This window comes from Bacillus massiliigorillae (genome assembly GCF_000380245.2).
GTDB lineage: Bacteria > Bacillota > Bacilli > Bacillales > DSM-1321 > Bacillus_AD > Bacillus_AD massiliigorillae.
In genome coordinates, this window is record NZ_HG428750.1 from 1 (window position 1) to 54,755 (window position 54,755).

Sequence of the window (54,755 nt, forward strand, 5' to 3'; positions counted from 1 at the left end):
GATCATTTCGTTACTGTTACAGCAACTTTTATATAATATCATTTAAGTTATTCACTGTCAATAACTTTTTTAACATTATTTTCGTCGCCATCAGAAGCAACTTTATTAATATACCATTTCATCACTTTCAAGTCAACTACTTTTTTGAAGTTTTCATTTACTTACTTTGTAGTCCGCTTGTTAGCAACGGATATAAATATACCATTATAAAATAACCAATGCAATAGTTTTCTTTAAAAACCTAGATTATTTTTATAAGATCACTCCGAAAACGTTTTACTGATAAAACAATTCCCCATTTTGTTTTTTATAGAAGACTCTCTTTTATTTATAGGTTTTAGCTACAAAGAAAAAGACAGCATATATGCTGTCTTTTTCTTTAAATACAATTTAATTATCGTTGACGCATGTAAGGGAATAACAATACATCGCGAATTGATGGTGAATTCGTTAATAACATAACTAAACGATCGACACCAATCCCTAGTCCTCCTGTTGGCGGAAGACCATATTCTAATGCTTCGATGAAATCATCATCCATTTCGTGCGCTTCATCGTTACCTTGTTCTTTTTCTTTTAATTGCGCTTCAAAACGCCCGCGTTGGTCAATTGGGTCATTTAGCTCTGTGAAGGCATTTGCATGCTCACGACCGACGATAAATAACTCAAAACGATCCGTAAAACGAGGATCTTCATCGTTCTTCTTCGCTAATGGAGAAATCTCTACTGGATGACCGTAGATGAATGTCGGTTGAATAAGCTTCTCTTCTACAACTTGTTCAAAGAATTCATTTACAATATGTCCAAACTCCATGTGCTCATTCACTTCAATATTATGCTCTTTCGCTAATTGTTGAGCTTCTTCTTTCGTCATTTCTTTCCAGAAGTCTACTCCACAATATTGCTTAACAGCATCAACCATATGAAGTCTTGTCCACTTAGGTGTTAAATCAATTTGCTCTTCGCCATACTGGATAACCATGCTACCATGAACCTCTTGGGCAATGTGAGCAATTAGATTTTCAGTCAGCTCCATAATATCGTTATAATCAGCATACGCTTCATATAACTCAATCATTGTAAATTCTGGGTTATGTCTTGTAGATACACCCTCATTACGGAATACACGACCAATTTCATATACCTTTTCTAATCCACCTACAATTAAACGCTTTAAGTGTAGCTCAATTGCAATACGCATGAATAATTCCATGTCTAGCGCATTGTGGTGTGTTACGAATGGACGTGCAGAAGCTCCACCAGCAATTGTATGCATCATTGGTGTTTCAACTTCCAAGAAACCTTGCGCATCTAGGTAGCGACGCATTGCTTGAATAATTTTACTTCTAAGAATGAAAGTTTGTCTACTTTCCTCATTAGTAATTAAATCTACATAACGCTTACGGTAACGTTCTTCTACATCTTTTAAACCGTGGAATTTATCAGGTAGCGGACGTAGCGCCTTTGTTAAGAAAGTAAATTCTTTTACTTTAATAGATAATTCGCCCACTTGAGTTTTGAAGATCGTACCAGCAACACCTACGATATCTCCTAAATCCGCATGTTTGAAATCTTCATAGTTTTCTTCGCCCACTGCATCTTTACGAACATAAATTTGAATTTGGCCAGTCAAATCCTGAATATGAGCAAAACCAGCTTTACCTTTACCTCGTTTTGTCATAATACGTCCAGCGATTATAACTTCAATATTCTTCTCTTCTAATTCTTCTTTAGATAGTTCACCATATGTATCAAGAATTTCTTGTGATAGGTGAGTACGGTCAAATCTTTTACCGAATGGATCTTTACCTGCATCACGTAACGCTTGCATTTTGTCACGTCTTACTTGCAATTGGTCATTTAATTCTTCATGACTCATGATTGTTCACTCCAATTTCCTTGTCATATATATATTTAGTTCGATAAACGAACTGTAATGTCTAATTTCCATTGTACACAAAGAAGCATAGGAAAACACCTTTTTTCCATGAAAGGTTGTTTTACATCCAAAAAAACTGCCAGAAAAACCGGCAGTTTAGTGAATATCATAGGAAATTACTATTAGAAATTCAAACCATTATACAACGTGTATAGTAGCTGCCTTTCTTTCCACTTCCTCTACTAACCCAGTTAATACGTTAGCCATTTGTGCTCTTGTCGTACACTCATTAATATCATTACGTGCTTTAGCATTACCTTTAATGCCTTTTAAATACCAAGCTGCATGTTTTCTCATTTCACGTACAGCTACATTTTCGTTCTTTAAATCAATTAAGCGATCTAAATGAAGTAAGCACACGTCAATCTTCTCACGTGCTGTCGGCTCGTCAACTAGTTCCCCTGTTTCTAAATATTTAACTGTACGATAAATCATCCAAGGGTTCCCAAGTGCCGCTCGACCAATCATTACACCATCACAACCAGTCTCATCTAACATCCTTTTCGCATCTTGTGGTGTTTCAACATCACCATTTCCAATAATCGGGATATTGGTTGCTTCTTTCACTTGGCGAATAATATCCCAGTTGGATTTACCTTCATACATTTGGTAACGAGTTCTTCCATGTAACGCGACTGCTTTTCCTCCCGCTCGTTCTACCGCTTGAGCATTTTCAATTGCATATACATGTTCTTCATCCCAGCCCATACGCATTTTTACAGTTACAGGCTTATCAACAGTATCAACAACCGCCGCTACCATTTCATATATTTTATTAGGATCTAGTAACCATTTTGCCCCAGCATCTACCTTTGTAATCTTCGGCACCGGACATCCCATATTGATATCAATAATATCTGCATTTGTATTCTTATCAACAAATTGCGCTGCTTCTACTAATGTTGATTTTTCTCCACCAAAAATTTGTAAGCTCAGCGGCTTTTCTCTTTCATCAATAAAAAGCATATCCATCGTTCTCGCGTTTTTATATACAATCCCCTTATCACTTACCATTTCAGCGCAAACTAGCCCTGCACCAAATTCTTTAACCGTTAAGCGGAATGCAACATTACATACCCCAGCCATCGGGGCAAGAACAATACGATTCTTCATTTCGATATCGCCTATTTTAAACAATAGATGTCCTCCTTTCTTAAAGCTGCATGAAATACATTCCCATTCCCTAAGCTTCGTTCCAATTTATCGATTAATCAACCGGCTGCAATTCATTAATTGAAATCCCTAAAACATCTGCGATTTCTTTAATAAACTGTTCCGTCGGCATTCTATTTCCACGTTCTATTTCACCAAGATATGATACAGATACCAATAACTCTTTAGCAAACCCTTCCTGTGTGTATCCTTTTAACTTTCTAAATGCTCGAATACGTCTTCCCCATTTTTCCGCTTCCATAATCGTACTCCTTCTTTATCCGGTATACGTTCTAAAATTTCATTAAAAGATTGACCCGATGTGGGAAGCTGGATGTTTGGCTCTATTTCCACTAAAGGAATGATGACAAAAGCACGCTCGTGCATCCTAGGATGTGGAACAGAAAGGTCATCTGTTTCAATATTTTCGTGATTAAACAATAAAATGTCAAGGTCCACCGTTCGTGGACCCCAACGAATTACCCTTTTTCTACCAAGAGTATTTTCGATACTTTGACAGACAGAAAGCAATTGCTCCGCTGTGTACGTAGTTTTTAATTCGACAACGATATTTAAGAAATTTCCTTGATTTGTATAACCGACAGGGTCGGTTTCATAAAGTGATGAAATGTCACTCACTTCAATATGCTGATCACCATGTAATAACTGAACGGCTTCACGCAAATATAGTAGCCTATCATCCAGATTAGAACCAAGTGATAAATAAGCAGTAGATGTCATTACAATTCACGGCTCCTCTTTATTTCAATAGCCACTGATTTATAATGACCTGGGATTGGCGGATCTGGCTTAATTACCTTCACAGTACAAGTTTGCACTAATGGAAATTGATTTAATATCGTTGATGCAATTTTTTCAGCTACAGCTTCTAGTAGTTTATATGGTTTTCCTTCTACAATCATCTTACACGCATTGAAAAGTTCACCATAATGAACAGAATAAGTTAGTTCATCACTTTTTCCCGCTTTTGATAAATCAGTTTCAACCATTAGATCTACCTTAAAGCGTTGACCTAACTTTGTTTCTTCTGGAAACACGCCATGGTAACCATAGAACTCCATTTCATTGACATAAATTTTATCCATTGTCTTGCCCCTTTCCAACTAACGCATCCATCATTTTCGCCATGCGAGCTACTTCTTTCACATCATGGACCCGCATAATTTGGCAACCTTTTTGAATGCCATAACAAACAGTGGCACCTGTGCCTTCTAAACGCTCATTAGCTGGTAAGTCTAAAATCGCACCAATCATCGATTTTCGTGATGTACCAAGTAACACTGGATATCCTAATGCCACAAGTGTATCCAAATTACGCATCATTTCTACATTTTGTTGTAAATCTTTCGCAAAGCCAATACCAGGGTCAACAATGATATTTTCATCTTTCACACCCGCTTGCTTTGCCAATGAAATACTTTCATACATATCATAAAAAGCATCGCGAACAAAGTTTTCATAGTCTTGGTCATGACGATTGTGCATGATAACGAATGGTACATTGAGTTCTGCAGCCACACTCGCCATGCGATCATCGGCTTTACCACCCCATATATCATTAATAATATGAGCGCCTGCCATGATAGCTTGTTTTGCCACTTCTGCTTTGTACGTATCAATGGAAATAGGTACACTTACTTCACTTGCTAAAGCTTTGATAATAGGAATAACTCGTTGTAATTCTTCTTCTACAGAGACTGGGGCGTGACCAGGGCGTGTAGATTCCCCACCAATATCGATGATGTCTGCTCCGTCTTGCACTAATTTTTTTGCTTGAGCTACCGCTGCTTCTATTTCATTAAATCGTCCACCATCAGAAAATGAATCAGGTGTGACGTTCAAGATACCCATAATCAATGTCTTCTTACTATAATCTAGCTTATATGGTCCACAAGAAATAATCGTATTGTTTGTATTCATATTGAGTCACCTAGCATTTCATCGTAATGTTTGACTTGTCTCTAATTGATTTCTATATTCCTTATACATAGAAAAAAGTTGATTCGTAACCGAACCAGTTGCTCCCTGATAACGAGCTTTGCCTACCAACTCGTTCACTGCTACTATTTCCTGAATAGAATTCGTAATGAAGACCTCATCAGCTTGCTCAAGTTCTTCTACCCGATAGTAACCTTCCTGTACCTGCAAGCCTATTTTTTCAGCCATACGTATAATCAATCTTCGCGTAATACCCGGTAAAATACCTGTACATATATGTGGCGTATACAAAACATCCCGCTTCACCAAAAAAACATTGGATGTGATTGCCTCCGAAACATAGCCTTCTTTCGTTAAAAAAATACCTTCTGCTTCAGGGTAATTTTTCAATTCCATTTTCGCCGCAATATTATTACCATAATGATGCGACTTCAAGCGAACGGATGTTTCAGGTGTGTTTCGGGCCACCTGCAAAAGCACAGCCGACTTTTCCTGCAATGTGTCTAAAGGCTCTTGTAATGGACTAATAAACACCATTATATTAGGCTCGCGATAAGGTTGATTAGGTAGACCCACCACTCCTACACCTGCAGATACATTGATCCGAACACGAGCATGCTTTAAATCATTTTTCATGAGCAATTGTAGGAGAATCTGTTTCATCTCTTCTTTTTGAATTGTCACTTCAATGAACATCTCTCGTAAACCTTGTTGCAATCGCTCTATATGATCATCTAGCAAGAAAGCATGTCCATCATACAACCGCAATGTTTCAAAAAGACCTATTCCATACAGAAAACCATGATCAAACGGAGAAATCATCACTTTCTCTTCGTCCAAATACTGACCATTTTGATAGATAATCATCTTATCACCCATTAATTGTTTGTTTTACTATAATAACGCAAAAATTGCTCTAATTGTTCTTTCCCGTACTCTGTCATTATTGACTCTGGATGGAATTGCACTCCTTCTATCGGCAACTCCTTATGTCTAATAGCCATAATTTCTCCCTCTTCAGTCCAAGCAGATATTTCAAAGCAAGAAGGTAGTGTTTCTCTCTTTACAATCAATGAATGGTAGCGCGTTGCCTGAAATGGGTTTTTTATATCTTTAAAGATGGTTTTCCTATCATGATAAACTGGCGACGTTTTACCATGCATTAATCGTTCTGCTCTTACAACCTCTGCACCAAATGCTTGTCCAATAGATTGCTGACCAAGACAAACACCGAAGATTGGAATACTACCTGCAAAGTGTTCAATGACCTGCAAGCTAACACCCGCTTCATTCGGACTGCATGGTCCAGGAGAAATCATAATATAGCTAGGTGATAATTCCTCAATCTCCGCTATTGTAATCTCATCATTTCTCTTCACAATCAGCTCTTGTCCCATTTCACCTAGATATTGTACTAAATTAAATGTAAATGAATCATAATTATCAATCATTAGTATCATCGTTGCTCTTCACCTTTACGTAATGCTTTTTCATCCGCTAACTCTTTCGCTCTCCAAACAGCCGCTGCTTTCTTTAAACTTTCCTTATACTCATGCTTCGGTTGAGAATCAATGACAATTCCTGCTCCCGCTTGAATATGCCCAACACCATCTTTTGCAAATAATGTACGAATGACAATATTTAATTCTAAATCTCCATTAAAGCCAATCCAACCTATTGATCCCGTATAGACACCCCTACGTACTGGCTCTAATTCTTCAATAATCTCCATTGTCCGTACCTTAGGAGCTCCAGTAATCGTTCCACCAGGGAATGTAGCACGAATTACATCATATTCATCTGCAGAAGCTGCTAGGCTTCCTCTTACATTTGATACAATATGCATCACGTGTGAATATTTTTCTATAACCATAAATTCATTAACTTCTACTGTGCCATATTCACAGACACGACCAAGGTCGTTTCTCTCAAGATCCACTAGCATTACATGTTCCGCTCGTTCTTTCTCATTTTGAATTAATTCATCCGCAAGCTGTTCATCTTCTATTTCATTCTTACCGCGCGAACGTGTACCGGCTATCGGTCTTGTACTAACAGCACGTCTCTTTTTCTTTACAAGTAATTCGGGAGATCCACTCACTACTTGAAAATAGGGCGTTTGTAAATAGCTCATGTATGGAGATGGATTCAACTCTCTCAGAGCGGTATAAATTTCAAGAGGGTGTGCTACAAGTTGTTTAGATTGTCTAACGGAGAGATTAACTTGAAAGATATCTCCTTGAGCGATATATGCTTTCACCTTATCAACAGCATCTTTAAATTGCTGCTCTGTCATTGAAACCTCTAAGTCTCCATCATTTTCACTCAATAGATCAAAATGTAGTTCTTGGCTACGTGAAGAAGCTTCAACGAATTGATGCTCCATTTCTTCTAACCTACGTTGACATACATCTTCATCATGACCAACCATCATGAGCCACAACACTTCTTCCTCATGATCGAACAATGCCACTTCATCGAATACAAGGAAATAAAGTATAGGAGTTTCCAAATCATCCTCAGCTAACATCGGTAAATTCTCTATGTAACGCGCATAGTCATAGCTAATAAAACCGATAGCTCCACCTTGGAAGTCAGGTAAATCCTGTTGAAATGCTACTTCCCTTTGCCTCATCCACTGCTTCATACTAAGAAGCGGGTCACCTGAAATAATTTCTTCCTGACCCTGCTCGCTTACTACCAATCGATTATGATAACCTTCTATCACCGCATGAGCATGTATTCCACAAATAGAATACTTACCACCTCTACCACTTTCTAAAATTATATGATGTTCACTTTTATATGACAAAACCTTGTATGCATGAAAAAAATCTTCTTTCTTGAAGGGGATTTTTCTATTAAACACTTGGCGCATCTATCTATTCACTCCTAATTTAAGCCTTCATCTGTTTTCACTCTCTTAGTGTACTATGCCCTAGACCATTTTCATAACAAAAAAAGCACCCATGAAATGGATGCTTTTCACCGCTATTAAACGAAATAATTATTCAAAGTTATACAATGGCGTACTTAAGTAGCGCTCACCATTACTTGGAAGAATCGCTAATACTTTTTTACCTTTACCTAATTGCTTCGCTACTTGAAGAGCAGCTGAAATGGCAGCACCCGATGAAATCCCACCAAGGATACCTTCTTCTTTAGCCGCACGTCGAGCGTATTCAAAAGCCGCTTCATTTTGTACAGGAATAATTTCATCATAAATATTTGTATTTAAAGTATCTGGAATAAAACCTGCTCCAATTCCTTGAATCTTATGAGGACCTGGTTTACCACCTGCTAAAACTGGTGAATCTGCTGGTTCCACTGCAACGATTTTGATGTTCGGAAAAGCTTCACGTAACACTTCACCTGTCCCCGTAATTGTTCCACCTGTACCAACACCAGAAATAAAAGCATCTAGTTGCTCTCCAGCGAATTGTGCAACGATTTCTTTTCCTGTTGTTTTTCTGTGTATTTCAGGATTTGCTTCATTTTTGAATTGTTGTGGTACAAAATAACCATGCTCTTTCGCAAGCTCTTCTGCTTTACGGATAGCTCCACCCATCCCCTCTGGTCCTGGAGTTAAAACAAGATCTGCTCCGTAAGCACGTAAAAGATTTCTGCGCTCGATACTCATTGTTTCAGGCATTACAAGAATGGCTTTGTATCCTTTTGCTGCTGCGATCATTGCAAGACCAATCCCCGTATTCCCACTTGTTGGTTCAATAATTGTTGCACCTGGCTTTAAGTCACCTGTTGCTTCTGCCGCTTCAATCATAGCTAACGCAATACGGTCCTTTACACTACTTCCTGGATTCATATATTCAAGCTTCACGTATACATCTGCACTATTTTCATCTACTAAACGATTTAATTTAACAATTGGTGTTTGACCCACTAATTCTGCTACTGAATTTGCGATTTTACTCACTTCATCCACCCCTAATTCCGAGTATTTGTATTGGTATTATTAAATTACCATACCGTAACATTTAATGTCAATCAATTAACAACTAATTATATGTAAAATTCTTAATCTTTTTCTTATTATCTCTTTTTTTACCCCAAAATACAAAAAAGAGCTTAATATACTCATTAAGCTCTTTTTACTCTTTCTTATCATATAGCCATTGTACATCAGAATCTGCCCATAAGTTTTCAGCCGAAAGAGGACCATTCATTTCCTCAAGTGCCAATTGGCGCTTTAACATACTTTTCACTTCCTTGAATGAGTATGTCTTTCGTTTTAAACGGTCATGTAGATAAATAATAGCATAACCATCATCAAGCTTAATTGGTTTACTATATGTGCCTACTTTCATTTCCGCTGCTTTATCTCGATATACTTCGGGAAATCTTTTGTGATTCTTGGTAATATACCCAATGTCGCCTTTTTGCTGCGCCGATAAATCATCTTGTGATTTTTCCATCGCTAACACTTTAAATGAGGCACCGTCTTGTAATTCATTATATATTTGTTTCGCTTCTTTTTTCTTCTTCACAACAATATGCGAAAGATGATACGCAGCAGGAAGTGTATAGGCATCTTTATTCTTCTCATAAGCAGCTTCTAATTCTTCATCAGATATCTCTACATTATGAACTAAAAGCTTTTCAAGCAATATCTTGCTTCTAATTTGAGCTTCCCATTGTTTTTTACTTTGTAAATATTGTTGATCATAAGAACCATACTGCGTTTTAATAAAATGAAGTTCTTGGTTGAGCTCTTTATCTGACACTGTAATATTGTATCGTTCAGCTGTCTGCTTAATCACTTCTTCATCAATTAAGTCCTTCAAAACTGCCTTACCATAACGCTTATCCAGTTCATCAATTAATTGTTGACGCTCAATAGTAACCTTACCAACCGTTGCTACTTCCTCAGGATCATCCTCAGAGCTAAAAACGCCTGTCGAAAAAAGAATGGTTACAACATTTATTACAAGTAGTGCTGCAATAATTGCAAGTAACTGCTTCTTCGATAAGGGAAATTGATTCCACTTTATTTCGCGTCTTTTTCTAATTGTTCTAGCTCCTCTTTTGAGAAATGATATTTTTCATTACAGAAATGACAATTCGCCTCTGCTTGTCCTTCTTCATCAATGATGTTACGTATTTCTTGCTTCCCTAAACTAATTAGTGCATTTTCAATACGTTCCTTCGAACATTGACATTGGAAAGTAACAGGCATTTTCTCAAGAATTTGCACATTTCCTTTTCCTAATAATTCTTCTAAAATATCTTCCGGTGTTAAACCAGATTGAATCATTTTAGAAATTGGCTGAATCGTTTTTAATCTTTCTTCAATAGCAACAATCGTTTCTTCTTCTGTACCCGGCAATAATTGTAGAATAAATCCACCTGCAGCCTGGATTGAATTATCCGGATTCACAAGGACCCCTACACCAACAGATGAAGGAACTTGTTCTGATGTTACTAAATAATACGTAAAATCATCACCGATTTCTCCAGAAACAATTGGAGTTTGACCAGTAAAATAGTCTTTCAATCCTAAATCCTTTACGATACTTAACATACCATCTGTTCCTACAGCTCTACGAACATCTAATTTACCATGCTCATTTAAATCAAAGTGCGTTTGTGGATTTGTTACATATCCTCTTACTTCCCCCTTAGCATTGCTATCTACTAGAATAGTGCCAATAGGTCCGCCACCTTCGATTTTGATTGTAAGTGTATTATCGCCCTTTAACATAGCACCCAACATAACACCCGCTGTCATCGTACGTCCAAGTGCTGCTGACGCTGTTGGCCACGTATAATGACGACGTTGTGCTTCTGCAACCGCTTCTGTAGTAGAAACTGCATATGCACGCACTTGTCCGTTAAATCCTAATGCTTTTACTAAATAATCTTTCATATGTTCTAATGCCCCTATTCTTACACGTACTTTTTCACTTGATCTTTGTTGCGTTGATAGATTAATTTTAATCCCGTTAATGTCAAGAAAGGATCCACCACATCAATCACATTTGATTCTGCAGCAATCAGTGCAGATAGACCACCTGTAGCAATTACAGTTGGCTCTCCTTTACTTTCTGCTTTCATCCTCGTTACAATACCTTCTACTTGTCCAACGTATCCATATAGAATACCCGATTGCATCGCTGCAACTGTACTCTTTCCAACAATGCCTTCTGGTTTCACAATTTCAATTCGTGGTAGCTTTGCAGCTCTTGAATAAAGTGCTTCTGTTGAAATACCTATTCCGGGTGCAATAGCTCCTCCCATATATTGTTTCTTTTCATTCACATAACAATACGTTGTAGCTGTACCAAAATCGACAATAATCAATGGTCCGTCATATTGGTCAATCGCAGCTACAGCATTCACTATACGGTCAGCCCCTACTTCTCTAGGGTTATCATACTTTATATTTAAGCCTGTTTTAATTCCTGGTCCAACAACTAGTGGAATGGATTTAAAATACTTCTTACACATACGTTCAAGAGCAGCCATGATTGGTGGAACAACTGAAGAAATGATGATTCCATCAAAATCTTGAAACGTTAAATCTACATGCTTCAATAGCTGTTTAATCAACATGCCATATTCGTCTTCCGTTTTATTACGACTAGTTTCTATACGCCAATGATGTTTTAGCTCTTCTTTTTGATATACACCTAATACGGTATTTGTGTTTCCTACATCTAGTACAAATATCATTGTTCTCACCACTTTTACCAAATTCATTGTCACACCTTCACATCATACCATAATTAGCATTGAATCGTTAAACAGAATTGTCGAAATAAGCCGATTCATAGCACATCGTTTCTAGGCTATCCGCTTATATGCTCCGTTCATTCTTGAAGACTTGAATCCTACAATATACGTTTTTGTTTTCAAAAAAGCGGTCCTTATTAGGACCGCTTTTCATACCACTATTTTTTCTCATCATTTGAAGAAGATTCTTCAGTACTCTCTTCTTGAACTGGAGGAGTTACATCTTCCTCACGTTGCTCCTTAACCTCAGGAGAATTCGTTTGCTCAGAAGGCGTCTCTACTGATTCTTTTTTCTTACCGATATTTACTTTCACATCACCAGAGGATGATTCTAGATTACCATTTAACGTTTTGTACGTACGTTCAGGTAATGAACCGTGGTCACATAAGTGCTTGATTTGATCTGCATCTAATGTTTCAACCTCTAATAATGTATTCGCAATTAAATCTAGTTTATCACGATTATCAGTTAAGATTGTTTTCGCTCTTTGATAACTCTCTTTAATGATTCGTTGAATTTCTAGATCAATATCGTAAGCAATTGCATCAGAGTAATTTTGGTCGTTATTGAAGTCACGACCAAGGAATACTTGACCTCCTTGAGATGAACCGAATTGAAGTGGTCCAAGTTTATCACTCATACCATATTCTGTTACCATGCTACGAGCAATGGCTGTCGCACGTTGGAAGTCGTTATGAGCACCTGTACTTACTTCACCGAATACGATTTCCTCAGCTACACGTCCACCAAGTAAACCAACAATTTTATCAAGTAATTCTGGCTTTGTCATAAAGAAACGATCTTCTTTTGGAAGCATTACTGCATATCCACCAGCTTGACCACGAGGGACAATCGTAACTTTATGAACAGTTTCAGCTTCATCTAACACAACACCAATTACTGTATGACCTGCTTCGTGGAAAGCAACGATATTACGTTCTTTCTTAGAAATAACACGATTCTTCTTAGCTGGTCCTGCAATAACACGGTCAGTTGCTTCATCAATATCAGCCATATCAATTTTCTTTTTATTTTGACGAGCAGCTACTAATGCTGCTTCATTTAATAAGTTTTCTAAATCAGCACCAGAGAATCCAGGAGTTCTTTGAGCAATTGCTTTCAAGTCTACACTTTCATCAAATGGCTTGTTACGAGCATGTACGTGCAGTACAGCTTCACGACCTTTAACATCTGGACGACCTACCGTAATTTGACGGTCAAAACGTCCTGGACGAAGTAACGCAGGATCAAGAATATCAGGACGGTTAGTTGCAGCGATAATGATGATACCTTCATTCACGCCGAATCCATCCATTTCAACTAGCAACTGGTTAAGTGTTTGTTCACGCTCATCGTGACCACCACCAAGACCTGCACCACGTTGACGACCTACTGCATCAATTTCATCGATAAAGATGATACATGGAGCGTTCTTCTTCGCGTTCTCGAATAAATCACGAACACGAGATGCACCGACACCGACAAACATTTCAACGAAATCCGAACCCGAGATAGAGAAGAACGGAACGCCTGCTTCACCTGCAACAGCCCTAGCAAGCAATGTTTTACCAGTACCAGGAGGTCCAACAAGTAGAACCCCTTTCGGAATACGAGCTCCAACCTCTGAGAATTTACGAGGGTCTTTCAAAAATTCTACCACTTCAACAAGTTCTTGCTTCTCTTCATCCGCTCCAGCTACATCATTAAAGCGAACCTTTTTCTTCTCATCGTTGTAAAGCTTTGCTTTACTTTTACCAAAGTTCATTACACGACCACCGCCGCCTTGAGCTTGGTTTAATAAGAAGAAGAATAGAATGAACATAATCACAAGTGGAATTATGCTTGTAAAGAATGTAACCCAACCACTTGTTTCCTTAGCTTTAACAGTTTTGACTTCAGTGCCATTCTTTTCAGCTAAATCATACATTTGAGTCATTGTTTTATCACTGTTGACCACGTATGTTAAGAAAAGCTCACCCTTCTTAGCACCTTTTAATTGACCTTGAACAGCATAAACTCCTGCCTCAGGCTGTAAGGTAAAGTTAGTGATTTCCCCATCATTCAAGTACTTAAAAAATTGGTCTTGAGTGATTTGTTTATTCGCTTCATTATTGTTGGTGAAAATGCTCACAATACCAATAATGACCAACAATATTAATAAATAAAAAATGGTATTACGGAAGATCCGATTCATTCCTTACCTCCTCCCACAGTCACATTTAAATAAAATCTTACCATAGTAAAACACAATATTACAATAAATTAACATTTATGTAGACTGTATATTTATAGTTACTTTAAGCTTAGCTTTGGTAAATTTCAGGCTTTAATACACCAATGTACGGTAAGTTGCGGTATCTTTCTGCAAAATCCAATCCGTAACCAACTACGAATGCATCTGGTACATTGAAACCTACATAGTCAGCTTGAATGTCTACTTTACGACCAGTAGGCTTATCTAATAATGTAACAATCTTAATACTTTTTGCTTTTCTATAACGGAATAAATCAACTAAATAGTTTAATGTTAAACCGCTATCAATAATATCTTCGACAATTAAGATATCTCTTCCTTCTACTGAAGTGTTTAAATCTTTAACAATTTTTACTTCACCAGAAGAAACTGTTGAATTACCATAGCTAGAAACGTCCATAAAGTCCATTTCCAAGTGAGCATCTACTCGTTTAAATAAATCTGCCATAAATGGCATTGCTCCTTTTAAAACTCCAATCGCCAAAGGAAATTTATCACGATACTCTTCTGCTAATTGATTTCCCAACTCGAGAATTCTCTTTTGTATTTCCTCTTCACTAATTAATACTTCTTCAATTTCATTGTGCAAGCTCATTAACTGCTTTCCTCCTAGAAGAACGATTTCTACACGTATTTTAATGTAATGAAAGACTTATTTACCCCCACTGCCTCTTTGTAAGATTTTTTTAATCCAGGAATCCAAATAATCTCTCGGTTTCCATCCTCCACAATGGGCCATGATGCTCTTTCTGCTAAAGGTATTTTTTCATCGATAAAAATATCTTTTACCTTTTTCGATCCATTTAAGCCTTTTATTCTTATACGATCGCCATTTCTTCTTGTTCTGACTGTTAAAGGTAACCTTACCTCTTCAGGATCAATAATGAAAGTATTATTACTTACATCATTATTTCCTTCTATATAATACGCTTTTATTGTACCACCATTCGGAAGTATAATGTCTCCTGGGATATGTAAAGTAAAGGAATAAGGTTCTTGCACCTTTTCATCGAATAAAAATGTACAATAGTCATAAGACTTTTTGACTTTTAAACCTGCTGGCAAATGGATTTCACCGGATGAATGAGAATTTTGAATAAGCCTTAAAACTGCTTCAAGATGAGCTGCGGATAATTCTTCGTGTCTTTCAAAATAAAGATAGTTTAATATTAGTTGAATAGCTCTTCTTTGTAAAGGCTTAGACATCTCAAGAAACAAGCTTATTTGAATCTTTGAGAACTTTTCATCTTTTATCCAAAAAGTTTGTAACCTTTCTAGCGCTAGCGATTGTAAATATACCTCATCTTCTAACAATTCTTCACTAAATCGCTGAAAATGTTCATGCGTATTTTGATTCTCCTGTTTAAGAAAAGGAAGGACATTTAATCGAAATCGATTACGAGCGTATACGGGTTTCTCATTGCTATAATCTATTCGCGGAGTGAGACAGTTATGTTGACAATATACTTCAATCTCAGCTCTGCTTGCCCATAAGAAAGGACGAATTACAACAAATGTTTCAAATTCCCTTTTATATGCTATTCCTGCTCTCGCTTCACCAGTAGCTCCTCTCGTTAACCTCATGAGAATGGTTTCAATTTGATCATCACCATGATGTCCCGTTACGAGCTTATGTATATTATGCTTTAGCATCACCTCTTCAAAAAAGCGATACCTTACCTCTCTAGCTGCTATTTGTGATGATTTACCCGTAGTTTCAATATAGGCTGGTACATCCAAACGTGCCCCCTCAAATGTCAGGTCCATTTCTTTACATATTTGCTTCACAAACAAATAATCTTCATATGATTCTTGTCCTCTGAACATGTGATCTACATGCGCAACGATTAATCTCAACTGGTATTTTTCTTGGATACTATGTAAAAAGTGAAGCAAAGCCAATGAATCAGGTCCCCCTGAAACTCCTACTAGTAGAGCATCACCTTTTTCAATAAGGTGATATTTATCGATTGCATACCTTGCCTTTTTTTCAAGCATTGAAAACCCCTTCTTACTCAGAACTATATTTTACTTTATGAACAATGACACAAAGGTTATATGATATATTGTACTGTATCAAATAATTTTTTCCAAAAGAAAAGTATAGAAACTCTTGGCTTTTAACCAACTATTATTGTGTACAAATATAGTCCATATAAACAGCAAACAATAACCAATAAGAAAATTGTTTCAGCAAAACTACTTTTTTTAGATTTTTTAGTCGAAGTTGCCCGTGTTTGATGTCTTTTTCCGCTCTGGCTACTACTATGATTTCTTTGTGGCGAATATCCTTGTGCAATCTTCAAGATGTCTGTTCTCATTACCTCTGCACTCGTATAACTTCCCGATATAGCTCCTTGTAAAACCTTTTTATATGGTACTAATTCTTTAGTGCCACGAACAACCTCTAATAGTTGATTAGAACTCTTGGTATTTTTATTAAAACGTTGCGGATAATACGCATTAATCCATACCATTGCAACAGAAAATAAATCATAGGAAGGTTCCGCTTTTCGTGACCCGGCTCCCCAATATCCTCTATCAAAAAACTCCGTAAACTCTTTTACCGAACGACCTATATTGGTTGTACCTCCTACATCCACGCATCGAATTTGGTGAGATGGAAATGTAACAATTAAATTTTCAGGTTTTAAATCACCAAAGATCCATCCATTCTTATGCAATTGTTCAAGGCTTGATAATAGCTGTAATAACAAAATAACAACCCAATGTTTTCCCTTCGCTTTTACAAAAGGTAAAAACTCTTGTCCTTCAATATATTCCATGACATAAAAGGTCAGCGTGACTTGCCCTTTTACCATATCATCTCCATGGAACAAATAAGGCCCGAGGGAAGACCCTTGGACCTTGGAGAAAGACTTCAAGACATTCATTTCCGAGGCAATAGCTGCATAGTTATCACTAATTTTCAGTGCCACTAATTGTCCGTTATATTGAGCAAGATAAACAACCCCATTTGCACCTGCGCCTAATTGCTTTACGATTGTGTAGCTGTGCTTGAGCCATTTCCCTGTAATAATAGTTCCCGGTGCTAAATCACATTGACTCTTCATAGTACTGTTCATCATTAGACAGCAAACCTCTCAATGTACGTCTTTTACCAAAATAACGAATGGCTTCACTTAGAGCTGGACCAGTGGGTGTAATCCCTCGTGGTGTTAATTTATCAAAAACTTTCGTTAAAGAATCAAGTTTAGGTGTCCAGTCAAGTAACTTGGAAACATCACTCTTTTTCCCGGGAAATATAAAGACGGAAAATTTGTTATTTCCAATTCGAGCGTTTAAACTAATGGACAAATCAATTAGAGATTCTTTTACCGTAGGAATTTTGTGCTTCATACTTGCGCTCGTATCAACTAGTACTAGCACTTCTAAGTTGGAAGTTTCACTAATTTCGTCTACTACTTCAATGACTTCTCCACGTTTATCAGGTGAGAGGTCTTCTATGGAAGTAGAACGTCCTAGAATTTGTTTCAACTCTTTATTAACCACCCCTTGAATAGTCGTTGTCATGGCTTTACGTGTCACCATTTGCACCGTTTGTGATAGTGCTGACGCATAGACAATCTGACTAACTCCTCCTCCTGCGGCCGCAATTGCTTCAATTTCTTGTATTCCACTCTCATCAATTGTATCGTTTTCCATTACACCTATCACATTCACTGTGATTCCTTGTTCTCTTGCAAATGCAGCCATGGCTGCGGGATCTTCACCTTTATTTGAACAACCATCGGTGATTAATAGAATTTGCTTCAATGTACTTACTTGCATAGCAATCTCCCTTCCCGGCTAAATTTACTATCATCATCGCCGAGAATAAGAAGAAATATACTATCTTTATTGCGCCTTTTTTTGCATGGAAGAAACCGGGATTGAGGACCATCTTGGCGTATTATGCTTTACTTTTGCAACAACAACGGTCATGTCATCTCCTATCTCTCCTCTCGTTCGAATAACCTCTTCAAGAATTAAATCAGCCACCGCTTGTGGATCATCCGTTTTCAATTCTTTAATTTTCCGTTTCATCCAAAACTCAGCATTCTCAACATACATTGGCCCTTCAAAAATCCCATCACTCATCATGATTAGTAAATCTTCTGCTTTTAATTGTTCACTTACAACATCTACGTCTATATCGTTCATAAACCCTATCGGTAAATTACTAGATTCTATTTGAAACACCTTATCACCTCGTTTTACAAAGCTAGGTGTAGAACATATTTTTAAAAATCTGGCTTTTGCATCGTGCAAATCTATCATAGCCAAATCTAAAGTAGAAAAAATTTCATCGGTTGTACGCAGCGATAGAATAGAATTCACTGATTTAATCGCTACCTTTTCTTCAATACCTAATAATAAAATCTTCTGTAATAACTGAAGTGTTTCCATACTTTCGATATGTGCTCTTTCACCATTACCCATACCATCACTAATGGCTACGGCATATTTTCCTCTTCCAATTTCCATCGTCGTATAGCTGTCACCTGAAATTAAGCCTCCATCCTTTGCCGCATGGGCAATTCCAGTTTCAATGACATACTTCTTAGCCGACCGAAAATTCGCGAAGCAAGAGCCTTTTTTTGTTTCCACATCTTCTGCGGCTACAACAATTGTTTCACCCAAAATATCCGATAACATCGGCGCAATTAATTTCTCACATTCTCCTCTCTCCTGGTAATAAGGAATCGTCATATCAATATCAATATTTCCTTTCTCCAAGTTATAGATTTCCACATTGCTAATTTGCACGCCAAAATTACTAATAGATTCGAGTATTTGCTCCTCCTGAATATAATGGTTCTGCCTTTCTCTTTGAATTTCTTGCGCGAAATCTTCCATGACTTCTGAAACGCCACGCAATTGTTCCGCTACTAAGCGTCTACTATCTTTCACTTGTTTTTTCAATCTTTGATTCGCTTGATAATAAGATAATTCTTGAGAAATCGCGTCTATCACACGCTTCGAACGTAATGTGCAGTGCTGGGCCCAATCTTTTTCCGTTTTTATAGAGAGTTGGCGGTCGTTTAACGCCAATTCTGTCATAATTCCTTTCATCCCTTCATATGTCGTTTGAAAATCTTTCGCCCAGCAGCTTTCCTTTTTCGGACAAGTTTGACAGGTCTTTTCCGTCACATTACTTAAAAAATAATCAAATTCCCGTACAGGATCCTCCTCCTTCTCCATTTCATCGATTTGTAAAAAACTATTGGACAATGCCTCAAAGACATTGGAAAATTGCGCAACACGCTGCGCCGTTACATCTCTCATTTTCCTCATATACTTCTGCTGCTCATTCGTGTACTCAGACGTCCCCGGTATATGCTTGGCTAATTTATCAATTACAGAAGTAGGTGTTAATAATAATAAAAAAATAGCACCTAACGATTCATAAATCGTTACCATTAAGCTTGTATTGCCTTCTCCATACAAGCCTAGTAACACTGTCGCTATTAAAAGTCCCACCGCCACACCAATCTTTTTCCCCTCTTTTAACAGCCCTCCTAGTAAACCTGAGAAAGCGAGTAGACTCATTTGATATAAAGTGGCTACGCTAGCCAGACTAAATATGAGCCCTGTTACTACGCCAACTGTTGAGCCGATAGCAGCTCCAGCTGATAAGGCAAAAATTAATACTAAATAACGAGAAATCATATGTTCAATAGATAGATCATATATCGTCCATCCTATTGTTCCTGTCATAACAGAAGCCATTAAAATAATGACACTTACTATTTCTTCCGTTTTTAATGAATGCGTTCTTGGCTTAAACGAGATAAGAGGTATACATTGGATGAAAATCATCGTTAGTATACAAGCTAGACTCGCTTCTATTAGAATCATCATGCCATCGTACATAAGTAATTTACTATGAGTGAGATAATGAACGGTTAAGTTCGTTATCCCTAATGAAAGAAAGACATAAAACGAGACAACTCTAAATTGTTTGGTTAAGGAGGGTTCCCTCGCCTTGTATAGCAGCATGAAGAATACCGCAGATGCACTAATGATTACAGCATTCACCATTTGCACAGTTAAAGCTCCTGCTAGTAAACCTATTAACGCATACGGTGCACGATTTTTTCTTAATAGATACACCGCAGCAAAGAACGGAAGTGCAAAAGGGGCTAATTGAGATAGGATCAAAGCTCGTCCTAATAAGAAACCTATTAAAGCTAGTAATAATCCTTGGTGAATTAAAACATCTTCTACTTTCTTTTGAAAAGACACGTACCATTTTTTCGCACTTTCTTGAGCGTAGTGTAACGGCATGTCTGAAACTGGTTCAATCATACTTCTATTAATTCTTTCCACAATAATCACTCCCAACAAGATTAGTTGTTCTAGTGATTTTTATTATAGTTAGTAGAGTTATGTTTTTTTGTCGTAATGTAGACTCCGAACAAAAGAAATGTTCGACGTATTTCTAGAAATTAAGGCATGGACGTACACAATTAGAAGCCTCCTCTTCTAAATTCATGGAAAGAGAACAAAAGAAACACCGAAATTTAGCTTTTTTTACATAATAAAAAAACAGAATAATAATTCTTTTTATTTTCCGTTGACAAAAAATCAATTTCTATGTAAGATAAATCTTGTGCTTCTCAAGTAGAGAACAAACAAATGAGAATATGGCGGTGTAGCTCAGCTGGCTAGAGCATTCGGTTCATACCCGAAAGGTCGTGGGTTCGACTCCCTCCGCCGCTACCATATTTATTTTGGCCCGTTGGTCAAGCGGTTAAGACACCGCCCTTTCACGGCGGTAACACGGGTTCGAATCCCGTACGGGTCATATCAAAAAGACATTCAAAAGCTAAACTTTTGGATGTCTTTTTTTGTTTTATATAAGAAAAACCGTCACCGGTCCTTTTTGATTAATTATTACTCATCTTGTTTTACGCCATAAAAAATAGACAAGGCATAAAGCCATTGTCTATTGATAAAAATACAGTCTATTTATCTAAAGGAAAAACTGCTATATCGTCTTCAGCAGCAAGTCTTAACCACGTCTGCCTCCGCGGCCCCCTCTTTTCGTCTCCGTACTACGCTTAAGTGTAGATAAACGTTCGTCACTATCTTTCAAGAATCTTGCCATCTTCTGTTCAAAATTCTCTTTCGGAGCACGTGAGAAATTGTCTCTTGAACGGTTATCGCCACGACCATTACCACCACGCGGACGACTATCGCTACGACCATTACCACCAGTTCCCCCATTATAACGTGGGCGAGGCTGGTACGTTTGCTCAGGGCGATCTTTTGCTTTTTTAATAGAAAGACCAATCTTTCCATCTTTTTCTACATTAATAACCTTAACTTCTACTTGGTCACCAACTTTTAAATGTTCGTTGATATCCTTTACATAATTATCAGCTACCTCGCTGATGTGAACAAGACCTGTTGTTCCTTCAGGCAATTCAACGAACGCCCCAAATTTAGTGATGCCTGTTACTTTCCCTTGTAACTTGCTGCCTACTTCGATTGACATAAAAAAAATGTTCCTCCTTAAAAATTTCAAAAATCATACATAGTTTATATTATAGCGAAAGTAAAAAAACAGTGTCAACATTAGTCCTTGTCTTCTTTACTTTTTGGAAGATTAAAAATTACCTCTCCTTCTTGTGAAAGGTTAAAATCTCTTCTGGCAATTTTCGCTATGTACTCATCATCATTCAATTTGACGATCTCTTCTTCTAACAATTGTTGCTTCTTTTCTAATGAAGCCAACTTCTTTTCGATTTTGTTTACTTCATCTTTTTTCTTCTCTATGGCAGATGATTGAGAGAACAAAGTTGAAATGGTAAAACTTAAAAGAACAGCAAAGCATATCCCAAATACAACAAGGCGCCGGAGTAAACCACGCTTATTCTTAGCTTGCCTTTGTTGCGTTTGCTCACGTTGCTTAACATAGGTTGACTCTATCTTAGATACTTTCTTTTCTTTCAAGCTCCCCATCTCATTCACTCCTTCTATCTCTTCATCTTCGACTTCCATTTATCTATTATACTACTTATATATTTCTGTAATTTACCGAAAAACCCTTTAGTCTTATTATGTAACTTCTCGACTTTATTTGTAACAGGTTTCGGTAAAATATTATAAAACAGACGTAAAATCCACACAATTGGAAAAAAAACGAGTCTTAAACACCATATTACGACTCTCCAAAGCATTTTAACAAGGGTAAATAGACCCTTTAATACTAGTTTTATTACAAAAAATAGCAAAGTAATTATACTTAAAATAGGCTTAACAATTAAAATCATACATAACTTTTTCAAAAAATTTAAGGTTGCTTTGCAAAAGCTAATGATTTTATTCAAAATGAATAGATAGCCCTTCTTTAATAATGCTTGATAAGCTGCAAAGCCACACACTAAAGCTAAAAATAAATAAAGTCGGATTTCACCTTGATTAACAATAAACAAAACATAAAAAATAAGAACAGCCTGTAAAACCCAGAATAGTAGATCATGTATAAAGACGAGCCATCTACTTCTTATGGGCCGCTTTAAAAATAGTTGATATGTGTCTAAAGCAGCACCAAAATAGCTCCCCATTCCAATCATGGCAATTAAAGTGTAAAACTGTGTAGAGAGCGTCATCTGAATAACTTACCAAAGAAGCCTTTACCCTTATCTCCACCTGGCTCATCAACATACACAAGATCAAAAATTTTCCCTTTAATAGAGACAACACCACTATCTACATCTAAGTTTTTCATCTGTAAGTTCTCACCCTTAATCGCCAAGAAACCCATACTTGTCTCTAATAAGAACTCTTCATTATCAAAGCTTTCTACTTGTTTAACACCTGTTATTTCAAGAAGTCTACGACCCTTCATGATTACATCGTGGTCTGGTACATTACTTCTTACTTTATTATCACCTTGTTCAAAATATTGGCTGCTCATTCTACAACCTCCTGTAAAACATTTTGTACAAATGTATGTAAGAAGGACGAGGTTTAGAACAGCGCTCGAAAAGCATTAAAACTCTTCTTGTTGAACCTTTTCTTCTTTCACAACACTGTACATTTCCGTTGCTTCTTCTTTTCTTACGTTTTCTTGTAGCTTTTCAATACGTACAGTAACTAACTTTTGACCGAATTGAATAAATAGCTCATCACCAACTTTTACATTGGAGCTAGCCTTTGCTGGTGTTCCATTAATTGAAATACGTCCTTTATCAGCTACTTCTTTTGCCAATGTTCTTCTTTTAATTAAGCGCGATACTTTTAAAAATTTATCTAATCTCATATTCTCTTCTCCTTCACTCTTACATTCCTTTTGACTTTGCTTCATCCCAATAACGATCTAATTGTTCTAACTTGCACTGATCAAAAGTTAACCCTTGTTCCTGTAAACACTTCTCAATATATTGGAAACGACGAGCAAATTTCATATTCGTTGCATGTAAAGCCTCTTCTGGATAGATATTATGGAAACGAGCAATATTAACGAGTGCAAATAATACATCTCCGTACTCTGCGCGAATTTCTGCTTTTGAAGAGCCTTTCTTGATTTCAGCTTGGAATTCTTGAATTTCTTCATTGACTTTTTCCCAGGCTGACTCTACTTCATCCCAATCAAACCCAACTTTAGCCGCTCGTTTTTGATATTCATAAGCAATTAGTAACTGCGGTAAGGATTTCTCTACATCTGCTAATAAAGATTCTGTCTGCAGAGCAGCTTCACCTTTTTCTTCAAGCTTAATTTTATTCCAATTTACCAATACTTCATCTTCATTCTCCACATGAGTATCACCAAACACATGCGGATGTCTACGAATCATTTTCTCACTTAATTCTTGCACAACATCATCAATCGTAAACATACCTTCATCTTCACCAATTTGAGCATGTAGTAGAACTTGTAGAAGCACATCCCCTAATTCACTTATGATGCCATCTGTATCATCTTCATCAATTGCATCAATCAATTCATAAGCTTCTTCTAACACATACTTCTTCAAGCTTTCATGCGTTTGTTTTTGATCCCACGGACAACCGTTCGGACCACGTAACTCTGCAATAATATTTCGCAGCTTAAAGAACTCCTTTTGTAACAATTCTTCATTCGTTACAGGAGGTACATATACTGATGTTAAGTTACTCAATTTCGCTTGGCGATCTAATTCATACAAAGGTAGCCATATAACCTCTTCTGCTGAACTTCCTGCTGCTGTTACAAGTGCTACTTGATAGTCATCCGGATATTTCTCCATCAGTGTTAACTTCACTTCAGAAGCAATATAACCATCATATACTTGTCCAATGATAATATGTTGCTTCATTTGTAAAGAATCCCTATTTAGTGCAGTACCATCTAACAACTGAAATCCATCAATCGGATCAATCTTCACTGCTTGAAAAAGGGCATCTAAAAAGCTTTGTCCACCCTCAATACTTAACTCTATTTGTTGTTTCGCTGTTTTTTCTATTAATAGTTGTACCGTCATCTCTGCAACCATTGGATGTCCTGGTACTGTATATACCACATCTGAACTCTCAGCTAAACGTATAATTGTATCGGAAATCTCCTCGTACACTTCCTCGAATGTGTCGTACTTCTCATACACTGCATCAAAGCTTTCGAATTGTACACCCTCTTGTTGAAGTTCATCAATAACAGGATGATCCATTGTTCTCGTATAGATTTTCCCACATGTTTTTAATTGCTTATATATACCATAAGGCAACTGATCAAGATCACCAGCACCTAAGCCCATTACTATAATTTTATTACTCATTGTTATACTCCCATTTTTTCATTGTATTAGTGTTTCTGTTTGTTCTTTGGTAAAAATTTAGCTAACTTACTGCCAAAAGGCAAGAGCGATAATTCTTCAAATGTAAATAAGCCCATTCGAATAATCATAAACATGTAAACGACTGCTCCTGAAAAAACCGCTACCAGTACTTCACAGGCTGTAAATAATCGACTATCTGCAAAGTACCTGCTCAGCATATCAAACAATTCTCTTTCAATAAGAAGAGTAATGGACATACCTAATGAAGCAAGTAAAGTTAGTAAAAAGGTTCGCCGTTCAACAATTGGCTTTTTAAAGATTCTTCTCATGTATACAAATAACATACATGCCATCACGAAAAAAGCGACTGTCGTTGAAAGTGCCGCTCCCATTATAGAGGCTTTCGGTATCCAAATTAGCATTAGGGCAAATTTGACTAATAACCCAAGCACAATAATTCCAATTGCCACAATGGAATAGCCCAAGCTTTGCAAAACAAACATCCCTGTCATTAAAAACGAGCAAAAAAGAATCGACAAACTTAATACACCTAAAGCATCACTTCCTTTAGCATCCGTAAAAAGCATAATATTGACAGGTTCAATAATCCACAACAAGCCGACTGTCGCTGCCATTCCGAGCATAATACTTAAACGATACGACAGCTCTGTATATTTCCGAACTAACTGTTGCTCTTGTTGCTGCATAAACTTTGAAATAAGTGGCACGATGGTTAATGATAACGCAATCGTTGCTGCTGTTCCTAATTGTAATAAAGGCTGTCCACGGTCATATACACCTTTCCATTGCTTCGCCTCCGTCATTTCCATCCCTGAATCTGTAAGTAACGGATATAAGACAAGTGCATCCATAAACTGTATAAATACAAGAATTAAACTACTGATACCGAAAATGATACCTTGTCCAAGTATTTGACGCGAAAGAGGAATCAAACTTCTCCTCATATTAAGACTATCAATAGATATGCTATTTTTTCTATTCATTCTGCGATAAAAGAATATTAAAATAACGCCACTGATTACACTACCTAAAACAGAACCTAAAAACGCCCATTCTGCTACTTCATATAGAGACAGACCATAGTAATAAAAAATAATTGAAAATACTAAAATAAATCCAACCCGCACTGATTGCTCCACCACTTGTGCAACAGCTGTAGGCATCATTTCTCCATCACTTTGAAAAATCCCTTTCATAATAGATATAAAAGGTAATAACAAAAAAGAAAATGAAATCATTTTAATTGATTTAGTAAGCATAGGATCATTCATTATATTAGCTAAAAAACTAGCTCCAAAGAATAGACTACAGAACATCACTATGCTGATAATAACTAAAGAAAACCATGAAGTTACTATAATGTCTGTTCGCGTGTATCCTCTATAATCATCTTTCGCTTCCGCTAATAGTTTAGAAATAATAACTGGAAAGCCATAGGTAGAAAGAACGAGCACTAATGCATAAAAAGGATATACTTGCTGATATATATAGAAACCGACATCTCCAACAATATTTTGATATGGTATACGATAAATAGCACTTAATAATTTAATTACTATTGAAGATAAAGTTAATATAAATGCACCTTGTATAAATTTCTTGGAAAGGTCGTTATTTCTTTTAATTACTTCTCCACTCCTTTTCTACTAAGGAATACTTCCGTTTGTATTATAGCATACAAGCTTTTTCTCCTATAAAGTACCACTTACTTTTCCCATCCCTTTTAGACAGGTTAGGCATAAAAAAAAGGGCAGCATATGCTACCCATTTTTGACCGTCAAGTTATTTTAAGATTCCATTTGACGAGCTAAGAATCCTGCAGCCGTTTCAACTGCTTTTTGTTCTACTTCTCCAAGAGTACCTTCTTTAGAGAAAATAATTACCGCACCGATTGGGTCTCCATTCGCTACGATTGGAGCAATCGTATAAGATTGAATATCTTCAGTAAATCCATCTACTAATGAGATTTGAGTTTTTTGTGTTTCTAAAGTTGGATTACGATCTTCCATAGTGCTTTCTACTAAGTCACTAATACTACGGTTTAAGTAATCCTTTTTAGATCCACCTGCTACAGTGATATATGTATCTCTATCACAAATTAATACAGGATTTCCTAGGCTATCAAATAATGCTTCTGCATATTCTTTTGCGAAATCACTTAATTCACTAATTGGAGAATATTTTTTTAAGATAACTTCTCCGTCACGATCAACAAAAATTTCAAGAGGATCTCCTTCACGAATACGAAGAGTTCTACGAATTTCTTTAGGGATAACTACTCGTCCTAAATCATCTATACGACGAACGATTCCAGTTGCTTTCATCTAATGTTGCCTCACTTTCCTCTTTTTGGTTTCGGTTATGACACTTTGAAATTTTTACCTGTCCCACAACCGTAATGAACTTATTGAACTTAGTATTTTTTTCTATGTTAAGTTCTATTCATCCAGAAAAATATTTTCTTACTATATTTTTCCCGTATCTATATTTCAACACGAAATTGTTAGAACTGCAACCAAAATTTATTATTATTGGTTGACTTTATCTTTTTTGACATCTTTAAGACCTTTAACAAGATTTTCAACTTTAAGCATCCATTCAACTGTCCCAGTATCTTTTATAGGTAACGTTATTTTTAAACGTTTACCTTCCATACCCAATCCAACTCGTCTTTCAATTTGACTAGTCACTTGATATACTTTTGAACCATCGATATCACCAGTTGCATTCTCAGTTATTAAAATCACAACTTCATGCTTCTGCTGTTTTATTGATTCAACGTACGCTTCCATTGCATATACCTTAATATAAGCGATACCAAACAAGTATTCTACTTCCTCTGGATATTCACCGAAACGATCTGTCATTTCTTCTTTTAATTCTTCGATTTCCTCTAATGATGTGACACCGCGGAACTTTTTATACATTTCGATTTTCTGGTTACCATCAGAAATATATTGATCCGGTATATACGCATCTACTTGAATGTCGATTTCAACTTGATGCTTTTCTTCAATTGGTTGATCTGTCATACGCTTTTCAATCGCTTCTTTCAACATTTGTGAATACAAATCAAAACCAACAGAATCGATGAATCCATGCTGTTCAGCACCAAGTAGGTTTCCTGCTCCTCGTATAGATAAGTCACGCATCGCAATTTTGAATCCTGAACCAAGCTCTGTAAATTCTTTAATTGCTTGTAGACGCTTTTCAGCTACCTCTGTTAATACCTTATCTTTTCTGTACGTAAAATATGCATAAGCTACTCGATTCGAACGGCCAACTCGTCCACGTAGCTGATACAACTGGGAAAGGCCCATCTTATCTGCATCGTGCACAATGAGCGTATTAACATTAGGAATATCAACACCTGTTTCAATAATCGTCGTGCTCACTAATACGTCATACTCACCTTCAAGGAAACCAATCATAACCGTTTCTAATTCTTGCTCCGACATACGACCATGAGCGTAAACCACACGTGCATCTGGCACTAGCATGGAAATCTCTTCCGCTTTTCTTGCTATATCTTCTACCCGATTATATAAGAAGTAAACTTGCCCCTCACGAGCAAGCTCTCTTTCAATAGCTTCCCTTACGAGCACACCATTATACTCCATGACATAAGTTTGTACAGGGAAACGGTTCTCTGGTGGAGTTTCAATTACTGATAAATCCCTAACCCCTAACATGGACATATGTAGAGTCCTTGGAATCGGCGTTGCTGTTAATGTTAATACATCAATATTTGCTTTTAATTGCTTAATTTTTTCTTTATGAGTCACACCAAAGCGTTGCTCTTCATCAATAATCAACAATCCTAAGTCACGATATTGCACATCTTTTGACAGTAATCGATGCGTACCAACGACGATATCCACTGTTCCAGCTTTAATGCCTTTTAATGTTTCCGTTTGTTGCTTTCTCGTTCTAAAACGATTTAATAAACCGATAGAAATCGGGAAATCTTGAAACCTTTCACGAATAGTATCGAAATGTTGTTGGGCTAGAATCGTTGTTGGGACTAGGAACGCCACTTGCTTACCATCTGCAATCGCTTTAAATGCCGCACGAATAGCTACCTCTGTTTTCCCATAACCAACATCACCACAAAGAAGACGATCCATTGGTCGCTCACGTTGCATATCTTGTTTTATTTCATTAATTGAGCGAATTTGATCCTCGGTTTCATTATAAGGAAAAGCTGATTCAAACTCGCGTTGCATGTCACCATCCGGAGAGAATGGATATCCTTTCGTAGCTTCACGCTCCGCATGGATTTTAATTAAATCATCCGCAATATCTTCTACAGAAGATTTAACTTTACTCTTCACACGCTTCCAATCGTTACCGCCAAGTTTATATAATTTAGGCTCTTTCCCTTCAGAGGCCACGTACTTTTGAATAAGTTCAATTTGTTCAACAGGCACATACAATTGGTCAGACCCTTGGTAACGGATATTTAAGTAATCTTTATGCACACCTTTTATATCTAATGTTTCGATACCTAAATATTTACCAATCCCGTGATTTACGTGAACAACATAGTCACCAATATTTAATTCTGAATAACTCTTAATACGTTCAGCATTTGATAGCTTTTGCCTCTTAGTTGATCGCTTTGTTTTCTTGTTGAACAACTCTTGCTCTGTAATAACAGCAAGCTTTTGCATTGGTAGTTCAAAGCCTGTATGCAAGTTCCCTCTAGCAATCTGCACCTTACCATTTAAAATCGAACTAGACTCTGTCAGTTCTGCTGCTTCTACTTCATAATCATCCAACACACGACGCAGCTTCATCATCCGTTCTTGGGTTGGACCTAATATAACGACAGAGTATTTACTTTTCTTCCAACGCTCTATCTCGGATTTAAACACGTTCATTTGTCCGTGGAAGTTTTGCATCTGCTTACACGTAACGTTTATTATGTTTTGTGGATTAGTGTGTGGTACATGTCGTAGAAATAGAGATAAATAAATTAACTTTTGAGATGAAGATGATATAAGTTGCTGAAAACTAAATGATAGTTGAACATCATGAATTATTTCCCCTTCACTTAGAAGATTTGTAAACCACTCCAATTCTTCCTTCTCAAGCGTTGTTGCAACTTCTTGTATACGACTAATTTCATCAAGAATAACTAATCCATTAGCTGGTAAATAATCTAGTAAACTAGTTGGGCGTTCGTATGCCAAACTGATATATTTAAAAATCTCATCAAGTTTAATATTTGTTCGCAGTTGATTTAATTCAAAACCAATGTTTTGTAATAATAAATTCTTTGTTTTTTCATTTTTGATTTTCTTTAAACTTGTCTTAAGACCATCTTCTAAAAGATTTGTCATCCGTTCGATATTCTCTTGTTCCAGTAATAATTCCGTTGCAGGACCAATTTGAACAGATTCTACTTTCTCTAGAGATTTTTGATCTTCAATCGAAAAAGTTCGAATGGATTGCACCTCTGTATCAAATAATTCGATTCGAATAGGCTTACTTTCTGTTAGTGGGTAAATATCAATAATTCCACCACGCACGCTAAATTCACCTGGAGACGATACCATATCTGCTCGATGATAGCCCATAACAACAAATTGCTTTAGCGTCGCTTCTAAATCGATTTCATCATCAACTGTAAAAGTGACTTGATACTTCCTCCATAATTGCTTCGGAGGTAGAATTTTACGGAATCCCCCCATTGGGACAATAACAATTCCACTTTGATTTTGTGACCAACGGTTCAAAACTTCTATACGCTGTGCTCTTAACTCTGGACTTGCTATACTTAGTTCCGCTGCAATCAGTTCATTAGCCGGATAAATAAACAAATCTTCTTCCGAAACGAAGTTCGATAAATCCTCATATAACTTCTGCGCTTGTAAAAGATTATATGTAACCACTAAAATTGAACGATTCGTTTGACGGTATACAGAAGATATTAACATTGCTCGCGAAGAACCAGATAATCCAGCTACCAATTGCTCACGAAGACCTTCATCCACACCAGTTAAAATCGATTGTATATCTTCATTTTGCATAAATATTTGGTTAAGCGCGTTCATATCGAATTCCCCCTTTAAAAGCCATCATATTTAACTTTTTCTTGTTTTTATATTTTTCAATCTAACGAAAATATAACTACTCTCTTTTTTGTGTAATAAAACAAACGGAAAAATGCTTTGGAATAGTCCAAAGCTAATTTCTATTGAATAATATAATCCATACCATGAAGGTTCGGATTAGACCTTAAAGCTGATTCACAGTCGTCACAAACAATCGTGACATGAATATTCCCAAGCGGATCCGTCGTAATCATTTCTTGATATTCTTGTGAATTCAATAGTTCAAAGCCAAGTTGTTCTATTTTCACCGATTGTTTAGGCAACATACCCAGACAGACACCGCAATGCCTACACGTATAATATAAGCTCATGCTATTAGCCCCTTTTATCCATTTACTGCTAGTATGAACAGAATGGACGGGTATTTATTCACCTTTAAAGATAAAATTTAACAATCGTCATTACTTTTAATTATGCTCATTCATAACCTGTAAGAACGGTTTAACTAAAAAATCATCACATGCCCGATTACATGACTTGATTACATCTTTCATGACAACCCATTCGTCCTCTTGAAATCTACCTAAAACATGATTAGTCACGCTCATAGCACCATGCGGACGACCAATTCCGATGCGTACACGATTAAACTCTTGCGTACCAAGATGAGCAATCATTGATTTAATTCCATTATGACCACCAGCGCCACCTTTTTGACGTAAGCGAATCTTCCCAACAGCCAAATCTAAATCATCATAAAAGACAACAATATCATCTAAATCTACCTTGAAATAGTCCATGACTGCTTTTATACTTTCACCTGATAAGTTCATATATGTTAGTGGTTTAAGTAAAATTACTTTCGTTCCACCTACATAACCAACGCCATAAAGACCTTTATGTTTCGCTTGATTTAATGGAATATTCCATTGATCAGCCAGAACATCAATGACTTCAAAGCCTATATTATGTCTTGTTCTTTCATACTCTTTACCAGGATTTCCTAAACCGATTATTAATTTCATTAAGATGTCTCAACTCCAACAATGACATTTCTTTTCTTGCTTAAATATATATAAACCATAACAAAGTGTCTTGCTCCGATACCCTGCTTATGTGGTGCACGTCAAGCACTTCCATGTTTCTTTTATATGTATTCCCTAAAAAAGCGGAATTTCCTCTTCATAATTCAAAATTGATTACCAAACTACAACAAAGACGTAACTCAAATAGCCACGTCCTTACTATTATAGCATGATTATACAGTTTCTTGCTGTAATCACTTGTTATACCATTTTTTCTTCTTGCTTTAAGTAATGCCAAAAAGCGGCTTCCATTTCAGATGAAAGCCGCTTTTCCTATTATCAATCAAATAATACACTTACTGATTGATCTTCGTATACACGAATAATAGACTCTGCAAGTAATGGAGCTACAGAAAGTTCAACCAATTTGTCAAATTTCTTCTCTTCTGGAAGACCTATAGAATTTGTAACAACTAATTCTTTAATTTTTGAATTTTTGATACGTTCGATCGCTGGACCTGAAAGAACCGGATGCGTACAGCAAGCATAAACTTCTGCAGCACCATTTTCCACTAGTGCATTTGCAGCTAATGTAATAGTTCCCGCAGTATCAATAATATCATCAATCAGAATTGCTGTTTTACCTTCAATATTACCAACAATATTCATAACTTCTGCAACGTTTGGTCTTGGACGACGCTTATCAATGATTGCAATTGGAGCTTTTAAGCGATCAGCCATTTTACGTGCACGAGTTACACCACCATGGTCAGGTGAAACAATAACGATATCGTCTAAGTTCTTGTTCTCGAAGTAATCTGATAGAATTGGCACACCCATTAAGTGGTCAATTGGAATATCAAAGAAACCTTGAATTTGTGGTGCGTGTAAATCTAAAGAAATGACACGGTGTGCACCAGCAGTTTCAATAAGGTTTGCAACTAATTTAGCTGTAATCGGCTCACGAGCGCGCGCTTTACGATCTTGACGTGCATAACCGTAATAAGGAATTACAACGTTAATTGTTTTAGCAGACGCACGTTTTAATGCATCAATTAAAATCAATAATTCCATTAAGTGTTCATTAACAGGTTGGCTTGTAGATTGGATGATAAATACGTCACAACCACGAATACTTTCTTCGATGTTGATTTGGATTTCTCCATCGCTAAAGTGTGTTACAGAACACTTCGCTAATTCTACCCCTATTACTTTTGCAATTTCTTCTGCTAATCCGCGATTTGAACTAAGTGAGAACACTTTTAAATTCGGATCAAGATACTGATTTGACATGGTGAACCTCCAATGGTTATTTATTAAAATTTAATTTACTTACATAATCCTCTTTATTCACTTGACGTGCACGAGCAATAGCTAGTGCCTCGCCTGGTACATCTTCTGTAATTGTCGATCCAGCAGCAATATACGCTCCATCTCCAACAGATACCGGCGCAACTAGATTAGAATTACAGCCAACAAATACATCGTCGCCAATCTTTGTCAGAAATTTATTTTTACCATCATAATTTACAGTAATAGAACCGCAACCGATGTTTACATCACTACCTACTTCAGCATCGCCAATATAGCTTAAATGAGAAGCTTTGCTTCCATGACCAAAGACAGATTTCTTGATCTCAACAAAGTTACCGATTTTCACTTCATCCGCAATTTGCGATTGTGGGCGAATATGAGCAAATGGTCCAATCTTAACATGAGAACCAATACTACTATTATGCGCCACTGATTGACGAATAGCTGTTGAATCCCCAATCTCACACTGAGCAATTTCAGTATTGGGACCTATTTCACAATCACTTCCAATAGTCGTACCTGATTTAATGATTGTTCCTGGATAAATAATCGTATCTTGACCAATCGTTACATCAGCTTCAATGTACGTTTGCTCTGGATCAATTAAAGTAACGCCATTTTTCATATGCTCAAAATTAATTCGCTTTCTCATAATCTTTTCAGCTTCTGATAAAGCAATACGGTCATTTACACCTAAAGTCTCTTCGAAATCAGCTGTTTGATAAGCCGTCACAATTTCGCCTTCAGATTTTAATATTTCGATAACATCTGGCAAGTAATATTCACCTTGGACATTATCATTTGATACTTTTTTAAGAGCCTCAAATAAGGCTTGATTATCGAAACAATACGTTCCTGTATTGATTTCTGTTACTAACTTTTCTGCTTCAGTAGCATCTTTATGCTCAACAATCTTCTCGACAAATCCTTCTTTGTTACGAATGATTCGTCCGTAACCAGTAGGATCTTCCAAGTAAGCAGTTAATACAGATGCTTTAGCTCCTTGTGCTTCATGTTGCTTAATTAAGGCTTCCATTGTTTCAGCTTTAATTAACGGAGTATCTCCACAGATAACAAATGTTGTACCTTGCTTACCTTGCAATAAAGACTCAGCTTGCATAACAGCGTGAGCTGTTCCTAATTGCTCAGCTTGAAGTGCAAATCCACATTTGTCTCCTAATTGTGCCTGAACCTTTTCCGCTCCATGGCCTACAATAGTAACTGTTTCCTTTACTTGTAGTGCTGAAACTTGGTCAAGTACATGTTGAACCATAGGTTTTCCACAAACAGAATGAAGAACCTTATATAGTTTTGACTTCATTCTAGTTCCTTGTCCTGCTGCTAAAACGATCGCAAAACGATTACTCATGACGTTCCTCCCTACATTGTGTATTATCTATATTCCGTACATTGTATAGATTACTTTCATAAATATCCTTATAAAATATATCTTAAATAACTGACGTTTTCAAGAATCGACTTAAATTTGTGCTATTTTGTAAGATATTTACTATTGGAAGAAACAGTATATTCCGCTAAAAATAAAGAGAATTTAAACAATTCAATCACAGTTTAATAGTAACAGATTTTCACCTTTTTGTATAAAGTGAACCATTGAACTTATAATTTCCGTTCAAATAAAATAGTATAAGTAACTAGCGTTCCGACTAGAAGAACACTGTGTTTAGATAAAATGCCAGAAACTTTTAAACACAGAAAAAAGAGCCTTACTTAAGAAGTAAGTGCTCTTGTTGCTTGTTCGGTTAATAGATTTGAATTAAGCGCCTGCTTCTTCTAACTCCACTTCTTCTAACCCTTCAACCTCACCAAGACGATGATACTCTGTTAAAACAGCATCCTGAATTTTTCCTCGAGTGGATGAATTAATTGGGTGAGCAATATCACGGAATTCTCCGTCTGGAGTTCGTTTGCTCGGCATCGCTACAAATAAACCATTATTACCATCAATCACACGAATATCATGAATAACAAACTCATTGTCCAAAGTAATGGATGCGATTGCTCTCATACGGCCATCCGTGTTAACGCGGCGTAATCTTACGTCAGTTACTTCCATCGTGTTCACCACCTTCAATTAATAAAAACTTATGCTAAATTAAATTCAACAAAAATATTCATAATCCTTCTAAACTTGAAAAAATTTTCAATATTTTTTCAATTTAATAGAAAAATAAATAAAATAGGCCAAAAACAGTAAGATTTTACATGTTTTTTTAGACATGTAACACATTTTGTTATTTGTTTATTATAAATTTTCAGTATATTTATATCACAAAAAAGGTGAGCATTACATATGTAAATACTCACCTTTTTTTCGTGATGTTACATAGTTCTTTATTTAACTAGCGCTATTACTTCAATTTCTAATAATACATCCTTAGGTAAACGTGCTACCTCTACACATGATCTTGCTGGTTTATGTTCAACAAAATATTGACCGTATATTTCATTTATTGCTGCAAAATCATCCATATTTTTAATGAAAACTGTTGCTTTTACAACAGTATCAAATGAAGCGTTTGCAGCTTCTAATACAGCTTGTAAATTTTTAAACACTTGATGTGTTTGGTCTTGGACGCTACCCTCTACTAATGTCCCCTCTGCCGTCAAAGGTATTTGACCTGAGCTATAGAACATATTATTCACAACAATTCCTTGAGAATATGGACCAATTGCCGCCGGAGCGTCTGGTGTAAATACAACTTTCATAAAAAATTCCTCCCTTATTTCCCTTTAATTCGTCATGTTAAAGTAATTTCCCTGCGCTACATGTATCTTTTTTTCTTTAACATCTACTTCTGCTAGCTTTAATAAAGAAAGATAATTGTCTACTAAGCGCTCTTCCGTATCTTCCGATTCAATCAAGACCGCAACCCCCGATACAGTAGCATCAAACTCTTCCAATAAGCTAATCATACCATTTAACGTGCCTCCCGCTTTCATAAAGTCATCCACAACAAGCACCTTTGATCCTACCTCTAGACTTCTCTTCGATAACAGCATCGTTTGAATGCGTTTCGATGAACCAGAAATATAATTAATGCTAACCGTTGGGCCTTCCGTTACTTTATTATCGCGTCGTACAATAACGACAGGAACGTTTAAATGACTTGCTACAGCATAAGCAATAGGAATTCCCTTTGTTGCCATCGTCATGATGACATCTACTTGCTTATCAGCGTAAGCAGAAGCTATCAAACGACCTACTTTGTCCATCATATGTGGGTTACCTAAAATATCATTCATATATAAATAACCACCAGGTAATAGGCGGTCTGGTTTTGTCATAATTCCGCACAATTCTTCAATGAATTGAACCGCTTCTTCCTTATTTGCTCTTACAATATATTTCACTCCTCCAGCCGCTCCTGGAACAGTCATTAATAATCCAATACCACGTTGTTCAAACGTTTCTTTTATAATCGTTAAATCTTCACTTATTGAAGACTTAGCTGAACCGTATCTTTCTGCAAAAAAAGTAAGCGGAACAAGTTGATTTGGATTTTCTAATAAATAATTTGTCATATCCACAAGTCGTTCACTTCTACGAAACTTCAACGTCAACCCTCCTTAAATCCGAATATTATTATAATTATAGTAACTTAATATACGTGTTTATTCAAGAGTAGACTGTTCGCCTAACAATCTAACAGCATGAACTTGTTCACAAAAGCCACGTAATCCGTTATATACTCTATGCATTCTAGAATCATACTCAACCAATCCAAATACCGTTGGACCACTACCACTCATTAATACCGCATCTGCACCGAATTTTTTCATTTGCTTCTTAATATTCGATACTTCTGGATACAGAGACAGAGTAACTTGTTCTAATACATTTCCTACATTCTTACATACCATTTGATAATCATTATGAGCTATAGCATCTACCATGCTGGAGATGTCAGGATGCTTTACCTCTTTAATATCCAATCTTTTATAAATATCTGCAGTTGAAACCCCCATTACTGGTTTAGCAAGAACCACCCAACATTTAGGTGGGCTTGTTAGATGCTTAATTTTTTCTCCTCTTCCTGTTGCAAGTGCCGTTCCTCCGTACACACAAAAAGAAACATCTGAACCGATTTCTGAGCCAATCTCAGCTAATTCGTCTAAACTTAAACCTAACTGCCAAAGTTTATTTAATCCTCTTAATGTAGCCGCTGCATCACTACTTCCTCCAGCTAACCCAGCTGCTACAGGAATATTCTTTTCAATCGTGATGCCAACGCCTTTTTTTATATGATAACGTCTTTTCAATAATGCCGCCGCTTGATAGGCTAAATTCCTTTCATCATCCGGCACATAGCGATTATGTGAAAAGATTTTAATTTCATCTTCATTCTTTTCTTCCAACTCTATACGATCAGCAAGATCAACAGTAGTCATGATCATTTCTACTTCATGATATTGATCTGGCCTTTTATAAAGCACATCAAGAGCAAGGTTAATTTTAGCTGGTGCTTTCTCCATTAACTTCACAACAATCCACCTACTTTACGTTCTTAAAAAGTTCTTGTCCTATTTTACCATATCTATTTTTTACGCGTGCATTTTTTAAAGTTGTTCTAAAAAAGAACAAATCTCTAACAAAATAGAACGTTCATTATCTCTTGTATAGAGTTATATCCAATAATATATATAATCTAATCTTTTTACGCGCAAATATGTAAGTGAGTCTTGGCAAAAAAGGTGTTCCACATGTGGAACACCTTAAGTATTGTCAGCATGATTTTATTATGAGCATGACTTTACACGAAACTTTTTTAGAACGAATGTTAGAGATCTTTGCCAGCCAGATTACTTTGAGCAATCTCAATTGCTCGTTTCACCATATTACCCGCATCACGAGCTCGAATACCTCCCCAGCCTTCCTTTTGGACAACATCGTAGAACCCAAGCTCTTTTGCAATCTCTTCTTTAAGTCGATCTGACATAATTCCTTTTCTAGCCATTTGTTAACCACTCCTTTATTCATGCTGCAACAATGATAGTATGTGCATTTTTACGAAAAACCGTCACTCATCCTTTTTAATGGATGAATTTTCTTTTTTAATATAACGTTCATTTAAATCGGTCAAAGGCTAAACATACTTTCTTAGAGCATAAAAAAGACAGTAAACAAAAGTTTACTGTCCGCTTAAAGCTACCTGTCCTGCTGTTTCGTCAAAGAAGGTTAACTGTACAGTTTCTGTAAGAACATCTGCATAACTGTAGGAGACTCTTTCGAATGCATTCTCATCTTGATCAAGCTCAATAACGAATACAGAAGGATAAGTTTCTGCTAGCGTTCCAAAACGCTCCACTGTCTTTCTTCTACCGCCATTTGCTTTTAAAACTAACCTCTTTCCAAGATTGGAATCCAAGGCTTTCTTAATATCAGCTAAAGTTTTTGGCATTTTCGGTCCACCTCACTAAGTGTAGTATATCACATATTGGGACAAACCGTCAAACAAAATATAAAATTATATCAATTTATATTTTTACTTGTCAATGGTTTTAACCAATAAATTTCTATTTCTTAATACATTTTTATTTTAACCATTTTATTGGTAATTATGTAAATAAGAAAAATCATCACTGGTCTTTTTGGATTGATGTTTATGCTCCTTGATTTTCACCCAATCCTAAAAGAGCTATGCGGCAGAAATAAGCCAGTCTATTTCAGAGCATAGCAGGTGTAAGGTTAGACACTGTAAAAAAAGCTGCCTCAAAATGAGACAGCTTCCTTATACTTCTTCTTCCATTGATTTATATGGCATACCCGTCCGTAGCACACCCTTTGTTTCAATGCCACCAATTCCCTTTTCACCCGTTAACGTATTCCGTAATACATCCCAAACATGAATACGTTCCATGAAAGGCGTAAAACTAATTTTAGCTACAATATACACAGGATCAAGTGCATGAATATTAACGCGAGAAGGAGAACTTGCAAAATTTGCTCCAGCTGCAATTAATGATTCAAAATGAGATTGACACGCTCCAGCAAAAATGACAAGTTGATCAAGCTGTGGAATTTTCTTGCGAGCTTCTCGTACGGTTTGAACAAAATGCCACGAATGACGGTATGCATTAATATCAATCATTTTACCTTTAGACTTTGAATAAGAGTCGTGTCCTGTTACAACTAGAATATCAGGTCGATACATTTCTAGCAGTTCCGTAATACGGCTAGGCATCTCTTTTTCATTACAATAAAGACCCTTTACAGGTATGCCGATTTTTTCATACACGTCCATACATTTTTTCAAATAAGAAGGGTCCCCGTCTAAATGCAATACCTTTCCCGGTATCTGGAAATAATCGCCTTGTTGTCTATAACCATCACTCACCTCAAAACGCCTTTTTTGATCAAGTAGCTCGCGGTCTTGAGAGAAAAGCTGTAAAGAATGGCGAACCATTTCTTCATTCTTTTGCTTCCGCGCACTTCTTTCACTCTCATTGACTTTTACTAAATCATCCAAAGGAGCATGAGCAACAAGTCGAATATCTTCACCATAAAGAATGGCAATCGTTTTTCCATTCTCTTCTTTTATTTGAATAACACGAAATAATACGTCACAGCCATAGCTGACACGTCCTACAATATCATGAATCCCTATACTCATCGTTTTCACCTCTGACAAAGATTTCGTTACTTTGCCACTTTCGCCTTCTTCATAACCTATGCATTCAGCGATAAAGATGTGAAGTGTCCCAATGAGCTAACGGCTATCATTTAAAATCCGCTACTAATTCATCACTTAAACGCCCGAACTCTTCAATGGATAACGTTTCTCCACGACGTTTCGGATCAATATTAGCGCGTTCAAGTGCTGCTAAAATTAACTCTTTCTTTTCTTTACCGTTTTTCAATTGACTTGTTAAATTGTTTTGCAATGTTTTTCGTCTTTGAGCAAAGCTTGCTCTCGTCACAGTGAAGAAGAAGTCTTCGTCTTTTACTTCTACTAGAGGTTTCTCTCTTTTGGTTAATCGAATAACAGCTGAATCTACATTTGGTTGAGGAATAAATACCGTTTTTGGCACAATCATAACTGTTTCAGCTTCTGTGTAATATTGAATAGCAATCGATAAAGAACCATATTCCTTCGTACCAGGCTTCGCGGAAATACGATCAGCTACTTCTTTTTGTAACATACAAACGATACCTCTAATCGGTAGCTTTTCCTCTAATAGCTTCATAATAATTGGTGTCGTAACATAGTAAGGCAGATTGGCTACTACCATTAAATCATCAATACCTTGGAATTCTTGTTCAATAACGCTCCCAACATCTGCTTTTAGCACGTCATTATGAATCACCTTTACATGTTCATAAGGAGAAAGTGTATCTTGTAAGATTGGTAATAAGCGTTGGTCGATTTCAAATGCTACAACTCGCTTACTACTCTTCGCTAATTGTTCTGTTAACGCACCAATTCCCGGACCAATTTCGATTGCTCCGCTTTTCTCCTGGTCTAAACCTGCAAAATCAATAATACGATGTAATATATTCGTATCAATTAAAAAGTTTTGACCTAAGCTTTTCTTAAAAGAAAAACCGTATTTCTCTAAAATCATTTTCGTTCGAATGGGAGTAGCAATATCTTTATGCATCGTGTTCCTCCTGAATTATTTCTCTCATTGCTTGTATAAAGTCTTCTTTTGGTATTTGAAACATATTCAGCCTATTATAAAGCTGTTTTCCGTTTGTATAACCGATTCTTAATTTAATACCTAGTTTTTCTCTTCGGGCTTTTGAACCCGCACCGCCTATTAAACCACAATCCATAAGATCTTGTGGAGAAATTTCTTCTTGAAATATTTCTTTTAATACTTGTGCCTCTTTAAGAGCTAGTCGAATGGCCTCAGTCGAAGCATGTTCTACACCTATACCTCTCCCATTCTTCGGTCTAGCTTCTGCCTTTGGAAGAAAGGCATGCTTACATCCTGGTACCTTTGATGAAACAATATTACGTATACGCTCACCTGGATAATCAGGGTCTGTAAAAATGATGACGCCTCTTTTTTCTTGCGCTAAACGAACTTGTTCAATTACAGCGTCTCCAATAGAAGATCCATTTGTTTCAATTGTATCTGCATCAAGGGCTCTTTTTATAGCCGTTGTATCATCTTTTCCCTCTACCACAATAATTTCTTTAATTTTCATTTTTCCTCCGAAATAGTGAAACTTTTTATCTGTTTATACGTCTAATAAATAAAGTATCTTTATTATTATACTCCTTCTTATAAAATTAACAAAAAAAGCAGAGGAATTCTCCCCCGCTTTAATACAAAGTATCTTTTATCATAAAATACGTATTTTGACTTGTTTCCGTCCCCACTGGTAAGCGCGTGATTTGCTGGAGAAGAAAATGTCAATCTTATTACCTTTAATAGCCCCACCCGTATCTGCAGCAATAGCATAACCGTAGCCTTCCACATATACTTTTGTACCTAGTGGAATAACACTTGGATCTACTGCAATGATTTTTGCGTTAGGATTGTTACGTAAATCAAATCCTGTTGCTGTTAAACCGGAGCATCCATTACAAAAGGCTGTATAAGCTGTAGCGGTTACGGTTAATTCACGTCCACCCGTCGCTTCACCTCTTGAAACTGTATCATTAATGACTTTTGTACCAACAGCCACAACTTTATCTTGTGATGCACGCACAACTTTTGTAGCCTTTAATGATTTTTTAACTTCTTTACCATTTTCCTTGATGATTTCATATTGATTAGATACTAAGCCTTCTTTCCCTTCTGTAACAACTTTTTCGTTACCTCTTGGAAGACTGCTATCTTTTTGAGATATTACTTTATATTTCACTGGTTCTTCCACTACATCGGTGACCTTTTGGACTCTAACAACATTCACAACGCTATTCGGTTTTATCTGTGTCTCTAGCGATGGTTCAACACGGTCTAATGGTTGCATATTGATCCCTTGCTGCTTTAAAAAGTCAGCGACCGTAGCCGAAGTTGACCAAACCTGTGTAGGCTTTCCTCCATCTACCACTTGTAATGGAAAAGCACGTTCAATAGAAACGTCCATATCATTTTTTATTGTGGTATCAAGTGATGAAGAAACTTTATCTTCATTTCTCAACTGTATCTTTTGCTCTTCTAAAAATTCACCAACTGTATCTTTTGTTGTCCATATTGCTTTTTTAACACTACCGTCTATAACCGTTATTTCTTTTGCAGGCTTCCATGTTACCTCGGTTTTATCCGTAATTTTGGTATCACCTGCTGGATATAAATAATCATTCTTTGAAACGGAAATCTTTAAATTTTGTAATAAGTCCTGGATCGTAGATGCATGAGTAGTTACAACTTGCTCTTTACCATCTAACGTAAGTGCAACGGTTTTCTTTGTACCTTGATATAACAAGATACCGGTAGCTGCTAAAAATACTATGAAACTAGTAATGTAAATAGCCATTGTCCTTCGTTTAAAAGGTTTGGCAAAACTTTTTTTCAATGTTTTTATCACGATGAAAAAAGCCCTCCTTCCTCTCCGGTGATTATATAGACTTCAAATCCTACTGTCAAATAACTGTGCTAACTTACCATAGTTCATTATTATGCATAGACTCTATTACTTTGAAAAGAGTGGCTTATCGACAAACGTATTTCTAAGTTCCGCTTTTTTTGTTGAAATCTTCAGAATGCAATTGCCAAAAGACAGCCACTCTTACTATTCGACACGATATTTTATCAGTTTATGCCGAATAATTTTTTTGCATTTTCTGTAGTAATATTCGCAATTTCTTCGAAAGAAAGGTTCTTTAATTCTGCAATCTGTTCTGCTACTAGCTTAACATAGCCTGGTTCATTTCTTTTTCCACGGAATGGGTGTGGCGTTAAGTATGGACAATCCGTTTCCACTAATAGTCGATCTAACGGAATTTGAGCTGCCACTTCTTTTACATTTTTAGCGTTTTTAAAAGTAACTGGGCCACCAAAGGAAATATAAAAGTTCATCTTGATGCATTCTTTCGCTATTTCTGCGCTACCGCTGAAACAATGCATAATGCCTCCTACTTCCTCAGCTCCTTCTTCTTTTAAGATGTTCATAATATCTTGCGTTGCCTCACGATTATGAATGATAATGGGAAGTTTCACACGTTTTGCCAACGCAATCTGCTTTCTAAATACTTCCTTTTGAATTTCCTTTGGAGACTTATCCCAATGATAATCCAATCCCATTTCACCGAGAGCCACAACTTTCGGATGCGCAGCTAACTCTTCTATCCAAACAAGATCGTCCTCAGTCATATCAATAGCATCTACTGGGTGCCACCCTACACTTGCGTAAATAAAAGAATATGATTCAGCTAATTCCATAGCCTTCGTAATAGTGGGCTTATCAAAACCAACTACCACAATCTTTGAAACACCTTCAGCTTGTGCTCGTTCAATAACTGCTTCTAAATCTTCTTCATATTGTTCTGCGTTTAAATGTGCGTGTGTATCAAAAAGCATTTAAAATCTTCCTCTCTAGCATCTAGTTTATTATGAAATACAGATTTCATGTCTCACATTTAGGTAACAATTTGATTACAAAACTAGGTCATTTGTATTACTTAACGTATTAAAAGGACCTTTTTTATACAAATCCATACACCAAATTACCCTTTTTAGATATAAGGATATATCTTTTCGACTATAAAAGAGCAAGTACAACTCTATCGAATCAACATACTGCTTTTATTTAGTTATACCATCAAAAATCAATCTAGCTCGTTTTAATAGAACAGCCTTTATAATAGAACATGAATTTCAAAAAGGAATGTTTCACGTGAAACATTCCTTTTCGAAATACTTTGTTACATAAGAATTATTACTTTACTTTCGCACCATTTGGTAATGCTTCAGCTACAGAAGCAAGCGCTAGCTTGCCATCTTCACTTCCAGCTAAAATCATACCTTGGGATAATTCTCCTCTTAATTTCACAGGTTTTAAGTTCGTTACACAAATAACCTTTCTTCCAACTAACTCTTCTGGCTTGTAAAATTGTGCAATACCAGAAATTACTTGGCGCTTTTCAAAACCTAAATCAAGTTGTAGTTTAAGAAGCTTATCTGCTTTTTTTACAGGTTCAGCTTGAATGACCTCAGCTACTCGTAAATCTACTTTCATAAAGTCATCAATCGTTATTTCGTCCGCTAATTCGATCTTTTTTTCTTCCTTCGGCTCTTCTTTTGCAGGAGCAGAACCTTGCATTTTTTCTTTGATAAATTCAACTTCTTTTTCAATTTCTAAGCGCGGGAAAATAGGTTCACCTTTATTTACTTTCGTACCTTCAGGAATTACACCAAATTTAGCTAAACTATCCCATGACTGTAAAGCTTCATCTTGGATATTAAGTTGAGCAAAGATTTTTTCAGGTGTTTGTGTTAAGAATGGTTTTAAAAGAATAGCCGTTCTTCTTAAAGATTCGGCTAAATGAGCCATAACACTTCCTAATTCGTCATTTTTCTCTTCTTTCGCTAATACCCATGGTGCTGTTTCATCAATAAATTTATTCGTGCGACTAACTAATTGCCAAATGCTTGATAGTGCCACTGAGAATTCCATTGATTCCATTGCTTCTTCATATTTTACAACTGTTTCTTTACTTGTTTTAAGAAGCTGTTCTTCAAATTCACTAGTAGAACCTGTATATTGTGGAATTTCACCGCCGAAATATTTTTGGACCATCGCCACTGTACGATTTAATAAATTACCTAAGTCATTCGCTAAATCAAAGTTAATTCTCTCCACAAAGCCTTCTGGTGTAAACACGCCGTCTGAACCAAATGGTACTTCACGAAGTAAATAGTAACGTAATGCGTCTAATCCATACTGATCAATTAATGTTACTGGATCAACAACATTACCCTTAGATTTCGACATTTTTCCATCTTTCATTAGTAACCAGCCATGAGCGAATACTTTCTTTGGAAGTGGTAAATCAAGAGCCATTAACATAATTGGCCAATAAATCGTATGGAAACGAACAATCTCTTTTCCAACAAGGTGCACATCAGCCGGCCAATATTTCTCAAACTTACTTTGGTCATCTGTACCATAACCAAGGGCTGTAATATAGTTTGTTAGTGCATCTATCCAAACATAGATAACATGCTTTGGATTTTCTGGCACTTTAATACCCCAATCAAATGTAGTTCTAGAAACCGCTAAATCCTCTAAACCTGGTTTAATAAAGTTATTAATCATTTCATTCTTACGTGATTCAGGTTGGATAAACTCTGGATTTTCTTCGTAGAATTGTAATAAACGATCTGCATACTTACTCATTCTAAAGAAATACGATTCTTCTTTTACTTTTTCAACAGAACGACCGCAGTCTGGGCAATTCCCATTGCTTTCTTCTACTTGACGATCAGTAAAGAATGATTCACATGGTGTACAATACCAGCCTTCATATTGGTCTAAGTAAATATCTCCTTGATCTACTAAGCGTTGAAAGATTTTTGCTACCACTTCTTTATGACGATCCTCCGTTGTACGAATGAAATCATCATATGAAATATCAAGCTTCTTCCATAAGTCTTTGATGCCGCTAACGATATTATCGACATATGCTTGTGGCGTAATACCATCTTCAGCAGCTTTACGTTGAATTTTTTGTCCATGCTCATCTGTTCCAGTTAAGTACATAACATCAAATCCACGCATACGCTTATATCGCGCCATTGCGTCACCAGCAACTGTCGTATAAGCATGTCCAATATGTAATTTTCCACTTGGATAATAAATCGGTGTTGTTATAAAAAATGGTTTTTGATTCTTCATTTTTTCCTCCTGCTTAACATAAAATTTTATCTTTAAATTAGGCGTTGAACCTATCTTATGAATTATAGTAACCCATCTATTCAGTAGTGCTATAAACGGTGCCGTCAAGTATTTTTCTACATAAAAACGCTTCTTCCATTATAGCAAGAAAACGAAACAATTCATCCATAAAAAGATTGTAACTCTCTACAAATTACATTTAGAGCATTTATAATGACAGCATTACCTTTTCATTCTATAATTTATACCTTGAATGGTGAAAGTTTACATAATTAACAATTAAGTTAGAATTTTTGCGATATTTTAAACAAAATAGTATAATTATTACTGAAATACAAAAAAATGTATTTTTTCTCCGATTACTTCTCCAATATCACCAAAAAGATTTTGTCGAACTCTGTCGAAGATTGCACTTTTCCGTTGTGAAATTCCAAAAATTTTTTTCGGTATTTTTTAAAAAATATTATTTGAAAGTTCCAAAAAACCTTGGTATAGCGGTTTTTGTTTGGGTTTTAAAGGATTATAACAAAAAGATTGACGTATATGGGAATGGCTGGTATTATTAAAGCATTATAAGAACTTTGTCGAATAATGACGAAAATTGTTTAAATTTGATCCATTCAAAATACTATAAGAGGGGCGTATACATATGAAATCTACAGGTATTGTCCGTAAAGTTGATGAGCTTGGCCGAGTTGTTATTCCTATCGAACTTCGTCGTACTTTAGGAATCGCTGAAAAGGATGCACTAGAAATCTATGTTGATGACGAACGCATTATTTTAAAGAAATACAAACCAAACATGACTTGCCAAATCACTGGTGAAGTTTCAGACAATAATTTATCACTAGCTGATGGTAAATTGATTTTAAGTAAAGAAGGCGCTGAGCAACTTCTTAAAGAAATTCATGATTACCTTGAGCCAGTAAAATAAGTTTAGACCAAAAACAGGTTATCTAAATAGATAACCTGTTTTTTTATGATTATTCCACATGATACGCATGATAAATATCACGTTTATTTGCATCGCGATCTTTTGCTACTTGTTTTATCGCTTCTTTGCTTTGCATGCCTTTTTCCTCAATATAGACATTAACATGCTCGATAATCGTTAGCTCGTCCCACCATTGTTCCACAACAGCAACATCTGCTTCACTACCACCTTCAATAATTAAGCAAAACTCACCTCGAATTTCATTAGCCTCAGCCCATTGAAGAGCGCCTTCTATATCGCCTCTTATAAATTCTTCAAATTTCTTGGTCAATTCTCGGCAAAGCACAATTTTACGATTACCTAATATCTTCAACATAGCTTGTAATGACTCTTTTAAACGATGAGGAGATTCATATAGAATGAATGTCGATGTAATCGACTTTAATTTTTCTAACTCTTTCTTTTTATTTTTAGAGCCTCTTTCTAGAAATCCATAAAAATAAAATGGTTGTGGAGCTAATCCTGAAGCAATTAGTGCTGTTAGAGCTGCATTCGCACCTGGTAATGGAATAACAGTAATTTTCTCAGCTAGTGCTTCTTGCACAAGCTCATATCCTGGGTCAGAAATAGTTGGCATCCCCGCATCACTTACTAATGCTACCGTTTGCCCTGCTTGTAATCGCTCTACAACCAGCTTACCGCTACTCATTTTATTATGTTCATGATAACTAATAATAGGTGTATCTATTTCAAAATAGTTACATAGCTTCTTTGTATTTCTCGTATCTTCTGCCGCAATTACATCCGCTTCTTTTAAGATACGAATTGCACGGAAGCTCATGTCCTCTAAATTACCAATGGGAGTTGGCACTAAATATAACGCAGGTTCTATTCCTTCTTTTGCAAAGCTATGTTGTTGCCACATACCAACTTCGCCTCCTATATAATATATGACCTTCTTACTCTTCAGAGGAAGAAGGTCCTTTTGTATTTGTTTTTATTTGTAGTTCTTTTTGCACTCTAGATAATTGTTTAAAACGGTATTCCGCTTTCATTGCTGCTTCTTTTGTCTCAAAACGTTCTGTATATATTAATGTAACAGGTGTTCTTCCACGTGTATACTTTGCACCTTTTCCACTATTATGGGTTTTTATGCGTTCTTCTAAACGATTAGTATAGCCCGTATAATATGTACCATCACTACATTCTAGTACATACATATAATGGTTATTCTCCATATAACATCTTTCTTGCTTCAGCTGTATACTCATTATTTTCATCATATACAGTAAATGGTGGGAGGATTTTCAAATCAGGATTTCCATCCTTAATTCCCTCAATTAATAATGTATTAGCTTCTTTACCTCTCATCGGATGTACAAACTGAATTCTTTTTGGCTCAATACGGTATTTCCTCATTAATGTCAGTATATCCATTAGCCTTCCTGGTCGATGAACAAAAGCAGCTTTTCCACCTTGTTTTAATAGTTGGCTACTTGTTTGAATTACATCTTCTAAATTACAAAGAATTTCATGTCGTGCAATCGCAAAATGTTCGTTTTTATTGATTTCTTCAACCGATGGTGTTGGAAAGTAAGGAGGATTACATGTTACAACATCATATTTAGAATAACCGATTTCCTTAGGTATTCCTTTTAAATCTCGATGCATCATTTCTAACTGATCACTTAACTGGTTATACTCAATACTTCGAATAGCCATATCATATAAACGTTCTTGAATTTCAACTCCGACTATTTTTCCACGTGTCCGCGTACTAAGTAGGAGAGGAATAACACCATTACCAGAACAAAGGTCAACGAGCTGACCTTTCACAATTGGCACAGTTACAAATCGTGCTAATAATACGGCATCAAGAGAAAATGAAAACACAGAAGGGCTTTGAATAATTCGCAACTCTTCTGCAAGAAGATAGTCTAATCTTTCATCTGCTTTTAACATATTTTTAACGTGCACCTCATTTATAAAATAGTAGCTATATAGCCTACTTTCAAATCTTACTTTTCTCTCTTATTTTTAGCATAAAAAAACCTTCCATGTGAAGGGAAGGCTCATTATTTTTTATTTAAGAAAGATAAACAAAATAGGCAATCGCCTTCTTTACGAGGGCTTCCAAAATGTAAATTACAAATGTGGAAACCTTCTTGATATAATCTAGCAAGATTGTCATAACCTTCGCCAATATCGAAGCCTTTTTGCTCTTTCGTTTCTTGTTTAACTTTTTTCTTTGGAATATCATCTTGTTTCTTCTTCTGAACTTGTTGGTCTAATCGACGTCTTAAATGCTCATTTTCAATCGTAAGCATATTGTTCTCTTCTAAAATCTCAGCAACGTGATGTTTTAATTCCCCAAGTTGCTTGTACAAGTGACCAATTTGTTTCTCCATACTACTAACCGAATCAAAAATTTCTTTTTTCTCCACGTGCTCACCACCTTAGTAATCTGTGGCTTGAATAGAAACGGCTCCCTCATTTAAAATTTCTTCCAATGTGAATTCTAATACTCTTCCATGTTCTACTAGTTCCACTTGAAGTACTCTTTCTAGAATATTAAGCCCCACTACCTTGCCTGTTCCATTCGGAGTTTTTACCATCTCTCCAAGATCAGGAAGCTGTTCTTTTGCAGTTTCATATTCATCATTCTCATATTTCAAACAACACATTAATCTACCACAAAGCCCTGAAATTTTCGTAGGGTTTAATGATAGATTTTGATCTTTTGCCATCTTAATAGATACTGGTTCAAAATCACCTAAGTAAGTCGAACAACAAAGCATTCTTCCACAAGGACCAATACCACCAAGCATCTTCGCTTCATCACGTACCCCTATTTGTCGTAATTCTATTCGAGTTCTGAAGATAGCAGCTAAATCTTTCACAAGTTCTCGAAAATCTACTCTACCATCCGCTGTAAAATAAAAGATTACTTTATTTCGGTCAAACGTATATTCAACATCAATTAGCTTCATATCTAATTCATGCTCTTCTACTTTTTGACCACAAACTTCGTAAGCTTCTGTAGCCGCTTTTTTATTCTCATCAACAATTAGTCGATCTTTCGCGTCAGCTATTCGCAGCACTTTCTTTAATGGTAGCACAACATCATGTTCTTCTACTTGTTTCCGAGCAATAACTACTCTTCCGAATTCCACACCACGTGCTGTCTCTACTATGACAAACTCATCCTTTGGAATATCGAAATCGCCCGGATCGAAGTAGTATATTTTACCCGCTTTTTTAAAGCGGACTCCTACTACATCATACAAAGGATGATCCCTCCTGCAAATTCAACACTAACTGCTCCATAACTAGCTGTGGATTTGTATTGGACATCAGCCTTCTCTTCGCCTCCAGAATCGCTTCCATATAAGTAGCTAGCATTCTTTGACTATGATGAAGGGCTGACTTCTCAAGTTCTAATTTCATATTTTGAAACACCATAGAATCTTTCTGGTCCAACTGAATATATAATAAATCTTTGTATATAAGAAGTAATAAATCTAACCCACGGTCAATCTGTTCCTTATCTTTAAAGTGATCCAACCACTCTTCTTGAAGGTACAATAATCCCTTCATATAGTTTTGGTTCAACACTTCATATAATTTTAACACTTTTCGCTGAGCTTGTGCAAACCAATCGTCAAAACTTATTGCTCTAGCTTCTTCAAAGTGATTCGTCAAATGACTAGCGATTGCAGCAGTCTGTATATCAACACCTTCTTCTACTAATCGGTTCTTTATTTGCTCTGAAGATAGAGGTTGAAATGTAATCATCTGACATCTCGATACAATTGTCGGTAGAATTCGTTGTGACTGCTCAGTTATGAGAATAGCAGTTGTTTCAGATAGAGGTTCTTCTAAAAATTTCAGTAAACTATTAGCAGCCTGTACTGTCATTTTTTCAGCAGCTTCAATAATATATACCTTACGTTCTGATTCAACGCTCTTCTTTGAAAATTCATCTTGCAATAGATGAATTTGATCTTTCTTAATTGATAAGCCATCTGGCTCAATAAGATGTACATCTGGATGGTTTCCACTTGAAATTCTTCGACAGTTTGCACAGTGATTGCAAGGTTGATTGTTTTCATCTAGTTGTTCACAATACAAGCTTTTAGCTAATAGAATACTTGCTTCTTTCTTTCCTGTACCACGTTCACCTTCGAAAAGATACGCATGAGCCACTCGCTTTTTAGCAAGACTGTTTGAAAGCATCTGACATACGAGTGGCTGTATTTCCTTTAGCTCATTCCAAGTATTTATCATGTCTTATTCCTACCTTAAGTATATAAATTAATAAGCAGCCCTTTAATTTCGCCAATTTGACCAAGAATCGTTATCGAATCTTTTTCTTTATTGATTACTTGATCCGTTAATTCAACTAACTTTTCATCTATTGTATTAACGGTCTTTAGCTTTCTAGTTTGTCCATATTGGTTCCAACTTTGCGATTGTTTCAATTCCATTCCGAAATTGACTGCTTCTTTAACAAATTTTTTAACTAACGTTTTGTATTTTGCTAAATCCTTAAATGTACGAGAACGTTCAAGTCGCTCTCCTGCTCCTTCAATACTAACTAACAGCTTATTTAGCGCTTCAAATTGCATCTTTTGATCTTGCTTATGAACGACAGCGGAAAAGCGAACATTTCCAGGAGTTGAAGACTTTGGTTCTTTAGGAACTTTATCTAACTTAACAGGAATATCTTGATTAATCTTCATGCATACACCTCTTATATATCATTAAAATTGGTGAAACTGCTCAACTGGTAGAACAAATACAGTTGCGCCTCCAACTTTTACATCAACAGGGTATGGTACATACGAATCTGCATTACCACCCATTGGAGAAATTGGTGCAACAAGCTGCTCTCGAGATTGACAGTTTTCTTCTATTATTTGTAAACATTTATTCACACGAATTTCTTCTGTACCAATCATAAAAGTTGTGTTCCCTGATTTAAGAAAACCGCCTGTTGTTGCGAGCTTTGTTACCCGAAAATTATGTTCTACTAAAGCTGTTGATAATTTATGACTATCCTTATCTTGAACTACAGCAATAATCATTTTCATGGTTAACATCTCCTTTTCACTGTTCTCGCTTTTTATATACTTCTATTATAGCAATGATTGAAAAAGTTTTCTTATTTTTCCTATATTATAATTTATTACCTTATAATACATTTCGTTTATGGATAAAATGCTTCACTACTTTTAATGTTTGATCAAGTACTTTACTAATATCGTCTGAAGCATCAATTACTTTAATTCGCTCTGGAAAACGATCTACCAACAGATGATAGCCTTCTCGAACTTTATGGTGAAAAGACAAATTCTCCATATCTAAACGGTTTACTTCACGATCATCATTTTTATGAATTCGTTGTAAACCTTCTTCAGGCTCAATATCAAAGTATAATGTCAAATCAGGCATTGTATCATCAATAGCAAACTTGTTAATACGATACACTTCATCGATACCCAATCCACGTGCATGTCCCTGATAGGCTAATGAACTGTCAATAAATCGATCACATAAAACAATTTCACCTTCACTTAGAGCTGGTTCTACTTTCTCAACTAAATGTTGTCTCCTAGAAGCCGCATATAATAAAGCCTCTGTTCGTTCGTCCATCGTCGTATTATCTTTATTTAATACTACTTCTCTTATTTGTTCAGATATAGAAATGCCACCTGGCTCCCTCGTCAATAAAAGAGAGTAACCTTCTTGCTGTAATTTTTCGTGTAATAGACCAAGAATTGTGGACTTACCTGCTCCTTCTGGTCCTTCAACTGTAATAAAAATCCCGCGTTTCATGGATGTACCTCCAATAATCATGTCTAATCTTAAGTATACAATATTTATTCACTGTTTTTTATACATATACAATGATATTGCGTTCATCTAGGCAACTACTACTATGAAATTTTGTACCTGACTGAATCATTTGTTCTAGATTGGCGATTTTCTTTTTAGTAATTTTCTCGCCTTTCATCATATACGGTATACCGGGAGGATATGGAACAATCGTTTCAGCTATAATGCAATCGATTGCTTGGAAAAAAGGTACGCTCTTTGTTTCCCTATTCAACATTTCCTCAAAGGATAGCTCTAACTCTGTAAGCTCCTCTACTTCATCTAACATAGTAGGACGAACTTGCTTCTCTTTATTAATTTTCTTTAACAGTGATACAGCATCCTTCATACCTGAAACTATTCTGTCATATGAGAAAGTCTGTCCAACCTTTAGGATTGGTAAAACTAACAAAACGTTTTTCATATCTGCTAATTCACTGTATATACCGTATCTTTGTAGAGCAGATTGTAATTGATGACCAGTATACGCATCATCTATTTGAACAGTTACTTTCAAAATATCATATGAATTCTTTTTATGTTGTAATACTCGTATTCCACTAATCTCATTTAATTCTCTCTTAAATTCTTCAATTGTTGTCTTCGTGTACAGCAAGTCTTCATCAGTTAATGTACCTAAATAAGAACGAGCCAAATCAAGCGACGCCATAATAGGATAAGAAGGACTACTAGATTGCAGCATTTGAAGATACATTTCAACATGTCTATAATTGTTCACGGCATGGTTTACATGTAAGTATGAACCCATCGTCATAGCAGGCAACGTTTTATGTGCTGATTGAACAACATAATCAGCTCCATATGCTAAACTGCTTTTAAGAAATGGTTCACGTCCAATAAAGTGAGCTCCATGCGCCTCATCAACAAGCACTGTTACATGATTTTTATGTGCTAATGAAATAATAGCCTCTATATTATCGCCTATTCCATAATAACTAGGATAAGTAAGAATAATAGCTTTTGTTTTCGGATAAGCTTGTAGTGCTTTCTGAACAGTGCTTACAGATATTCCCTCAGCCGTTCCCCACTCTTCATTTATATTAGTTCGTAAAAAGATAGGAGTAGCTTTAGCCAATGTCAAGGCATGTAATACTGATTTATGACAGTTTCTTTGTACAAGTACAATATCTCCTTCTCTGCAATTCCCTAAAATCATCGCCAAATTTCCACATGTAGAGCCATTTACAAGAAAATAGCTTTTTTGTGCATTATACAATTGAGCCAGAAGTTGCTGAGCTTCTAAAATAGCTCCTTCAGGGGCATGTAAATCATCTAGCCCTTCTACTTCGGTTGCGTCTATTTGTAATAATTGCTGAAAGATAAGCTTTCCCTTTTCTTGAAAAACAGTACCATTCTTATGGCCTGGTACATGACAAGATATAGGATTTTCATTACGATATGCTTCTAACGCATCATATAAAGGTGTTTGTTTATGTATATGTTTCATTGATGATCATCCTTTTTATTTTTCATTTTATTTAGTGTATCAAATAATAATCATCTTAGTTCAAAAACATAAAATAAGAGCTCCACAAACGGAACTCTTAGGATTTATTTTTCTGATTTATTAACTTTTCGTAGCTGTTGTAAATAATATTTATATTTAGGATCAGAAGTTTCGGTCTTTATAATTTCTTCCTCACAAGAGCGACATACAAAAGATGCATAAAGGTAAATTCCTTCACTTTTTAATTCTTCACATACTATACACGTTTCCTCTATAGGTACTTTAGCTGCTGCATCCATTTCTCCACCTCCATGTTCCTATTATTCCCGCAATCTATTTTTGTATACAACTTTCTAAATAAACATAATTTAATTAAGTGTATGTATGATATCAACGTTTCGTGTATGTCTATATAAGAACGC

The 54,755-nt window shown here is 36.1% G+C and carries 56 protein-coding genes and 2 tRNA genes; 3 read left to right on the plus strand and 55 right to left on the minus strand.

The genetic code is table 11. From position 1 onward, the window contains the following. Nucleotides 1-394: 394 nt before the first annotated feature. From lysS to spoIIE, 19 genes are all read right to left on the minus strand, one after another. A complete protein-coding gene (gene lysS, locus TX86_RS25215) occupies nt 395-1,879 on the minus strand; it encodes a lysine--tRNA ligase (protein ID WP_042353231.1) in 1,485 nt (494 codons plus the stop codon). Nucleotides 1,880-2,077: 198 nt separating this feature from the next. Further along, nucleotides 2,078-3,076 carry a tRNA dihydrouridine synthase DusB gene (gene dusB, locus TX86_RS25220; protein ID WP_042353232.1) on the minus strand — a complete coding sequence of 333 codons (999 nt, stop codon included), beginning with the start codon at nt 3,074-3,076 and terminating at the stop codon, nt 2,078-2,080. Nucleotides 3,077-3,146: 70 nt separating this feature from the next. Continuing rightward, a complete protein-coding gene (locus tag TX86_RS25225) occupies nt 3,147-3,353 on the minus strand; it encodes a helix-turn-helix domain-containing protein (RefSeq protein ID WP_042353233.1) in 207 nt (68 codons plus the stop codon). Continuing rightward, nucleotides 3,305-3,832 carry a 2-amino-4-hydroxy-6-hydroxymethyldihydropteridine diphosphokinase gene (folK, locus tag TX86_RS25230; protein WP_042353234.1) on the minus strand — a complete coding sequence of 176 codons (528 nt, stop codon included), beginning with the start codon at nt 3,830-3,832 and terminating at the stop codon, nt 3,305-3,307. The genes TX86_RS25225 and folK overlap by 49 nt, the downstream gene beginning before the upstream one ends. After that, on the minus strand, nt 3,832-4,197 hold the full coding sequence (gene folB, locus TX86_RS25235; protein ID WP_042353236.1) for a dihydroneopterin aldolase: 366 nt from the start codon (nt 4,195-4,197) through the stop codon (nt 3,832-3,834). Before folB ends, folK begins: the two co-directional genes overlap by 1 nt. Next, a complete protein-coding gene (gene folP / locus TX86_RS25240; protein ID WP_042353238.1) occupies nt 4,190-5,032 on the minus strand; it encodes a dihydropteroate synthase in 843 nt (280 codons plus the stop codon). Before folP ends, folB begins: the two co-directional genes overlap by 8 nt. 18 nt (nt 5,033-5,050) lie before the next feature. After that, a complete protein-coding gene (gene pabC, locus TX86_RS25245; RefSeq protein ID WP_042353303.1) occupies nt 5,051-5,917 on the minus strand; it encodes an aminodeoxychorismate lyase in 867 nt (288 codons plus the stop codon). Nucleotides 5,918-5,928: 11 nt separating this feature from the next. Then, a complete protein-coding gene (gene pabA, locus TX86_RS25250) occupies nt 5,929-6,510 on the minus strand; it encodes an aminodeoxychorismate/anthranilate synthase component II (protein WP_042353239.1) in 582 nt (193 codons plus the stop codon). Beyond that, nucleotides 6,507-7,928: an aminodeoxychorismate synthase, component I gene (pabB, locus tag TX86_RS25255; RefSeq protein WP_042353240.1), complete on the minus strand. Its 1,422-nt coding sequence runs from the start codon at nt 7,926-7,928 to the stop codon at nt 6,507-6,509. The genes pabA and pabB overlap by 4 nt, the downstream gene beginning before the upstream one ends. Before the next feature lie 129 nt (nt 7,929-8,057). After that, nucleotides 8,058-8,984 (minus strand): cysteine synthase A, encoded by a 927-nt coding sequence (gene cysK, locus TX86_RS25260; protein ID WP_042353241.1) that lies wholly within the window; start codon nt 8,982-8,984, stop codon nt 8,058-8,060. A gap of 175 nt (nt 8,985-9,159) precedes the next feature. Beyond that, the gene (locus TX86_RS25265; RefSeq protein WP_336469873.1) at nt 9,160-10,107 is read right to left on the minus strand and encodes a peptidyl-prolyl cis-trans isomerase; all 948 of its coding nucleotides are present in this window, start codon (nt 10,105-10,107) and stop codon (nt 9,160-9,162) included. Continuing rightward, nucleotides 10,056-10,934, minus strand: coding sequence for an Hsp33 family molecular chaperone HslO (gene hslO / locus TX86_RS25270; protein ID WP_042353243.1), 879 nt, complete (start codon nt 10,932-10,934; stop codon nt 10,056-10,058). Before hslO ends, TX86_RS25265 begins: the two co-directional genes overlap by 52 nt. Before the next feature lie 20 nt (nt 10,935-10,954). After that, on the minus strand, nt 10,955-11,740 hold the full coding sequence (locus TX86_RS25275) for a type III pantothenate kinase (RefSeq protein WP_042353304.1): 786 nt from the start codon (nt 11,738-11,740) through the stop codon (nt 10,955-10,957). A gap of 218 nt (nt 11,741-11,958) precedes the next feature. After that, nucleotides 11,959-13,995 carry an ATP-dependent zinc metalloprotease FtsH gene (gene ftsH / locus TX86_RS25280; protein ID WP_042353244.1) on the minus strand — a complete coding sequence of 679 codons (2,037 nt, stop codon included), beginning with the start codon at nt 13,993-13,995 and terminating at the stop codon, nt 11,959-11,961. A 109-nt stretch (nt 13,996-14,104) separates the two neighbouring features. After that, nucleotides 14,105-14,650: a hypoxanthine phosphoribosyltransferase gene (gene hpt, locus TX86_RS25285; protein ID WP_042353246.1), complete on the minus strand. Its 546-nt coding sequence runs from the start codon at nt 14,648-14,650 to the stop codon at nt 14,105-14,107. 29 nt (nt 14,651-14,679) lie between these two features. After that, the gene (gene tilS, locus TX86_RS25290) at nt 14,680-16,053 is read right to left on the minus strand and encodes a tRNA lysidine(34) synthetase TilS (protein ID WP_042353247.1); all 1,374 of its coding nucleotides are present in this window, start codon (nt 16,051-16,053) and stop codon (nt 14,680-14,682) included. A gap of 122 nt (nt 16,054-16,175) precedes the next feature. Continuing rightward, the gene (prkT, locus tag TX86_RS25295; protein ID WP_042353249.1) at nt 16,176-17,144 is read right to left on the minus strand and encodes a serine/threonine protein kinase PrkT; all 969 of its coding nucleotides are present in this window, start codon (nt 17,142-17,144) and stop codon (nt 16,176-16,178) included. Continuing rightward, nucleotides 17,113-17,847, minus strand: coding sequence for a vWA domain-containing protein (locus TX86_RS25300; protein WP_042353250.1), 735 nt, complete (start codon nt 17,845-17,847; stop codon nt 17,113-17,115). The genes prkT and TX86_RS25300 overlap by 32 nt, the downstream gene beginning before the upstream one ends. Nucleotides 17,848-17,913: 66 nt before the next feature. Continuing rightward, nucleotides 17,914-20,388 (minus strand): stage II sporulation protein E, encoded by a 2,475-nt coding sequence (gene spoIIE / locus TX86_RS25305; RefSeq protein ID WP_042353251.1) that lies wholly within the window; start codon nt 20,386-20,388, stop codon nt 17,914-17,916. Nucleotides 20,389-20,707: 319 nt separating this feature from the next. On the opposite strand from spoIIE, the gene TX86_RS25310 reads away from it, so the two are divergent. Both TX86_RS25310 and TX86_RS25315 read left to right on the plus strand, forming a co-directional pair. Further along, nucleotides 20,708-20,784, plus strand: a tRNA-Met gene (locus tag TX86_RS25310). A 10-nt stretch (nt 20,785-20,794) separates the two neighbouring features. Then, nucleotides 20,795-20,866 (plus strand) — tRNA-Glu (locus TX86_RS25315). 207 nt (nt 20,867-21,073) lie between these two features. Here TX86_RS25315 and TX86_RS25320 read toward each other — a convergent pair. The 25 genes from TX86_RS25320 to metG all read right to left on the minus strand — a co-directional run bounded on the left by TX86_RS25320 (nt 21,074) and on the right by metG (nt 46,084). Next, complete coding sequence (locus TX86_RS25320) at nt 21,074-21,559, minus strand: S1 domain-containing RNA-binding protein (protein ID WP_042353252.1); 486 nt, start codon at nt 21,557-21,559, stop codon at nt 21,074-21,076. Nucleotides 21,560-21,639: 80 nt separating this feature from the next. After that, nucleotides 21,640-22,065, minus strand: a complete 426-nt coding sequence (locus tag TX86_RS25325) for an FtsB family cell division protein (protein WP_230203722.1) — start codon at nt 22,063-22,065, stop codon at nt 21,640-21,642. Beyond that, nucleotides 22,041-22,676 carry a spore cortex biosynthesis protein YabQ gene (yabQ, locus tag TX86_RS25330; RefSeq protein WP_042353254.1) on the minus strand — a complete coding sequence of 212 codons (636 nt, stop codon included), beginning with the start codon at nt 22,674-22,676 and terminating at the stop codon, nt 22,041-22,043. The genes TX86_RS25325 and yabQ overlap by 25 nt, the downstream gene beginning before the upstream one ends. Then, nucleotides 22,673-22,984 (minus strand): sporulation protein YabP, encoded by a 312-nt coding sequence (gene yabP / locus TX86_RS25335; protein ID WP_042353255.1) that lies wholly within the window; start codon nt 22,982-22,984, stop codon nt 22,673-22,675. The genes yabQ and yabP overlap by 4 nt, the downstream gene beginning before the upstream one ends. Before the next feature lie 75 nt (nt 22,985-23,059). Further along, on the minus strand, nt 23,060-23,329 hold the full coding sequence (locus TX86_RS25340; RefSeq protein ID WP_042353256.1) for an RNA-binding S4 domain-containing protein: 270 nt from the start codon (nt 23,327-23,329) through the stop codon (nt 23,060-23,062). Nucleotides 23,330-23,348: 19 nt separating this feature from the next. Continuing rightward, the gene (gene yabN / locus TX86_RS25345) at nt 23,349-24,821 is read right to left on the minus strand and encodes a bifunctional methyltransferase/pyrophosphohydrolase YabN (protein ID WP_042353257.1); all 1,473 of its coding nucleotides are present in this window, start codon (nt 24,819-24,821) and stop codon (nt 23,349-23,351) included. Nucleotides 24,822-24,847: 26 nt separating this feature from the next. After that, nucleotides 24,848-26,467, minus strand: coding sequence for an oligosaccharide flippase family protein (locus TX86_RS25350; RefSeq protein ID WP_042353258.1), 1,620 nt, complete (start codon nt 26,465-26,467; stop codon nt 24,848-24,850). A gap of 162 nt (nt 26,468-26,629) precedes the next feature. Further along, complete coding sequence (gene spoVT, locus TX86_RS25355; protein WP_042353259.1) at nt 26,630-27,166, minus strand: stage V sporulation protein T; 537 nt, start codon at nt 27,164-27,166, stop codon at nt 26,630-26,632. Between the two features lie 204 nt (nt 27,167-27,370). Next, entirely contained in the window at nt 27,371-30,901 is a 3,531-nt protein-coding gene (gene mfd / locus TX86_RS25360; RefSeq protein ID WP_042353260.1) for a transcription-repair coupling factor, read from the minus strand. 140 nt (nt 30,902-31,041) lie between these two features. Continuing rightward, entirely contained in the window at nt 31,042-31,272 is a 231-nt protein-coding gene (locus TX86_RS25365; RefSeq protein ID WP_042353262.1) for an anti-sigma-F factor Fin family protein, read from the minus strand. A gap of 96 nt (nt 31,273-31,368) precedes the next feature. Then, nucleotides 31,369-31,926: an aminoacyl-tRNA hydrolase gene (pth, locus tag TX86_RS25370; RefSeq protein WP_042353263.1), complete on the minus strand. Its 558-nt coding sequence runs from the start codon at nt 31,924-31,926 to the stop codon at nt 31,369-31,371. A 339-nt stretch (nt 31,927-32,265) separates the two neighbouring features. Beyond that, nucleotides 32,266-33,219, minus strand: coding sequence for a ribose-phosphate diphosphokinase (locus tag TX86_RS25375; protein WP_042353264.1), 954 nt, complete (start codon nt 33,217-33,219; stop codon nt 32,266-32,268). Between the two features lie 16 nt (nt 33,220-33,235). Then, nucleotides 33,236-34,609: a bifunctional UDP-N-acetylglucosamine diphosphorylase/glucosamine-1-phosphate N-acetyltransferase GlmU gene (gene glmU, locus TX86_RS25380; protein WP_042353265.1), complete on the minus strand. Its 1,374-nt coding sequence runs from the start codon at nt 34,607-34,609 to the stop codon at nt 33,236-33,238. A 408-nt stretch (nt 34,610-35,017) separates the two neighbouring features. Further along, complete coding sequence (spoVG, locus tag TX86_RS25385; protein WP_042353267.1) at nt 35,018-35,317, minus strand: septation regulator SpoVG; 300 nt, start codon at nt 35,315-35,317, stop codon at nt 35,018-35,020. A 278-nt stretch (nt 35,318-35,595) separates the two neighbouring features. Beyond that, a complete protein-coding gene (locus TX86_RS25390) occupies nt 35,596-35,970 on the minus strand; it encodes a RidA family protein (protein ID WP_042353269.1) in 375 nt (124 codons plus the stop codon). Between the two features lie 24 nt (nt 35,971-35,994). Beyond that, nucleotides 35,995-36,819: a pur operon repressor gene (purR, locus tag TX86_RS25395; protein WP_042353270.1), complete on the minus strand. Its 825-nt coding sequence runs from the start codon at nt 36,817-36,819 to the stop codon at nt 35,995-35,997. A 57-nt stretch (nt 36,820-36,876) separates the two neighbouring features. Beyond that, a complete protein-coding gene (gene ispE, locus TX86_RS25400) occupies nt 36,877-37,746 on the minus strand; it encodes a 4-(cytidine 5'-diphospho)-2-C-methyl-D-erythritol kinase (RefSeq protein ID WP_042353271.1) in 870 nt (289 codons plus the stop codon). A 296-nt stretch (nt 37,747-38,042) separates the two neighbouring features. Continuing rightward, a complete protein-coding gene (locus TX86_RS25405) occupies nt 38,043-38,219 on the minus strand; it encodes a small, acid-soluble spore protein, alpha/beta type (RefSeq protein ID WP_042353272.1) in 177 nt (58 codons plus the stop codon). Nucleotides 38,220-38,393: 174 nt separating this feature from the next. Further along, the gene (veg, locus tag TX86_RS25410; RefSeq protein WP_042353274.1) at nt 38,394-38,663 is read right to left on the minus strand and encodes a biofilm formation stimulator Veg; all 270 of its coding nucleotides are present in this window, start codon (nt 38,661-38,663) and stop codon (nt 38,394-38,396) included. A 330-nt stretch (nt 38,664-38,993) separates the two neighbouring features. Further along, on the minus strand, nt 38,994-39,875 hold the full coding sequence (gene yabG / locus TX86_RS25415; RefSeq protein WP_042353277.1) for a sporulation peptidase YabG: 882 nt from the start codon (nt 39,873-39,875) through the stop codon (nt 38,994-38,996). Between the two features lie 106 nt (nt 39,876-39,981). Further along, nucleotides 39,982-40,863 (minus strand): 16S rRNA (adenine(1518)-N(6)/adenine(1519)-N(6))-dimethyltransferase RsmA, encoded by an 882-nt coding sequence (gene rsmA / locus TX86_RS25420; protein ID WP_042353278.1) that lies wholly within the window; start codon nt 40,861-40,863, stop codon nt 39,982-39,984. After that, nucleotides 40,856-41,416 (minus strand): ribonuclease M5, encoded by a 561-nt coding sequence (rnmV, locus tag TX86_RS25425; RefSeq protein WP_042353279.1) that lies wholly within the window; start codon nt 41,414-41,416, stop codon nt 40,856-40,858. The genes rsmA and rnmV overlap by 8 nt, the downstream gene beginning before the upstream one ends. Nucleotides 41,417-41,554: 138 nt before the next feature. Further along, nucleotides 41,555-42,694 (minus strand): ubiquitin-like domain-containing protein, encoded by a 1,140-nt coding sequence (locus tag TX86_RS25430; protein ID WP_042353307.1) that lies wholly within the window; start codon nt 42,692-42,694, stop codon nt 41,555-41,557. A gap of 275 nt (nt 42,695-42,969) precedes the next feature. Continuing rightward, a complete protein-coding gene (locus TX86_RS25435) occupies nt 42,970-43,737 on the minus strand; it encodes a TatD family hydrolase (protein ID WP_042353280.1) in 768 nt (255 codons plus the stop codon). 358 nt (nt 43,738-44,095) lie between these two features. Next, nucleotides 44,096-46,084, minus strand: coding sequence for a methionine--tRNA ligase (gene metG / locus TX86_RS25440; protein ID WP_268258277.1), 1,989 nt, complete (start codon nt 46,082-46,084; stop codon nt 44,096-44,098). A gap of 613 nt (nt 46,085-46,697) precedes the next feature. Here metG and abrB point away from each other — a divergent pair. Next, complete coding sequence (gene abrB / locus TX86_RS25450) at nt 46,698-46,988, plus strand: transition state genes transcriptional regulator AbrB (RefSeq protein WP_195892952.1); 291 nt, start codon at nt 46,698-46,700, stop codon at nt 46,986-46,988. Nucleotides 46,989-47,037: 49 nt separating this feature from the next. Here abrB and rsmI read toward each other — a convergent pair whose 3' ends face one another. The 11 genes from rsmI to TX86_RS25505 all read right to left on the minus strand — a co-directional run bounded on the left by rsmI (nt 47,038) and on the right by TX86_RS25505 (nt 54,632). Next, complete coding sequence (rsmI, locus tag TX86_RS25455) at nt 47,038-47,913, minus strand: 16S rRNA (cytidine(1402)-2'-O)-methyltransferase (protein ID WP_042353287.1); 876 nt, start codon at nt 47,911-47,913, stop codon at nt 47,038-47,040. A gap of 34 nt (nt 47,914-47,947) precedes the next feature. Continuing rightward, nucleotides 47,948-48,226, minus strand: coding sequence for a GIY-YIG nuclease family protein (locus tag TX86_RS25460; RefSeq protein WP_042353288.1), 279 nt, complete (start codon nt 48,224-48,226; stop codon nt 47,948-47,950). Further along, nucleotides 48,216-48,950: a tRNA1(Val) (adenine(37)-N6)-methyltransferase gene (locus tag TX86_RS25465; RefSeq protein ID WP_042353290.1), complete on the minus strand. Its 735-nt coding sequence runs from the start codon at nt 48,948-48,950 to the stop codon at nt 48,216-48,218. Before TX86_RS25465 ends, TX86_RS25460 begins: the two co-directional genes overlap by 11 nt. Nucleotides 48,951-49,063: 113 nt before the next feature. Continuing rightward, nucleotides 49,064-49,432: a DNA replication initiation control protein YabA gene (yabA, locus tag TX86_RS25470; protein ID WP_042353291.1), complete on the minus strand. Its 369-nt coding sequence runs from the start codon at nt 49,430-49,432 to the stop codon at nt 49,064-49,066. 12 nt (nt 49,433-49,444) lie between these two features. Next, nucleotides 49,445-50,275 carry a PSP1 domain-containing protein gene (locus tag TX86_RS25475; protein WP_042353293.1) on the minus strand — a complete coding sequence of 277 codons (831 nt, stop codon included), beginning with the start codon at nt 50,273-50,275 and terminating at the stop codon, nt 49,445-49,447. Beyond that, nucleotides 50,268-51,275 (minus strand): DNA polymerase III subunit delta', encoded by a 1,008-nt coding sequence (holB, locus tag TX86_RS25480; protein WP_042353295.1) that lies wholly within the window; start codon nt 51,273-51,275, stop codon nt 50,268-50,270. The genes TX86_RS25475 and holB overlap by 8 nt, the downstream gene beginning before the upstream one ends. Nucleotides 51,276-51,289: 14 nt before the next feature. Beyond that, nucleotides 51,290-51,730, minus strand: coding sequence for a YaaR family protein (locus tag TX86_RS25485; RefSeq protein WP_042353296.1), 441 nt, complete (start codon nt 51,728-51,730; stop codon nt 51,290-51,292). 21 nt (nt 51,731-51,751) lie between these two features. Beyond that, nucleotides 51,752-52,081, minus strand: a complete 330-nt coding sequence (darA, locus tag TX86_RS25490; protein ID WP_042353298.1) for a cyclic di-AMP receptor DarA — start codon at nt 52,079-52,081, stop codon at nt 51,752-51,754. 100 nt (nt 52,082-52,181) lie between these two features. Next, entirely contained in the window at nt 52,182-52,826 is a 645-nt protein-coding gene (gene tmk, locus TX86_RS25495; RefSeq protein WP_042353300.1) for a dTMP kinase, read from the minus strand. A 58-nt stretch (nt 52,827-52,884) separates the two neighbouring features. After that, nucleotides 52,885-54,333: an aminotransferase class I/II-fold pyridoxal phosphate-dependent enzyme gene (locus TX86_RS25500; protein ID WP_042353301.1), complete on the minus strand. Its 1,449-nt coding sequence runs from the start codon at nt 54,331-54,333 to the stop codon at nt 52,885-52,887. 104 nt (nt 54,334-54,437) lie between these two features. After that, nucleotides 54,438-54,632 (minus strand): sigma factor G inhibitor Gin, encoded by a 195-nt coding sequence (locus tag TX86_RS25505; RefSeq protein ID WP_042353302.1) that lies wholly within the window; start codon nt 54,630-54,632, stop codon nt 54,438-54,440. Nucleotides 54,633-54,755: the final 123 nt, after the last annotated feature.

Bases quoted from the DNA above. Each gene is read 5' to 3' on its own strand.
- TX86_RS25275 (WP_042353304.1), bottom strand. From the start codon at position 11,740: ATGATATTTGTACTAGATGTAGGAAACACAAATACCGTATTAGGTGTA.
- yabN (WP_042353257.1), bottom strand. From the start codon at position 24,821: ATGAGTAATAAAATTATAGTAATGGGCTTAGGTGCTGGTGATCTTGAT.
- tmk (WP_042353300.1), bottom strand. From the start codon at position 52,826: ATGAAACGCGGGATTTTTATTACAGTTGAAGGACCAGAAGGAGCAGGT.
- veg (WP_042353274.1), bottom strand. From the start codon at position 38,663: ATGCCAAAAACTTTAGCTGATATTAAGAAAGCCTTGGATTCCAATCTT.
- TX86_RS25465 (WP_042353290.1), bottom strand. From the start codon at position 48,950: ATGTTAAAAGCAGATGAAAGATTAGACTATCTTCTTGCAGAAGAGTTG.
- TX86_RS25430 (WP_042353307.1), bottom strand. From the start codon at position 42,694: ATGGCTATTTACATTACTAGTTTCATAGTATTTTTAGCAGCTACCGGT.
- TX86_RS25325 (WP_230203722.1), bottom strand. From the start codon at position 22,065: ATGGAAGTCGAAGATGAAGAGATAGAAGGAGTGAATGAGATGGGGAGC.
- darA (WP_042353298.1), bottom strand. From the start codon at position 52,081: ATGAAAATGATTATTGCTGTAGTTCAAGATAAGGATAGTCATAAATTA.
- yabQ (WP_042353254.1), bottom strand. From the start codon at position 22,676: ATGACGCTCTCTACACAGTTTTACACTTTAATTGCCATGATTGGAATG.
- hpt (WP_042353246.1), bottom strand. From the start codon at position 14,650: ATGAGCTTGCACAATGAAATTGAAGAAGTATTAATTAGTGAAGAGGAA.
- rsmA (WP_042353278.1), bottom strand. From the start codon at position 40,863: ATGCATAAAGATATTGCTACTCCCATTCGAACGAAAATGATTTTAGAG.
- TX86_RS25320 (WP_042353252.1), bottom strand. From the start codon at position 21,559: ATGTCAATCGAAGTAGGCAGCAAGTTACAAGGGAAAGTAACAGGCATC.
- yabG (WP_042353277.1), bottom strand. From the start codon at position 39,875: ATGAGTATAGGGATTCATGATATTGTAGGACGTGTCAGCTATGGCTGT.
- spoVT (WP_042353259.1), bottom strand. From the start codon at position 27,166: ATGAAAGCAACTGGAATCGTTCGTCGTATAGATGATTTAGGACGAGTA.
- prkT (WP_042353249.1), bottom strand. From the start codon at position 17,144: ATGATGAACAGTACTATGAAGAGTCAATGTGATTTAGCACCGGGAACT.
- rnmV (WP_042353279.1), bottom strand. From the start codon at position 41,416: ATGAAAATTAAAGAAATTATTGTGGTAGAGGGAAAAGATGATACAACG.
- TX86_RS25365 (WP_042353262.1), bottom strand. From the start codon at position 31,272: ATGAGCTTATATTATACGTGTAGGCATTGCGGTGTCTGTCTGGGTATG.
- TX86_RS25340 (WP_042353256.1), bottom strand. From the start codon at position 23,329: ATGAGATTAGATAAATTTTTAAAAGTATCGCGCTTAATTAAAAGAAGA.
- hslO (WP_042353243.1), bottom strand. From the start codon at position 10,934: ATGAAAGATTATTTAGTAAAAGCATTAGGATTTAACGGACAAGTGCGT.
- TX86_RS25405 (WP_042353272.1), bottom strand. From the start codon at position 38,219: ATGGCTAGAAAAGGAATTATGTCAGATCGACTTAAAGAAGAGATTGCA.
- holB (WP_042353295.1), bottom strand. From the start codon at position 51,275: ATGATAAATACTTGGAATGAGCTAAAGGAAATACAGCCACTCGTATGT.
- pabB (WP_042353240.1), bottom strand. From the start codon at position 7,928: ATGCGCCAAGTGTTTAATAGAAAAATCCCCTTCAAGAAAGAAGATTTT.
- TX86_RS25485 (WP_042353296.1), bottom strand. From the start codon at position 51,730: ATGAAGATTAATCAAGATATTCCTGTTAAGTTAGATAAAGTTCCTAAA.
- folP (WP_042353238.1), bottom strand. From the start codon at position 5,032: ATGAATACAAACAATACGATTATTTCTTGTGGACCATATAAGCTAGAT.
- TX86_RS25500 (WP_042353301.1), bottom strand. From the start codon at position 54,333: ATGAAACATATACATAAACAAACACCTTTATATGATGCGTTAGAAGCA.
- pabC (WP_042353303.1), bottom strand. From the start codon at position 5,917: ATGATTATCTATCAAAATGGTCAGTATTTGGACGAAGAGAAAGTGATG.
- TX86_RS25390 (WP_042353269.1), bottom strand. From the start codon at position 35,970: ATGAAAGTTGTATTTACACCAGACGCTCCGGCGGCAATTGGTCCATAT.
- glmU (WP_042353265.1), bottom strand. From the start codon at position 34,609: ATGAGTAATCGTTTTGCGATCGTTTTAGCAGCAGGACAAGGAACTAGA.
- mfd (WP_042353260.1), bottom strand. From the start codon at position 30,901: ATGAACGCGCTTAACCAAATATTTATGCAAAATGAAGATATACAATCG.
- TX86_RS25375 (WP_042353264.1), bottom strand. From the start codon at position 33,219: ATGTCAAATCAGTATCTTGATCCGAATTTAAAAGTGTTCTCACTTAGT.
- TX86_RS25300 (WP_042353250.1), bottom strand. From the start codon at position 17,847: ATGCAAGTAAGTACATTGAAGCAAATTCTATTAATCACCGATGGTTGT.
- folK (WP_042353234.1), bottom strand. From the start codon at position 3,832: ATGACATCTACTGCTTATTTATCACTTGGTTCTAATCTGGATGATAGG.
- TX86_RS25225 (WP_042353233.1), bottom strand. From the start codon at position 3,353: ATGGAAGCGGAAAAATGGGGAAGACGTATTCGAGCATTTAGAAAGTTA.
- spoVG (WP_042353267.1), bottom strand. From the start codon at position 35,317: ATGGAAGTAACTGACGTAAGATTACGCCGCGTTAACACGGATGGCCGT.
- ftsH (WP_042353244.1), bottom strand. From the start codon at position 13,995: ATGAATCGGATCTTCCGTAATACCATTTTTTATTTATTAATATTGTTG.
- TX86_RS25460 (WP_042353288.1), bottom strand. From the start codon at position 48,226: ATGGAGAATAACCATTATATGTATGTACTAGAATGTAGTGATGGTACA.
- pth (WP_042353263.1), bottom strand. From the start codon at position 31,926: ATGAAATTAATAATCGGTTTAGGAAATCCTGGTAAAGAGTATGAAAGA.
- rsmI (WP_042353287.1), bottom strand. From the start codon at position 47,913: ATGTGGCAACAACATAGCTTTGCAAAAGAAGGAATAGAACCTGCGTTA.
- folB (WP_042353236.1), bottom strand. From the start codon at position 4,197: ATGGATAAAATTTATGTCAATGAAATGGAGTTCTATGGTTACCATGGC.
- lysS (WP_042353231.1), bottom strand. From the start codon at position 1,879: ATGAGTCATGAAGAATTAAATGACCAATTGCAAGTAAGACGTGACAAA.
- pabA (WP_042353239.1), bottom strand. From the start codon at position 6,510: ATGATACTAATGATTGATAATTATGATTCATTTACATTTAATTTAGTA.
- yabP (WP_042353255.1), bottom strand. From the start codon at position 22,984: ATGAGCAGCCAATATTTTGAACAAGGTGATAATAAAGTAAGAAGTAAT.
- TX86_RS25435 (WP_042353280.1), bottom strand. From the start codon at position 43,737: ATGCTTTTTGATACACACGCACATTTAAACGCAGAACAATATGAAGAA.
- TX86_RS25505 (WP_042353302.1), bottom strand. From the start codon at position 54,632: ATGGATGCAGCAGCTAAAGTACCTATAGAGGAAACGTGTATAGTATGT.
- tilS (WP_042353247.1), bottom strand. From the start codon at position 16,053: ATGCTTGAAAAAAAGGCAAGGTATGCAATCGATAAATATCACCTTATT.